Here is a 56705-nt window from a genome sequence, read left to right as displayed (position 1 = left end):
CAAGGTGGCCGCCATCGGCCTCTGTGAGCATGTGGGCTACAAGAATTACCGCAGGCTGATGGAAGTGGCCTATCGTTCCTTGAAGGAACACGGGCTGTTTCTGCTGCACACGATCGGCAACAATGCGTCGGTCTCCACCGCAGATCCTTGGTTCGACAAGTACATCTTCCCCGGCGGGATGCTTCCGTCCACCGCGCAGCTGGGCGCGGCCATGGACGGCCTGCTCGTGCTGGAAGATTGGCACAACTTCGGGCCGGACTATGACAAGACGCTCATGGGTTGGCAGGAGAACATCGACCGCCACCACGAGGCGCTGCCCCCTCTGATCGACGAACGGTTCAACCGGGCTTGGCGCTACTATCTGCTGTCATTGGCCGGCGCCTTTCGGGCAAGAAGAGTTCATCTGTGGCAGCTCGTGCTGTCCAGGCACGGTGTGTTGGGGGGCTACGAGTCGATTCGGTAGCAGACCATGACGCTCACCGAGACCTACCTTGAAAAGCGCGAGCACGCTTCCAAGGCCTGCGCGTCGGCCTCGTCCACCAAGCCGCTAGCCCTTCACAAAGAATCCTCCAACCTCTTTCGGCACCGCGAACAGACCAAGGTTCAACGGCTTGATCTGCGAGCGTTCAATCACGTTCTCCACATCGATCGGGAAGGATGCTACGCCGACGTCGAGGGCCTGGCGACCTACGAAGATGTCGTGGCCCAGACGCTCCCCTTCAACTTGATGCCCGCAGTCGTGCCGCAGCTCAAGACCATTACCGTGGGAGGAGCCATCGCCGGTATCGGCATCGAGTCCTCTTCGTTCCGGTATGGCTTCGTCCATGAAACCATGTCGGAATTGGATATCCTGCTCGCCGACGGCCGTGTTATCACGGCGACGAGACAGAACGAATATCGCGACCTCTTTCTTGGATTTCCCAATTCATACGGTACGCTGGGGTATGCGCTGCGAGCGAGGATCGCCCTCATCCCTGTCAAACCCTTCGTCCAGTTGACGCACCGGCGCGTTGCCGATCCCGTCGAATACTTCCGGCACCTGTCGGAGTTGTGCCGCAGCGGTGGCGTGGACTTTGTCGATGGGACGATGTTCGACGGCGGCGAGCTTTACGCAACCACGGGACGATTCGTCGATCGGGCGGACCGGCCCAGCGACTACACCTACCTGGACATCTACTACCAGTCCATCCGAGCCAAATCGACCGATTTCCTCACCACGCAGGATTATCTGTGGCGCTGGGATACCGACTGGTTTTGGTGCTCCAAACATTTCCTCTTGCAGCATGCGTGGATGCGCCGGCTGTGGGGGCGAAAGCGGCTTCGCTCCGCGGTCTATTGGAAGCTCTGGCAGGCGATTCACCGATCTCGGTCAGCCCAGACATTGCTGCAATTGATGGAGGGGCGTCAGGAGCCGGTCATCCAGGATGTGGAAATTCCGATCGAGCATGCGGCCGAGTTCGCCGGTTTCCTTGAATCGAACATCGGCATCAGGCCGGTCTGGATTTGCCCGGTCGCGACGCTGGACCCTTCCATCACCTATCCGCTTTACCCCATGGACCCCGCCCGGCTTTACGTGAATTTCGGGTTCTGGGACGTCGTGCCCAGCGACCGAGAAGATGGATATTACAATCGCATGGTCGAAGCCAAAGTGCGAGACCTGGATGGCCGCAAGTCGTTGTATTCGAATTCCTATTATTCTAGGGAAGAGTTCGGGCGACTGTACAACGAGCCGGCCTATCGAGCGCTCAAGCAGCGCTATGATCCCACCGGCCGCCTCAAGCACCTCTACGACAAATGCGTCCTGAAGCGATGAGCCGGCGGGAGGAAATCTACTGCAGGAGTTGCGCGGGAATGTGAGGGGGAGGACAAGTCAGTAGCGAAAAAAGCTGCCTCATCGTTCCACCGTCACCGTAATCTCATGCAATCCCGTCGCGCCGTCGGGGTCGGGGTCCTGCTCGATGGAAGTTTGGATCCGTCCGGTGCCATCCGTCGCTCGAACGAGCAGGGTGTGACGGCCGCTGGTTCGCGCCATCCAGTCGTAATACCAGAAGATCCAACTGGCCGGTGATTGCGGCTGGTGCAATTCCGCCGACTGCCAGGTTTCGCCCGCATCCGTGCTGATTTCCACCAGCTGGATGCCTCTGGTTCCTGAGAAGGCCAATCCCTCGATCCGGTGGCTGCGGCCGGCAAGTGTTTCGCCGTGGCCGGGGCGATCGATGCGTGAGGTCGTCTTCACGGTCGCATCGTCGGTCCAACCCTTCTGGGCATAGTACCCTTTATAGTCCGTCGCCGCGACCTCGATGCTGGTCAACCACTGCACGCTCTTCATCCCGTAACAGCCTGGCACGATAAGGCGGATGGGAAAGCCGTGCGCTTGTGGAAGGGGGAGCCCGTTCATGTGGTGAGCAAGGAGGACGTCGCCGGCAAGCGCCCGCTTGAGCGGGATGCTGTCCGAATAGCCATCGGCAGCCCGAATGATTACATCGTAGGCCGCTGGGTCGGCACCGGCCTCCTCCAAGAGGGTTCGTACCGGAATCCCGCTCCACTCAGCCGTCCCGATGAATTCCCCTCCGACGGTGTTCCCGACACACTCCAACGTCACGATCTGCGAGACGCGCGGTCTGGCCAGCAGGTCATTGTATGGAAGTGTAAGGGGTGTCCGTACCAGACCGTCGACCCTCAAGGACCATTCATGGATGCGAATTGCCGGGGGGCTACGGTACGACGTGACATAAAATTGATCATTCGGCGTAATGGCTGGGGTCAGCTTGGAAGGGGGACGGCTGAAGAGGGATTCGAGGAGTGCGGGCAAGGCTGTCTCGGGAGACAGGACAATGGCCAATATGCACCAGACGGTATGCTCAAGTACACGTCTCCGAGACAGGGCAGGCATGGTCACAGGAATCACCCGTTTCTAGCCTTTCGGAATCGAGATAATCGGCGTCCTCACGTTGGAGACGTCCGTCACGGTCATTTGAAACAGGTTGGACAATACCGCGAAGGCTTCTTAGTTCCAACTCGGAACCATCCCTTCGCTGATGGGGAACTTCCTGATGGCATAGTGTTTCCCCTCGAATTCGACGGAAAACTCCGCCTCGGACAACCGAGCCGACGATTCCTCGATCTCCAGCACCCGCGCAGGATTCCTCGGGACCGGGCCGGTTCTGGGGTCCTTGTCCACGGGGTAGCCGCGCTCTTCTCCGATGCCTCGGGCGACAAACGAAATAGTGGAGTTGAAACTGCGCAACAGAATGAATCCGCGCAGAGGATAATCTCCTCCCGGATGCTCCGGACGGACGTCGACGAAGTGACGATCGGGAGGCAACCGTTCGACCATTTCGTTCAACTGCCGCCGTTCGTCGTTGCTCAATCGGTTCAAGTCGTAGTTGGTGATCGCAAAGCGCCCTGTCACCTTGCGGGTCATCCGCGTCGGTTGCTGGGCTTCCCCTGCCGTCCAGCGATAACCGTGCTGGAATGCCGCCACGACTTCAGCCGGCGTCAAGGCACGGTCGAGAGCGACCGGATAGGCTTCCTCAAATGTAATGGGCGTAATCCTGAGCCGTTTTTGAAAGTCGAGAGAAGCCAGATGCAGGACACGGCGCCTGAACTCCCTGTACTCAGCTTCATGGGAGGGACTGTTGGAAAGGAGGGTAGAGCCCTCATCCCCCTCGATTGCCAGACCGCGCGCGACGAGGCGCAGGACCATGCTCAGGTCGAATCCCTGTCGGACCAGGCAATCGACATGAGACTCATCCAATGGCCGGAGAATGCGTTTGGTGAATTCCTCGCCGGCGATCGGGACAATCGTGATCGTCGGATTTTCAGCCACGCTGGCGGAGTATTCCAACGTGATGGCTCGCTCAGCCGCCTCGGAGCCCGTCCTATGCCGCCGGTGATGCCGGCGCTGGTGCGAAAATCGAACGCGGCGGCCACACTGGACACGGCGGTGAAATGCACCGGCCTGTGGTGGCGCGCCCGAGCGATGTTCAAGAGTAGCAGATCGGCCTCGACGTAACTCACGGTTCGATCATATTCCAGCACAGCCCTGTGCATAGCGATGGGCGACAGGCATCCGGTCAAAAGCAGTGAGAATAGTGCTACGATCGAGATCGAGAAGCTGCGTCGTCGTATCCACATGATCCATCCTCAACCTTAGCCGAAGCTTTGATTTCCTTATGTCGATATTCTTCCCGAAGCTGTGAGAGTCGAGCCTGGGTGAGGCCGGGACTTGGGAGTTTCCGGAGGGCATCCCGCACGGCCGCGATCTGTTCCACATAGGTCCTGCAGCCGGCACAGGCGGCGAGATGCAAGGCCATCCGGACTTTTGCCGGTTCATGCAAGTGGGCGTCGATATAGGTCGAGGTCCAGGCTGCCACTTCGCGGCAGGTGATGTCATCCTCAGGGGGCCTCAAGCCATTCGGTGTCATCGGTGCAATCTCCAATGGGACATACCGATGGGTCGATGGGTTCCGTCCGTTCTTACAATCGCAAGTTACCAGCCCGAGTTTACGGTTGAGAAACCTCCTCCTGCCTGTGGCATTGACCCTTAGGCCGTCGTTCCCTCTAGGCCATGGCCATTTCCACCGCCTGCCTGACCCGTTCTCTTGCGCGATGGAGACGCACATACAGGTTCGTCTCAGTGATCTTGAGCAGCTTGCAGACATCCTTGGAATCCACGCCTTCGACGTCGCGGAGGACCAGCACCTCGCGCAGCATGGAGGGAAGCGAGTTGATCGCCTGCTGCATGGCGTCCACGGCTTGCCGGTTGGCGAGTAGTTTTTCCGGAGTCTGGTCGTCCCAGGGTTGCGGAGGGAAGGCCCAATGGCCGGCCCATTCGCCGGATGAGTGGAATCGTGAGGGATCGATTGCTTCTTCATCGCCGTTGTCAGGGGATTGGAAAGAAGAAAACGTGCTGTGCCGTTTCTCGCGGATGCCTCGGTCCTTGGCTTTGTGGATCAGGATGCCGAACATCCAGGTCCGCAGGGACGACCGGCCTTCGAATCGATCCAGGCTTTGGATCACCGTCATCCAGGTCTCCTGCACCACCTCCTCGGCCGTGTCCCGGTCCGCCACGTGGTTCAGCGCCATGCGGACCAGCGACGCGTGATGCTTCGTCACGAGCGTATCGAATGCAACTTCATCACCCTGCCGCAGCCTGCTCAGCATCTGGCTTTCCGTATGGGAGAGCCGCGGAGGCTGCCGGTCCGTCAGATCATCGGACTGTTGAGCTAAACCGGGTGAAGGGGCGACAGGGTTCGTGACGATTGAGCCGATCGAGTTCATGAGCGACCTCCGATGTCCAGCAACTCCGCCACAAACGCGGGTGTGCCGATGAGGGTGACTGTGCCGAGGGGGAGGCTCCGCAGGACCTCGATGCCCTTGGCATCCACAAAATCCACGCCGGTGCAGTCCAAGCGCACGGCCCGGCGTTGACGCAAGTGGGCTCGGCATTCGCCGTCGAGCAGCGAAGCCCACTGCGCCGTAATCTTGCCGTCCAGTTTCAGCAATACCTGCGAGGCCGTTTCCTGCAGCGTTGTAATCTTCAACATCGTCTTGCCTCAGGTTTTCGTGTCAGCGATGCCTGGTGATTCAGCAACGGCGATGCCACGCGAGTCAGCGGATGAGGCGAATGAAAAAAAGATGTGGGTGCGTCAGGAGTTAGAAGATGAGTGGAAGCGAAAAGCACGCGAGGATGAGCGACGATTCACAACAGAAATTCCCAATCTATTGGGACGGTCACGACATGTTGGGAATGTTGAGAGCAATCGAGGGAAGACTAAAACAACATGACTAAGCCAATAGGTCGCTGAATCCGGCGTCTGGTTGATTCATCCGGGGATTTCCTTCCAGCTATCGCCCCGCCCGTGTACCTGTTGGTTTGCCGTGAAAAGCTATGTCTCAGTCTGCCACAGCCCAAATGAAACGGGCGCGGTTTTACGAAATGTAAATACACGTAATTAATGACCTTGACCGATTGTTGAGATTCAGGCACCGTTGGGCCACTACTTAGATGGATGCAAAATGGCTGACAATGTGCAATTCTTGAACAGGCAGTGAAGCAGATGATTGTCAGGACCAGGCTCCAACACAGGAACAGGATTAAAAGGCTGCTTGTCTCGATCCAATTTATAGGCTCGGCATCGCTTCGAACACCCGTTCGACCATGAGGTGTGTCAATGGAAGACAGCGAAAACCTCCGGACCGTGTACAAGGAGCTGTGCGCCAGTTATCGAGCCATTGATGACTTTCGCGGAAAGCTCTTGGGGTTCCTGCCCTTGGTAAGTGGGACCGGCATCTTCCTTCTGATTCGTAATCCAACCCCGCAGGATGTCCCGAAAGAAGCGTTCTTGCCGATCGGACTGTTTGGACTATTCGTTACGCTCGGCCTCTTCATCTTTGAGATTTATGGCATTCGGCGCTGTACGCATCTGATTGTGTTCGGAGCCTTCTTGGAAAAGCAGATGCATGTCGAAGGTCAGTTCACTCACCGACCCCTTGGACTGAGGACTGTGGGGAAGGCTCCCACTGGTCTCTCACGTTTTGTGAGCGAACCGTTGGCCTCGGGTCTCGTGTATTCGGCTGTCATCGGAGCTTGGATGTTTTTAATCCTGCTCGGTCTGGGTGTGGCAAGTAACAACATGCATAGTCCAGAGGTTCTTCGCGGAATCGTCGTTTTAGGGGGCTTCGGCGTAGCGCTTGGTGTATCGCAAGGCGTTAACGTCTGGCTGCACAATACAGACGTAACGATGAAGCGAAAAGAGCTGGACTTGTGGGGCCCGGACATTGGAAAAGCCGAAGACATTGTCCAAAACCATCCAGATAAGAATCGGTGTGGAGATTCCTAGATGGGTCCGCAAAGATCTTAGGCAAGTGTTCGCTGAGTTGCCTGCAGACGGTTAGGTTACTGGGGGAGTGGACGGACGTCCGCCGGCTTTCCGAAGAGTCGAAGCATCCGAAGCCGAAGCCGGTCGAGGTAGAGGTACACGACGGGGGTGGTGTAGAGGGTCAGGAGCTGGCTTACCAAGAGTCCCCCCACGATGGTGATGCCGAGCGGGCGGCGCAGCTCGGAGCCGACGCCGGTGCCGAGAGCCAGGGGTAAGGCGCCGAACAGCGCCGCGAGCGTGGTCATCATGATCGGCCGAAAGCGGAGCAGGCAGGCTTCGAGAATCGCCTGTTCCGGGGACCTGCCTTCGGTGCGTTCCGCCTCCAACGCGAAGTCGATCATCATGATCGCGTTTTTCTTCACGATACCGATCAGAAGCATAATACCGATCAGCGCAATCATGCTCAGTTCGGTTTTGAAAAGCAGCAGCGCGAGGAGGGCCCCGACGCCGGCCGACGGCAAGGTGGAAAGGATCGTCAATGGATGGACATAGCTTTCATAGAGAATGCCCAAGACGATGTACATGGTCAGCATCGCGGCGAGGATGAGCAGCGGCTGGTTGTCGGTCGAGGCCTGAAAGGCCTTGGCGGTTCCTTGGAAGCTACCGCGGATGCCGGCCGGCAGGTTGAGCTCGCTCAAGGCCTTGTCGATCGCTTCCACCGCGGCGCCCAGTGACATCCCCGGCGCCATGTTGAAGGAGAGCGTTACGCTGGGGGACTGGCCCTGGTGGTTGACCATCAGCAGCGTATGCTTCGGCTCGTAGTGGGCGACCGCGCTCAACGGAACTTCCGCGCCGTTCGTCGAGCGCACATAGATATCGCGGAGCGTAGCCGGGTCTTGCCAGTATTGCGGCGCAACCTCCATCACGACGTGGTACTGGTTGAGCGGAGTATAGAGAATGGACACCTGCCGCTGGCCGAAGGCATCGTAAAGCGTATCGTCGATCAGTTGCGGGCTGACCCCGAGGCGGGAAGCGGTCAGACGGTCGAATACCACCAAAGACTGCAGTCCCTTGTCTTGCAGATCGCTGGTGACATCCGCGATTTCAGGCACCGTCCGCAGCTTTCGCTCGACCTTGGCCGCCCAGGTGTTCAACTCCTCCAAGTCTACGCTCTGCAACGTGTATTGGTACTGCGCGCTGCTGGCGCGGCCGCCGATGCGCAAATCTTGAATGGCCTGCAGGACCGTGGGGGCGCCCGGCACCTTCGCCAGTTTGGGCCGCAGCCGCGCAATCACTTGATCCACGCTCATCTGCCGCTCGTCGAGCGGCTTCAACCCGATGAACATGCGGCCTGAGTTGGTATTGCCGCTCGTCCCGCCGCCGCTGAAGCCGGTGACCGTGTCGACGGCCGGGTCGCTGCGGATGATGTCGACCACCTCCAACAGTTTTTGCCGCATGGCCTGGAACGAGATGTCCTGCGCGGCTTGGATGTTGCCGAACATGCGCCCCGTGTCCTGTTGGGGAAAGAAGCCCTTGGGCACGATGGTGTAGAGGTAGACGCTGACCGCCATGGTTGCGAGCGTGAGCGTCAGCATGCTGCGCGGATGCCGTAGGACCCATCCGAGACTGCGCGCATAGCCGGCCCGCATGCCGACGAAGATGCCTTCGCTCATCCGGTACAAACGGCCGTGCGACCGTCCCTTCTCGTTTGCCAGCACCCTGGCGCACATCATCGGCGTCGTGGTCAGGGATATGACCAGCGAGATGAGAATCGCCACGGACAGCGTGACCGCGAACTCCCGGAACAATCGCCCCATCATCCCGCCCATGAACAGGATCGGCAGGAAGACCGCGACGAGCGAGATCGTCATGGAGAGGACGGTGAAGGTGATTTCACGGGCTCCCCGCAGCGCGGCCTGAAAGGGCGGCATGCCTTCCTCACGGTACCGGCTGATGTTCTCCAGCACCACGATGGCGTCATCGACCACGAAGCCGGTCGCGATGGTCAGGGCCATGAGCGACAGGTTGTCGAGGCTGTAGTCGAGCAGGTACATCACGCCGAAGGTGCTGATCAGGGACACCGGCACGGCGACGGACGGGATCAGCGTGGCGCGAATGTCCCGGAGAAACAGGAACACGACGAGGATGACGAGCCCGACCGAAATGGCCAGCGTCCGCTCGACGTCGTGCAGCGAGGCGCGAATCACGGGGGTACGGTCGACGACGACGGAGAGGTTCATGCTGCCGGGAATCGAGGCGGACAATTGGGGAAGCAGGGCCTTCAGCCGGTCGACCGTGGCGATGATATTCGCGCCAGGCTCGCGGTTGATCATGATCAGCACCGCCGGAACGCCGTTGGCCGTGCCGGTCGTGCGGAGGTCTTCGACCGAGCGTTCGACGGTGGCCACGTCGGAGAGACGCACGGCCCGACCTTGGCGGTAGCTGATGATCAATGGCAGGTAGTCGTCCGCCTCGTGCAGTTGGTCGTTGGTACGGATCTCCCAGGTCCTGGTTCCATCGCTCAGTTGCCCCTTGGGACGGTTCACGTTGGTGGCGGAGAGCATTCGGCGGACATCGCCCAGCCCGATCCCGTACTTGTTGAGGGCGGTCGGATTCAGGTCGATCCGCACGGCCGGGAGCGATCCGCCGCCGATGGTGACCTGTCCGACGCCTTCGACCTGGGACAGCTTCTGCTGGAGGATGCTCGATGCGACGTCGTAGAGGTGGCCTCGGCTCACGATGTCCGAGGTCAGGGACAGAATCAGGATCGGCGCGTCCGCCGGGTTGATCTTTCGGTACGTGGGATTGTTCGGGAGATTGGCCGGCAGGTCCCCGCGAGCCGCCGAGATGGCTCCCTGCACATCGCGCGCGGCGCCGTCGATGTCGCGGCTGAGCTCGAACTGCAGCGTGATGCTGGTGGACCCGAGCATGCTGGTCGAGGTCATTTCGGTAACGCCGGCGATCCGTGCGAACTGATGTTCCAGCGGACCGGCCACGGATGAAGCCATCGTTTCCGGACTGCCGCCGGGCAGGGTCGCGGAGACGAGAATGGTCGGGAATTCGACCTGCGGGAGCGAGGCGACGGGAAGGAACTGAAATGCGATGACTCCGATCAGGGTGACGGCGAACGTCACCAGGGTCGTGGCGACCGGACGGCGGATGCAGGTTTCGGAAATGTTCATGCCGGCTCCGTCGGCCAGGCCTCGCTGTGCTGAGCCGAGGCGGGGCGGGCGCGCAGGCGGCGGGCCAATCGATCGAAGGCCAGGTAGACGACCGGGGTGGTGTAGAGCGTCAGCAGCTGACTCAGGACGAGACCTCCGACGATGGAAATGCCGAGCGGGTGCCGCAGCTCCGAGCCGACTCCCGACCCCATGGCCAAGGGCAGCGCGCCGAGGAGCGCCGCCATCGTCGTCATCATGATCGGTCTGAATCGGAGCAGACAGGCCTCATAGATCGCATCCGCCGGCTTCTTGCCTTCGTTCCGTTCCGCGTCCAGCGCGAAGTCGATCATCATGATTGCGTTCTTCTTCACGATGCCGATCAGCAGGATAATGCCGATGAGCGCGATGATGCTGAATTCGATCCGGAACAGCATGAGAGCGAGCAGGGCACCGACTCCGGCGGACGGCAGCGTTGACAGGATGGTCAGCGGATGAATGTAGCTTTCGTAGAGGATGCCGAGCACGATGTAGACCGTGACCAGCGCGGCCAGGATCAGCCAGGTTTCGTTCGTCAGCGAAGATTGAAACGCTTGCGCGGAGCCTTGGAAACTGCCACGGATGCTGGGCGGCAGATTGATGGCGGAAGCGGTTCGCTCGATCGCGGCGACGGCTTCACCGAGCGAGGCGTCGGGCGCGAGGTTGAATGAAAGGGTGACGGCGGGGAACTGTCCCTGCCTGGTGATCGCCAAGGGTGTCGTCGTCTCGGAGAACTGCGTGAACACGTTCAACGGCACCTGGCCGCCGTTGGAGGCGCGAATGTCCAGGAACTGCAAGGCCTGCGGGCCGCTTTGAAATTCCGGCAGCAGTTCGAGCACCACGCGGTACTGGTTGAGTTGGGTAAACATCGTCGAGACCTGCCGCTGACCGAAGGCGTCGTACAACGTATCCACGATCAATTGCGGCGTGATGCCGAGACGCGAAGCCGTGCTGCGGTCGATGACGAGCAATGAGGCCAATCCTTCGTCCTGCTGATCGCTGCCGACGTCGCGGAGCTGCGGGAGCGCCTGGAGTTCTTCCAGCAGTTTCGGGGCCCAGCGCCGCAGCTCTTCCGGATCCGCGTCCTCCAGCGTGTACTGGTACTGCGTGCGGCTGACGCGGTCTTCGACCGTCAGGTCCTGCATCGGTTGCAGGTAGAGGGAGATGCCCTGGACTTCGGCCACTCGCGCCTGAAGCCGCGGAATGAGGTCGGCTGAGCTGATACGCCGCTCGGCAAAGGGTTTCAGCGTGATCTGGATGCGTCCGCTGTTCAGGGTGGTGTTGGTGCCGTCCACGCCGATGAACGAGGAGATGCTGGCGACGGCCTGATCCCCCAACAGCTCGGCCGCCAGGGCCTGTTGCCGCTCGGCCATCGCGCTGAAGGAGATCGACTGGGCCGCTTCCGAAATGCCCAAAATGACGCCCGTATCTTGCTGGGGGAAGAAGCCCTTGGGAATCGCGATGTAGAGCATGACGGTCAAGGCTACGGTGCCGATCGCGACGATCAGCGTGGCGGACTGATGAGCCAACACCCAGCGCAAACTCTTCCCGTAAGCTGCAATGGCACGGTCGAAGAGCCGCTGCGAGGCCCGGTAGAACGGCCCCTGCTGAGCTTCAGGACGGTGCCGGAGCAGCCTGGCGCACATCATCGGCGTGAGGGTGAGCGAGACGATGGCTGAAACGACGATCGTGACGCTCAAGGTCACGGCGAATTCCCAGAACAGCCGACCCACCACATCGCCCATGAACAGCAGCGGAATCAAGACCGCGATCAGCGAGATCGAGAGGGATAGGATCGTAAACGCGATCTGCTTGGAGCCGGTGAGGGCCGCTTGGAGCGGCGACGCGCCCCGCTCGATGTAGCGCGAGATGTTTTCGATCATGACGATCGCGTCGTCGACGACGAAGCCCGTCGAGATCGTGAGGGCCATCAACGTCAGGTTGTTGAGGCTGAATCCCATGAGGTACATGGCGCCGAAGGTGCCGATGAGGGAGAGGGGGACCGCGGCGGCGGGAATGACGGTCGCGCTCAACGTGCGGAGGAACAGGAAGATCACCAGAATCACGAGCGCCACGGCCAGCATGAGTTCGAACTGCACGTCGCGCACGGAGGCCCTGATGGAAACGGTGCGGTCGGTCAGGACCGTGACCTGTACGGCGGAGGGCAGGGTACTTTGGAGTTGCGGCAACAGCTTCTTGATCCGGTCGGCCACCTCGATCACGTTCGCGCCCGGTTGGCGCTGGATGTTCACGATGACGGCCGGCTCTTGGTTCATCCAGGCCGCCTGCCTGGCGTTCTCCACGTCGTCCTGGACTTCTGCGACGTCGGACAGGTGGACCGGGGCGCCGTTGCGATAGGCCACGATCAGCGGTCGGTAGTCGCGGCTCGTGAGCAACTGGTCGGTGGCGTTGATGATCGAGGCGCGCCGTGGCCCGTCGAACGCCCCTTTAGCCTGGTTCACGTTGGCGGCGGCGACCGCCATGCGCAGGTCTTCGAGCGTCAGGCCGTAGGCGGAGAGGGCGCGTGGATTGGCGCGAATGCGGACGGCCGGTCGTTGGCCACCGCTCAGGCTGACGAGCCCCACGCCGGACAACTGAGAAATCTTTTGCGCGAAACGGGTCTCGGCCAGGTCCTGGACCTGGGAGAGGGGCAGCGTCGAGGAGGTCAAGGCGAGCGTCAGGATCGGCGCGTCCGCTGGATTGACCTTGTTATAAATCGGTGGATTGGGCAGGTCGCGGGGGAGAAAGTTCGAGGCGGCATTGATGGCGGCTTGGACCTGTTGCTCCGCCACATCGAGACTGACCTCGAGCGTGAATTGCAGCGTGACGACCGATGCCCCGCTCGAACTTGTCGAGGTCATCTGGTTCAGGCCGGGCATTTGGCCGAATTGGCGTTCGAGCGGCGCGGTGACGGATGATGCCATCACGTCGGGGCTTGCGCCGGGATAGAACGTGACGACCTGAATCGTCGGATAGTCGATCTGCGGCAGGGCCGACACCGGCAGTTGGCGGTAGGCCAATAGCCCTGCCAGCAAGATGGCGATCATCGTCAGGGCCGTCGCCACCGGCCGCATGATGAACAGACGGGATGGGTTCACGGACGGGGGCCTCGCTGGCGCTTTTCACCTGTCGGCGCCGCTGCGCCCGGGGCGCCTTCCGGCTGTTTCGCGCCTTCGCGCTCGTTCCTGACGTCGACTTTGCTGCCCTCGCGCAATTTCTCCGTGCCGTCCACCACGACGACTTCGTTCGGCGCGATACCGGAGGTGATCGCCGTGTCCTCAGCGTGGGAGGCGCCGATGACGACGGGCCGAACCGCGACGGTTTGATCGTCTTTGACGACGTACACGAAGGTGCCCTTCGAACCCCGTTGGACGGCGGCGGAAGGAACGAGGGTGGCCCCATGCTTGGTTTCCAGCAGCAGGCGCGCGTTCACGAACTGATTCGGAAAGAGCGTGCCGTCATCGTTCGGGAACAGGGCCTTCAACCGGACGGTGCCGGTATTGGGATCGATCTGGTTGTCCACCGTGAGCAGGTTGCCGGAAGCGAGCTTCTTCTTTTGTTCGCGGTCGTAGGCGTCCACGCTCAGTTCTTTGCCGGACCGAAGCCGTTCCATGACGGCGGGGAGGTTGTCCTCTGGGATCGTGAACACCACGCTGATCGGGGTGAGCTGCGTGATGACGAGCAAGCCGTTGGCGTCGTTCGCTCGCACCATGTTGCCTTGGTCGACGAGACGGAGCCCGACGCGCCCGCTGATCGGAGCGGTGATGCGGCTGTAGACGAGTTGGAGTTTGGCATTGTCGATCTGGCCCTGGTCGGCCTTCACGATGCCCTCCATCTGCCGGACCATTGCTTCCTGTGTGTCCAACTGCTGCTTGGGGATGAACCCCTGGTCCACGAGGCCCTTGTACCGTTCGAAATCGAGGCGGGCGTTTTTCAACTGCGCCTGGTCGCGCGCCATTTGCCCTTCCGCCTGGATGAGCTGAACCTCGAACGGGCGGGGATCAATTTGGGCAAGCAAGTCCCCTTTCTGCACCAGTTGGCCTTCCTGGAACAGCACGCTCATCAATTGGCCGTCGACGCGGCTTTTCACGTTGACCGTATTGATCGGCACGACGGAGCCCAAGCCGTTGAGGTAGATCCCGATGTCGCCGGTCTTGGCCGAGGCCGTCAACACCGGCATGGGGCGAGGGCCGCCGGGTGATGGGCTCGCGCGGGATGGTTCTTCACCCGATTTCGCCAACAACGCATAGCCACCGAGGGCAAGCAGACCGGCGACGGCGAGGGCAAACAGACCGCGTGTGACCGTCTTTGCAAAACTCTGAGATTCAGCCATGGTGTCCTTTATATACTACCGGTGCTCTGTCTCGTCTAACGGTTCAGACTGTCTTTCTTCAGCTTCAGAAACTCCCGCGATGTTTGCCAGCGTTCCTGGAGTTCTCCGTACAGCCTGTTCAATCCATCCCGCTGGGGCTGGGACAGGAGCGGTTTCATGTCCTCCATGCCTCCCGCGAGGATCTGTTCGATGTCATCTTGATGGGAAAATCGCAGCTCGAGGATCTTGACGTGGGCACGGGTCACGATCCGTTCGATCTCCTGCTGCTGCTGTGCCGTGAGTGCAAGCTCCTGCGTGAGCCGCTTCATGATCCGTTCTTGCCGGGCGGCGGGTCCATGGTCCTGCCGTGGTTGCCTGTCCGCCCCGAGATACCAGGACATGGCCAGGGCTCCGGTGAGGGCCCCGGCGCCGAAGAGGATCAGGAGGCCGGCCCAGAGTTTCGGTCGCGACATCATACTCCCTCCTCAGGATGGTGAAAAAGCCCGAGGCCCATTGCGTCCATCCTGGTACTCATTCCCCGAATAGCGGAGACGATTCGAAGTCTTCAGCCAACAGAGTGGTCGGGCCGAGCGGCGAGCTGCCGCGGACACCGGCCATCAGAATCGTAATAACCAACACCACTGCTGCGGCGATCGTCGCGGTTCGCCAGACCAACTGATCGAGCCCTGCCGAGGCGGTCCAGTCGGCAGGGCGTAGGGCGGAACGGCGGAGCGTTTGCATGACCAACGGCGCGACGTTCAGATCAGGCGGAGGGACTTCCGTTTGGAGGCGGGCGGTCTCGCTCAACGCATGTTCGAGTTTTCGAAGGGCCTCGTCTGTTCGGTCAGTCATCGCAGTCCTCGTGTTCCGGTGGTCAAGATCGTGTGTAATGCCTTGCGGGCCCGATGGGCCCTGACTTTTACGTTGATGAGGCTCCAACCCAAGAGTGTGGCGGCCTCGCGCACCGTGCGGCCTTCGAGATAGACCAACTGCAGCACCGCGCGGTTCTCCGGAGACAACTGGTCCATGGCCCAGTGCAGCACCTCCGACGCCTCTCTCCTCCGAACCTGCTCCTCGAAGGCTGCCTTGGATTCCGTAACGAGCACCTGTTCGATCCACCGCTGGTGATCCTCCGTGAGCGCGCTGACCGGCAGCGCGTCCCGTTTGTGCGCACGCCAATAGTCATAGCAGGTGCGAACGGCAATCCCGGCCAGCCAGTGGTCCAACGGGATGGACCCGGAATATTGCGCCAAGCCCAAAAAGGCCCTCACGAACACGTCGTGCGCGACCTCCTCGACCCGGTCCGACGGAATGCGGCGGGCGACGATGCGAACCACGGAAGCCTGATGCCGCGCAATGAGATCTGCGTAGCGCTCGCTGTCGCCGCCGAGGACTAATCGAACGAGATTCCTATCGTCCGAATCGGCGGTCCGAATCGTTGGCTTGTCATGGGGCATCGTCTGGCAGCGTCCCAGGCCGGTCAGGGCATGCAGTCGGAGCGAACTGTCGCCCATGATACCACTCTGGGGTAGTGCCGCGACCACAAGCAGATGCGCCATATCGCCTCCTTCCCTTAGTCGGGCGCCGGGGGGGAAAGGTTACATGGATCGGCCTCGGCGGTCGGATCGCCCGCGCCGCATGAGGCGGGCTCGAGTGACCGGCTGTCGAATGGCTGAAATGGGAGTTAGGCTGGTCTGGTGATGCCCAGCTTCTTCATACGGGCTTCGAGGGTGGTGGGTTTGAGGCCGAGAATGGCGGCTGCACCCTTGTCGCCGCTGACGCGCCAGTTGGTGTGGGTCAGGACGCCAAGAATATGCGCCCGTTCCCGTTCCTCCAAGGTCGCGAACTGGTCGGGGTGGGGTTGTTCCGATCCCTTGGGTATCCAGTCGCCTAGATCCAATTCGGGTGCCTGGCTGAGGATCATGGCCCGTTCAATGACATGTTCGAGTTCGCGGATGTTGCCGAGCCAGGCGTAGCTCTTCAGCCGCTCGATCGCTCCTCCCGGGACGGACTCAATGCGTTTGCCCATCGAAGCCGAGTACTTCTTGACGAAGTATTTGACCAGCAGCGGAATGTCCTGAGCCCGTTCCCGCAGCGGCGGCAAGTGAATGGGGAAGACCTTGAGGCGGTAGAAAAGGTCGGAACGGAACCGTCCCGCCCGCACCTCCTGCTCCAGATCGCGGTTGGTCGCCGCGATGACCCGCACGTTCACCTTGATCGTCCTGGTGCTGCCCAGCCGCTCGAACTCGCCTTCCTGCAGGACCCGCAGCAGTTTCGTCTGCAGGTCCAAGGGGATTTCCCCCACTTCGTCGAGAAACAATGTCGCCCGGTCGGCGAGTTCAAACCGGCCGATCTTTCGCATCAAGGCGCCGGTGAATGCGCCCTTTTCGTGGCCGAACAGCTCGCTTTCGATCAAGCCCGCCGGGATCGCCGCGCAGTTGACCTTCACGAGCATGCCGTCCTTCCGTGGGCTCAGGTGGTGGATCGCTCGGGCGATGAGTTCCTTGCCGGTGCCGGTCTCTCCGGTGACGAGGACGGTCGTGTCCGTGGCGGCCACTTTTTCGACTGATTGGAAGACTTTGCGGATTGCAGAGGAGCTGCCGATGATCTCCTCGAAATTGTGTTCGGTCTTGATCTCCTCCTGCAGGTAGAGGTTTTTCGCTTCAAGCCGCGCCTTTTCCTGCTCCATCAAGACCTGCTCGGTGATGTCGAGGAACATGGTCCGCGTGTAGGTGCCGCCTGGGTCAGGCCGCGACCACCATTTGATCCAAAGCGGCTTGCCGTTGTCTTTGCGGCGCAGTTCGAGCACGACCCCGCTGGTGTCGATCCCTTTGCCGATCGACTCGAACGCCTCCTTCAGGCGCCGTTGCGCCTCGGGCGTATTGGGGATGAACGAAAATCCATAGGTGCCTTCGACTTGCTCCGCCGTGATGCCGAGGGTCTGAAGCGCGGTCTTGTTGGCCTGGATGAATTTCGAGTCCAGCCCCTCGTTCACATAGGCGATCGGGGCCTCCTCGAACAGATCTCTAAGCTTGGCTTCGTTCTCTACGAGGCGGCGCTCCATCTGCAGCCGTTCCAACTCGGCGCCGGCGCGGGCCCCGAACACCTTGAAGATGGAAAGATCGAGCTGGGCCAGTTCCATGCGTTTGCGGTCCATCACCGCGAGATGGCCCAGCACCTGTCCGGTCGCGCTTGTTACCGGAATCGCCAGGTAGCTTTCGACCTGGATCTCTTCCAATTCTTTGCGATGGAGCGGGAATTGATCGGCCACCTTTTCCGCGCAATGGTAGAGTTCGCCTGCCAGGACGATTTCACAGGGCGTGTGGGCGATGGCGTACTCGAAGTTCGGCTCGAAACGCGTATCCGCCCAGAAGGCCAGCGTCTTTACCTTGGTGCGGTCGGCGCAGAACTCGGACACAAACGCATAGCTCACGTTGAGCACTTCGGCCAACTGTTGGACGAGGGCAGGAAAGAACTGCTCGCCGATCTTCGCTTCGACCCCCTCGACGAGCTGCCTGAGCGCCGCGCTCGTCTTCGCCAGGTCGTGGCGACGGTCGGCCACTTCCCGTTCCAGCACGGCATGGGAGTCGCGCAGGACCTGTTCCGCCTGTTTGAGGTCCGTCACGTCGCGCGAGACGGCGAGCAGCTGTTCCGGCTGCCCATCCTTCCCGAGAATGGGGCTGACGGTCACGTCCCACCATTTCGGTGTCTTTGTTTGGGCCGTCGCAAAGAAGCCGGCAAAGTGCCCAACCAGGCCCCGTTTCGCGGCCTCCACGGCGGCATCGGCATTTCTTCTGTCATCGCCTTCCCAGAAATCCGTCCAAGATGAGCCGGCCACCGACCCGAAGTCGCAGATCTCCAGCGCCGCCATCCCATGGGCGTTCATGGAGATGAGGCGTCCTTCGAGGTCGAGCACCTTGATGCAGTCGCGGCTGGCTTCGATGAGACGGGTCGCAAATTCTTCGCTGTGTCGGAGGGCTTCGAGCGCGGAGTGGAGCGGGTCTTGCTCTGAGCCGGCAACGGGGGATGTCATAGGGGCCTCGTAGCGGGGAAAGCCTAGCACTTTCCCTTAGAAGGCAGCAAGGTGGGGGAAGAGCTGACAAGGCATTTTAAGTGGTAGGAAGCGTATCGATGATACGGTGGTGGTACTAAAAGGTGGCGGCTTGAGCCTCCTCTACTCAGCTAATGGTTAAGCCTCCCCGTAAGATCCTCCCCCCTTCTCCGACTCCTCTCTAGAAAGTGGAATGGTCCACTTCACCACTTCAGGAGAGGAATCATGGACAAGCAGATGCCTCAGGCTAAAACGTGGAGCGTAATGGCGGCGGCCGGTGTCGCGTTGTTGTCGCTGGCGGTTTCCGCCAATGCGGACAGCACGGGGAGCAAGAAGGGACACCGCCTGCTGCTCAAGAGCGCCATCGAAAACGCAGACTACACCGAAGTGACACTGCCGATTTTCGAAGGCCAGCGCAACGGCGAGCGCGTGTGGTTTGTCGTGACGGAGTCATCGGACAAGGCCGATGCGGAGACGCGGGGCGTGCACTATAGCCCCAAGATGGCGAACGGCAAGGGCACGCTCGCCGTGCAGAAGGTGGGGATGGTCAACGGAAAGGTTCAATTCTTGGGCAGTGTGGATTTTGCGCCGGATCGGGTCGTGATCCCGAGCGAGACCGGCTTTCCTCCCAAGGAAGCCAAGCCAGGTGCCATTGGTGAGGCGCTCTATACGCCGCTGATCGAACTTCCGAACGGGGTTGTGCTGAACGCGCCTCAGATCAAGAACAACAGCGGGACGCACGACCGGCTGATCCGCATCGATCTCGAGAAGAAGGCAGCGACGTTCAAGATGACGGATGGATTCTTCGAAGGACGTCGGGTGCACTATACGTCCTTCAACGCATCCGATCCAGCCGTCGCCGCAATCGAGGCCGCGAACTATACCCCGAACCTCAAAGCGCTGCCGAACAAGGGGTCCAACGAACCGAGTTCCGCCTTAACCGGGCTGGCCCCTGTCGTGAACGGGCCGACGGGCAAGATGAATCCCCAGCGGCAGGGACTCAGCTCCGCGCTAATGGGCGAGGGAGATCCGTTGAACATCGTGCAGGAGATCCCAGCCGGTCCCCGTGCGCTGGCCTACAGCCCGATGTGGGACGTGCATGCGACGGTGTGGGCACAGGTGGCGATGCCGGCGTCGAACTCCGTCACGCTGAAGGATTTCAACGAAGTTGAGAAGAAGGCCTACGCCGGCCAGATCTCAGGGCCTGAGGGCAAGGCCTGGGGCTCGATCGGGGTGGTCGTGAACTGCCCGATCATCAGCATCGAAGAGTGAGAGAGCGCGCCAGACTCGTGCGGGGTACGGCGTCATTGCCGTACCCCGTCGCACATTTCGGCATCGGCACTTGATCCCGCGAGAGAGGCCAGGTAGGGTGAGGCAAATTTGAGTTCGTGACATGGAACGCTTGCGATGATCGGTAGCGTCACAATCGGTTTCCTGCGGTCGCTGATGGCGCTTGCGGGACTTGGAATTGTGCTGGCAGTGCTGGGCCTTGCCTACGGTTCGTTTGAGCTCTTGCCGACGGCGGAGCAAGCGGGCAAGCTGCGGATCGTTTCCTCGCTCGCCTTGGCGATGCTGCTCGTGGTGGAATCGATCTTGGGCCTGCTGGTCCGTCGGCTGTCAGGCCTGAACGCACGCCAGTCTGAACGACCCGGTCCCGCCTGATGGCTCCGTCGACGTCCGGCCGGCGCCCGGTTCTCACACGTCTTGTCCTAGGGGTGGGAATCATTCTGCTCCTCTGCGCCCCGAATCTGGTCTGGCTGAAACATTCTACGGTGCGAGTCGAGAACCGCGGGCAGGAGGAGATTCAAGATCTCGTCCTCTATGCGTGCTCGCAACCGATCAACCTGGGAAGTCTCGCGCCCGGCGGGTCTCGCTTCCGGCTCATTCCCCATTGCGGTGAGGATTCTCTGGAAGTGCGTTCCGGTGACCTGGCCGTCTGCAACATCTACGTCGAAGGTCAGTCCTACCATGTCCTTGCCTGGTTGACCTCTCCGATGTCCGGCGATTGCACCTACAAGGGTGCGCCGCCCTTCTCGCCGTGGCTCGTGGGCGAACTGCTTTAGCACGATGTTGAAAAAGGCCGCCAGCATCGTTCTCGGCTTGAAAATATCCTCACCGTACCCCAGAGGGTGCGCCTGCGGACTCTCAGGACGGCCTTTTTGAACATTCTGGGCTATCAGACCTTGCCGTTCATCCTCCACCAGGCACCGCGCTCGGCCTCTTAGGAAGCATGCTCAAACTCGTCTCCTCAGACATCCTTCTCGTAGAGGCCATGCCTGCCTGTTGCATCAGCGCATGCGGACGATTAGCATAGATTTGATGCGTATGTGGTGGAGTCATTCTACGGGCAAGATCAGGCCGGGCCTGTTCGTGTTCTTGATGTTGTCGGTCGGTTGCTCGCTGGAGCAGGAACTCTCGCGCACGCCCAGGACGGCGGTCGAGCAGGTGCTGCTGACCCAAGCCGTGACCCATGCTGTTGCCAACATGAGCCTGCAGGTGCCGGCGGGTGTCAACATCGAGGTGGATGCAACAGGGCTGGAAAGCGATCGATCCCGTCTTCGCATGACGAACTCCGACTTGGGGTCCGTCAACAGCCCGTCACGGGACATTCTCTACATTCGCGATACGGTTGCGGCTGAGCTGGGGCGGCAGGGCTACCGGGTGCGGGCTCACGACATGGAGTCGCCCTACTTGGTTCGTGTGATGGCGGAGTCCTTCGGGACGATGCAAGGCATCACCTTTTTCGGGATGCCGCCGGTCCAGAGCGTACTGATCCCTTTTGCCTTGCCCGAGTTGACGCTCTATAAGCAGCAGAACCAGAGCGGCTATGCCAGGCTGCATCTGGATGTCTACGACAACCGCACGGGCGAGTTTCTCGGCTCGTCCGCCACGATGGTGGGACGCACGTTCTACAACCAGTACACGGTATTGTTTTTCCTTACCTGGAACCGCACCGACATCACCGCGCCGCCCTGATCCGCCCTAGGATATCCCTTCCCGCCTGCGCTCGCAGGCGCTGATTCGACATCGCCCGCCCTGCGGCATCGCGTGGAAGGCATTCACGATGACGTTCGCCAACACCTGACTGATCTGGGTTTCGTCTCCCATGACGAGCGGAAGGTCCCCATCGACCGATTGCTCGATCGTGATCCCACGCGCGTCCGCCTCGATTCTCATGGGGGAGGCAATGTGCTCGATGAGGTCCTGCAGGTGAATCTCATGGCGACCCATTGAGTCTGGCCCGGCGAACTTTTGTAAGGTGTCCAGAATGGCGGAGAGCCGGCGGCATTCCGCGGGCATATCGTTGTGCGTGATGTGCCGATGGTCCTGCAGTGCGGCCGAAGGTCGTTTCAAGACCGATTCGGCCGCCGGATTGACCGCCGTGATGATCTCCTGTCCGTTCAAGGTCAGGATTCCGGTCGGAATGCTCTGAAGAATATTGCGTGCCAGGCCCTTCACCTCTTCGAGGGTTCGGCGGGTGTTCTCATAATGAAGCAGAGTGATGACCACGGCGATGCCGATCGCGCTGATTAGAAACACGAGCAGCGTGGTGACGATCAGGTCTTGGCGGGATTGTCACAGAGACGGGATCTGTTCCGTTTGAAGTGCCTGGTCGGCCACCAGGCCGCGCACCAGCAGGTGCTCCCGCTCGAGGCTGAGGAGAGCGGGACGACGGTGACGACCAACGCGAGAGTGAGGACGACCGCCGTGATGGGGTGGTAGGGAATCCAGCGAAAGCGAGCGACGTGAGGAACTGGCCTGAACATAGGCGCAGGTTGCCCGTCTGGCGACATGCTAACACGGAAATGAACGCGCTGATAGCAGGGGCGCCTGAGCCGTGCGCGGCGGCAACTCCAGCTGGCCGGTCCCCCGGTTCGCTAGGAGCCGGAAGTCAGTGGGTGAGTTGAATTTCGACCCGAAGCTGCGCAGTTGGAGAAGAATCCTGATTGACGACATAGGTTGCCGTTTCCTGCGAGCCGGATGGTCCGGCTTGGCTGACGGCTTCGGTCAGTTGGTCGGTTGCGAGGCGACCGAGCAAGACGGCTTCCTGTCTGGTGATCGGTCCGAACGGTACGCGCGACAGGCGAATCGTCAGCCTGATAGGAGTTGATTCTACCGACAGCGCCACCTGCTCACGCTGTTCCGAGGCAAGTTTGAGCGAAATCTTGCCCGTTTCCTTATCAGGGAGCAGCAATTGCGGATCTGCATCGCCGACGGCTTTCCAAACCTGAATATAGGCCGCCTGATTCGCTTCGACGGTCAATCGTATGGGGCCTCGAAGGGGCTGCGCCGTCGACAGATCCACCTCTTTCTGCCTGCCGTCAGTTTCGATCGTCATGATGCTGTATCGGAGACCGAGCGGCGGGAGCATTTCAGGTTTGGCGGCAGACCTGCCCAAGCCGAAGAATCCCTGGCTCTTGGATGCTTTCCGCTCATGCTCGCTACGATCGGACTCGCTGGGCTGCCCGCTGTAGAACAGGGCCCGAGCGCTCTGCGCGGGTGCGGCAGCGGCGAGGAGCGAGGAGGGACGAGGCGGAGCGCCGGCTATCGAGGGGGAAGCAGGAGCACCTGAAGATGGTGCCGGGGCCGCGGCCGATGGTTGCAAGGTGGCGTTGCCTGCCGGCGCCGTCTCTTTCAATTCAGTAGCCGAGTCCGATGCGCGGTCGGCCGTGGACTTCAGCGCGGCCAGGTCCTGCGTCGACCGCTCCGCCGACGATCCAGCCACCGATTGAGGAGGTGTCGGTGTGATCGCTTGCGGTGGCTCGGCGCGTGGCGTGGACTGAGTCCGCTCGCGTTTGCGCGGTTTCTCGCGCGGCAATTCTTGTCTCGGCTCCGGTTTGACGGCGGCAGCCTTGCCCTTGGCGAGGCCAGGTAGGGCTTGTTCCGGTTCAGGGGCCGCTTGCTTCGCCGGTGGCGGCGAGCTTGGAAGCGCGGTCGGCCGTGCCTCCTCGGTGGCAGCCGGCTGGGACGACTGTTTGAGCCCTTCTTCGAAAATTCTGGTGCCGAACACCAATGTGAACAGGGCTGCGGCGAGTCCGCCAGCGAAGGCCAGCCCCGCCGGTCTTCGGAACCAATCCAACCAGGAGAGCCCGCTACGCCTTTCATCGGGAGCGGGCCGGCGAAGCGTCTCCAGTAGTCGTTGACGCACTGCCGGATCGATCAATAGTTCCTTCAGTGCCTGTTCGTCGGCCAGCGCGTTGAACAGTTGCTGGTCATCGATGGCGGCTTGATAGAGTTTGCGCCGCTCCTCCGGCGTCAGCGTGTCGGCAGCGAAACCGCCCAGCAACTTGTCGAGATCGTGGTCGGTCATCGGTAACGTCCCGCGTAAAGCGTATCTCGTGGTTCGAAAGACTCGGTCATCGCCTGATCCCGGGGGCGTCCCATGTCCCGCCCATGAGATCCAATAACTGTTTTCGGCAACGGAGATCCCAAGTATAGATCGTGTTGATCGAGGTTTGGTTCATCAGCCGTTGGATCTCGGGGAAGGTCTTGCCTTCCAGTTTCCAACGGAAGAGTTCCCGGCACCGTTCCCCAAGTTGCGCGATCGCGGAGACAAGCCGATCCACTCGCTGCTTCTGGTCGAGTTGCGAGGCCGGATCGTCCGCCGGGTCGGCCAGCGGCAGCGCTTCGATGCTTTCCTGATTATACAATCCGCGACGGAGACTCTTTCGGTGTTCATCCAACATCTTGAAGCGGAGAATCTGGAACGAGAGTGGAACCAATTCGGTCAGCTCCCGCACGGAGCCGTATTTCTCCTGCAGGACGATCAGCACCTCCTGCGTCAGGTCCTCCGCGAGGTCCCTCGAAAGACGTGATGTCGCAAATGCGAGAATCCTTTCACGCAAGCGGCTGAGGATGTGGTCTCGATCCATGGATGATTACGCTGTTGGCGCGGTCGGCCGCGTCAGCATATCCCCAATCGAGATAAAATTCACCCCGAGCGCCCGGCAGAGCATTACCTGCCGATCAAACCGGTTGTCGGTCTGCACGATCTTCGACAAGGCCCTCAGTCCGACACGCCCCCAGGCGGCGAGATGAAAGACCGAGAGCGGATAGTCCGTACCGAAGAGCAGCCGGCCATGGAGATCCGGACAGCGGCGAAGATGGAGCAACATCTTCATGCGGTTCGGCAGCGTCAGCGCAGAAATATCGGCATAAAAGTTCGGGTAGTGTGCGGCGAATTCGTGCAGGGTCGGAAGGAATTTTTCGTAGAGCATCAGGCCGTAACTGCAGGCATGGGCCGCGATGACCGTGACGCCTTCATCCAAAGCGAGCCGCAGCCGGTCCGGTTCACCTACGGATTGATCCTTCCCGATCAAGCTGAACTCGAACCCGACATGGCTGAGGAGCGGCAGTCGGCGATCGGCCAGTGCCCGATAAAACGAACGGTACTTAGGGTCGGCAGGGTTGAAATGCTGGGCGTTCGGCAGGACCTTCACGAGCACCGCGCCGGCGTCCGCGCAACGATGGACTTCATCGACGGCGTCCTCCCGCTGCGGGTTGATCGATGGCCCGGCCAAGAATAGGTCTGGGTACGCGTTGGTTTGGCGGAAGACGTAGTCGTTGCTGACGAGGAACTCGGTGTGTTGCCGATTCAGCAGGCCGGTCTGGTCGTAGAACCCGTCCATGCCGAGCAGCACGGCCTTGCCGACATGGGCCGAGGCCCTGAGTTCCGTCGCGAGATGGTCGATATATCTCCTGTTGGCCTCAGCCGGATCGGTCGGGGAGAGATCCTGTTTCCAGAGCAGAAACCGAAAGAGCGGACTCTTGAGGAGTTTCGGGGAAATGAAGCAGCCGTTGCCGCGCTCCGGCAACGCCGCCAGGTGGACGTGGCAGTCGATCAGTTGCTTTGCCGTGCTAAGCATTATGGAATGAGAGCGAATAGCTTATGGCTCATGCGTATGGCATGGGCAAGAGCAGATGGATTCCTCGCTCCGAAGAGAGTCTGTGCCATTCGCCATAGGCTATATGCCGTATGCTCCCTTGCCCTGCCTATGCGTCACGCTTCACGCGCTCCCAATCGTTCCGTCGCGATGCGCTTGAGCGCGCGTAGGTCCAGTTTGCCGGTCCCCAGGACGGGCAGCGCCTCGACCTTCACGAAATGGTTCCGTGACGGAATGAACAGATTCGGCAAGCCGGATGCGGCGACTTTTTCGAGAATCTCGGGCAGCTTGGCTTCATCGAGCGTGTGGAGTACCGCGAGTCTCTCCCCCTTCTTCTCGTCCGGCAGGCCGGTGACGGCAAAGACCTGCATGTCGGCGTTCGCGGCGGTTTGCAAGGCCTCCTCGACACGCCCGTGCGGGACCATCTCTCCTCCGATTTTGGAGAAGCGCGACAGCCGATCCGTGATCGACAAGAATCCATCGTCGTCGAGGGAGGCGATGTCGCCGGTGACGTACCACCCGTCCCGCATGACCTGCGCGGTGAGGTCTTCGCGCCCCAGATAGCCGTTCATGACGTTGGGGCCCTTTACCAAGAGCATACCGGCTGTACCGGGCGGGAGCGGCTTGAATGTCTCGGGATCCACGATTTGCACGGCAATCCCCGGCAGCGGCTGTCCGACGGTGCCGCGGCGTGAGGCGGTTTGGAAGAATCCTGCCGCCCGAAAGTCCGGGCTGTTCACGGCGATGACCGGTGCACATTCGGTGACGCCGTAGCCTTCGATGGGCCTGATGCCGAAGCGGTCTTCGAAGGTTTGATTCAGCCGCAGCGGCAGTTTCTCGGCACCGGTCAGCACCACGCGGAGCGAACTGAACTGCTCGGGGGTGCAACGCCGCATGTAGAGCTGCAAGAAGGTCGGTGTGGTGACGAGGAAGGTCACGCGGTGGCGATGGACCAGCTCTCCGATGGCCGTGACGTCGAGCGGAGATGGATGAAACACCATGCCGGCGTTGTTGAACATGACGAACCAGAACACGAGATAGCCGAACGAGTGGAAGAAGGGCAGAATGCCGAGCACCCGTTCGTCTTGGTAGAGATGCAGCAGTTGCGTGGCCCCCTGTGCGTTGGCATCGATGCTGAAGTGCGAGAGCATGACGCCCTTGGGGTCTCCGGTGCTTCCGCTGCTGAAGATGATCGTGGCCAGGTCGTCCGTGCTCGTGGGCCGCTCTTGGCCGCAGGCGCGTTCGATGAGCCGGTTTGGAGCCAGCAGGGCCAACAGCATCGCCACGAGTTTCTGCGATGAGCCGATGGTTTTGCCGATGTCTTCCATCCAGAGGATTGTGGGGCTCGACGGCAGCTCGAGCTTGGCCTTTTCAACGAATGCGCGGCTGGTCACGACGGATTCCAGTCCGGCCAGCCGGACGGCGGCTTCCAGGCCGGCCTTTCCGACGGTGTAGTTCAAGTTGACGATCGTCTTCCCGCAGAGCGCTGCGGCGATGTTCACCAATGCGCCGGCGACCGTCGGCGGCAGCAGGACTCCGACGTGGCGCTGATTCCGCCAGTGGGGGGCCAACGCACGGGCCACGGCGATGGCGCCGATCAAGGCCTGAATGGCCGACACGTGCGGCCGGTTCTGATCCGCCATCGCAAAGCGGAACGGGTAGCGTCTCATCGCACGCACAAACTGCCGGTGGAGCGGGCGGCGGCCGGAACGCCGGAGTTGCCAGGCCGCTTCGCCCAACGTACGAATGTGGTGGCGCAGCTCGTGCGCGGGGGTGGACGCGGGCAGGGGCTCGCCGTAGGACACCGTCACCGGGTAGGGAATCCGCTCAGGCCGTTTCCAGAGAAAGCGGCCATGGTTGAAGCTGAAGATACTGCCCCAGACGCGATCGAGGTGCACGGGGATGATCGGTGCCTGCTTGCCTTTCATGATCCGCTCGAACCCGCGGCGAAACGGCAACAACGTGCCGGTCCGTGTGATCTGGCCCTCGGGGAAGATGCAGACGATCTCGCCCTTGTCGATGGCGGAGCCGGCGTCCCGCAATGCGCGCAGCACCACCCTCGGTCCGCCGTGCGTTGTGATGGGAATGACCCCCAGCACCTGCATGAAGGGTTTCATCAGCGGATGTTGGGCGTAGTGTGCATCGACGACAAAGCGGATCGGACGGTCGACGCTCGCGATTAGCAACAGGCCGTCGATGAAGGACACATGGTTGGGGACCAGCAAAGCACCGCCGTTTTTGGGAACATGCTCGTGGCCGACGATCTTGAGGCGGTAGACGGAGTTCGTGAAGATCACCAGCAGGGTGCGGAGCAGGGCTTCGGGAAGCAGCCACACTGCCCAGACTGTGCCGAGGACCGTGAAGGCTGCGGTTGCGAGAAAGATTCCGGTGGTGGAGAGGCCGGCCTGAGCGAGCGAGCCGGCGCCGAGCGAGCCCAGCATGATGCCGGTGAACACGCAGGTATTTTCGAAGGCGATGACCGAACCTCGGCGATCCGCGGGCGAGCGCCATTGGATCAAGGCGTTCAACGGCACGAAGATCATCGCGCTGGCCGTGCCGAGCAGAACCATCAGGGTCAGCGTGGAGGGAAATCCCGGTGCGAACAAGCCCAGACTCGACAACATCACCGCCACGCCGACGGCGCCGAGGGGAATCAGGCCGTACTCTACGCGTGCTTGGGAGAGGTGTCCCACCAGCTTGGCTCCGATGCCGATGCCGATCGAAAGCATCATGAGCGGCAGGCCGGATTGCCAATCGGACACACCCAACACAGCCTTGGCATAGACCAAGATGTTTTGGGCGAAGAGGCTCGCGATGGTCCAGAAGAACACCGCGCCGCTCACGGCGAGCCGCAACATACGGTCTGCCTGCAGGGCGGACCAGGCGCCCTGCCACGTGTTGAGTAAACCGCCCTCGGTCCTGGCCGGTGGAACGGGTGGAATGGTGCGGGCCGCGGCCAAACCGACCAGCGACAGGATCGCCAGCAGCAGCGGTGCCAGCCAGACGTGATCCCCCACCAGCGATAACAGAATTCCCGGCGCGGCGGTTCCCGAAAGAATGGCCAGGAACGTCCACATCTCCAACTGTCCGTTGCCGGCCGCCAGCTTTTCGTGTGGAACCAATTCGGCCAGGATGCCGTACTTCGCCGGACTGAACAGCGCGCTGTGGATGCCCATTGCCGCCAGCACGATGAGGGGCAGGAGACCGCCGGCCGGATTGAGCCACAGGGAGGCGGTTCCCGCCGTCATCAGCAGCACCTCGACCGACTTCATGCCGATGATGACCGTGCGTTTGCTGACCCGGTCCGCAAGCAGTCCCGCGACCAGCGAGACGACCGCCAAGGGCAGCGTGAAGATGATGAAGGCCAGTGAGGTCTGGGTTTGCGAAGCCGTTTCGAATTCGGGGCCGGGCGCGATCGTGGCGGCGAGTTGACGGATGCCGAGCAGCGCCACCATCAACTTCCAGGCGTTGTCGTTGAACGCGCCGCAGAACTGGGCAATCAGCAGGCCCCGGAGCGGAGAGGTCTTGAGCGAAGCGGGAGGCTGCGTGTCGATGGGGGTCACCGTTGATCGGGGTTATGCCGTGCGTCGCGTGATCCGGTCGCTAGTCTGCAGGAACTCCCGGCCCGATGCAATCCGCTATCGTCCCAGGTCCGGACTGCGTACCGGAAGTCCTTCAAGTTCCATGATCCGCAGGGCGTTCGTCGTCGGGCAGGGGCCAGGACGGAGCCGGTAGTCGAATTGCAACGCGCCGTCCGCCACGGTTTCCTGAAAATGGACGTTGGTGACGCCGGTGCCCTGTCGCTCCAGTTCGGCCAGCTCGAGGTCGTGCGTGGTCACGAAACCGAACCCATTGGTGCCGGTGAGCTGAGTGATGAGGGCCCGGCCGCCGATCAGTCGTTCACGGTTGTTGGTGCCTTTGAAGATTTCGTCGATCAGGAACAGCACCGGCGGGCGTTGGCGTGCTTCGGCCGCCGTCAGGATCGCTTTCAACCGTTTGACCTCGGCGTAGAAAAACGACAGCCCCGCTTCCAGAGAATCGTCCACTCGGATGCAGCAGCCGAACCGGACCGGCGTCCAGACAAACGTGCGCGCGCAGACCGGGGCACCGGCTTGGGCCAGGCAGGTGTTGATCCCGACTGTGCGCAGGAACGTGCTTTTGCCCGACATGTTCGAGCCTGTCACCAGAAAGATGCGCCCCGATCCCTCGAGCGTGATACTGTTGCTGACCCTGGTTGTTCGCGGGAGCAAGGGATGTGCGAGGCTTTCCCCTTGGATCAACGGTCGGTCGCCGTTGGCTGACGCAGACCCTGGCCTGACCCGGCAGTCCGGCCACTGGTAGTCCGGATGCAAGTAGGCAAAGGTGCCGAGGGCGGCGGTGGCATCGACCTCGGCGAGAGTTTCGAACCACTGGGGCGCGACGGTCGCAATGCGGTCCTGGAGCCGTTGCAATCGGTACGTGTGATAGAGATCCCAGGGCACCATGGCATTGACGGCATAATGGACCAAGGGGTGGGCCCGCACGCTCAGCCGGTTCATCAGGGACGCGGCTTGCTTGAGCGAACGCGAGGGGCTGGTCTGTCTGTCCGTGAGCGGGCGGCACAGCATGCCGAGTTTGGGCGTGAGGGCGTAGCCCCGGTGCTCCAGGTAACCGAGCACGGAGCTGAGCCGTTCCATTTGGAAATGCAACGACTGCGCATGGTCGAAGATTTCTTCGCTCCGTCCCCGGACCATCAAGTAGAGGAATGCATAGAGGCCGAACGACAGCATCCAGTAGCCAGGCAGGCGATCGAATACGTCTGCGAGCAGCAGCAACGGGGTTGCGATCGCGAGGCCGGTTTCAACGAGTAAGAGCGGCACCAGGGCTCGATCTTCGACGTCCTTCTGAAACACGGCTTGGAGCCGTCGCCCATCGATGTCCGCTTCATCCAAGGTCTGCGATTCGACCACCAGCCGATCGCGGAGCAGGGCAAGCGGCGCGAGTTCACGCACCAACGCTTGCCGATGGTTCCAGGACTCGATCGGCGCCGGCTGCTCGAGTAACCAGTTCCGCAGACGATCCCGGCCTTGCGCGGACATGGTGGTGTCGATCAAATGCAGCAGAGAATGGGGACCTGCCACGTCGAGATCGCGCGCATAGCCGTGGCCATCCGGCATCTCGACCGATCGCAGGGGGATGAGAGACCAGTCCAGGTGGATTCGGCCGACGTGCGCCTGCTTGATGCGACGCCAGCGGTCCAGGCGATGCAAGCGATCTTCGAGCCTGTTATGATACCAGGCCGCCGTCGCGAACCCGAGGAGGGCGGCAGCCAGAACGAGGTTGCCCGTCAGGGTCCAACCGAGCTTGTGCGGGACGATCGAGCCGATCAGCCCGGCGACAAAAAGACCGAGCCGGATGCGACTGAACCAAGCGGCCGCCCGTTGGCCGCGGAGGGTGAGGCGCTCACTGCGTCGGATGGTGCGCTGAAGGGCCGCCAGGCGTGACAGGACGGTGGCTGGCATCGAATGTACGGACATTGTATTGCTGACGATACTGGGACTCTGAGATGACGTCAACCACGAACGATCTCGACACAAGCAAATGGATTCAGGTGGACGTGACGGCGGCCGTAGATCCGGCCGAGCTGTTGGGCCTGCTGAGCGATCCGCATGTGATGGGGGCATGGCAGGAAGAAGATCTGCTGCACCTCTATTGGCCTGCCGCCAAATGGGGACCGGATAACTTGAGGTCCTTGCAGTCCGCGCTGGCCTGTTTCGGTTGCGAGCCAGGCCCTGGTGCGGTGCGCGTCAATCATCTGCCCGATCGGGATTGGAATGCCGAATGGGCCAGACAGGTCCAACCGATCCGGGTCGGCCCCTTTGTGATCCGTCCCGCGTGGCACAGCGTGGAGTTGAAGCCCGGCGAGATCGAATTCATCCTCGATCCCAAGCAGGCCTTCGGTACCGGTCACCATGCGACGACGCAATTGTTGCTTGAATGGTTGCCCGAGCTGGTCGGCCCGACGGATTTCGTGCTGGATATCGGCACCGGTAGCGGAATTCTCGCGATGGCGGCGTTGCGAGTGGGGGCGAAACGGGCACGAGGGGTGGACAATGATGCCGTGGCGATCGAGTGCGCGCGGGAGTATGCCCAGGTCAACGGGTTCGACGAACGCCTAAGCCTGGAGGTGCTGTCTGCCGGTGAAGAACGGGCCGGCGAGGCATTCGCGCCGACGTTGGTATTGGCGAATGTGGATCGGAGGACGTTGCTGGCGGTGGTGGAGCCGCTGGCGCGGTATGTGGCGCAGGGCGCCAGGTTGCTGCTCTCGGGCCTTCTGCTGGACCAGCGTGACGAAATTCAACAAGCCTACGCGGCCCACGGTGCTTATCTGGCCCATGCCCGCGAACGAGACGGCTGGCTGGCGTTGGAATTGATCGCTATGGAAGGATGCGACGGAACTTAGGAGCCTTTGGCCACCCTCCCCATGCCTATTGCGCCATATCTCCATCAAATCAGTGTATCGGACGGCGGAGTGCCGAAGAGCTCGGTGCCGTCGGTCCAGGTCACGACCGAAGGGCTCGTCGGCGATCGGCAGCGGAATCGAAAGGTGCATGGAGGCCCCGATCGGGCAGTCTGTCTGTACTCCCTCGAGGTCATCGAATCATTGCAAGGAGAGGGGCACTCGATCGCGCCAGGGGCGTCCGGGGAGAACCTCACCATTGCAGGGTTGGATTGGAATCAGTTGAGACCTGGTGACAGGCTCGACATCGGCGAGAGCCTGCAGCTGGAGATCACCGGCTACACGACCCCTTGTCGGTTCAATGCCCAGTGGTTCATTGATGGAAATTACGAACGGATCTCCCAGAAGCGCCATCCCGGATGGAGCCGTGCCTATGCCCGTGTTCTGCAAGCAGGCCACGTGAAGCAGGGCGACGCGGTGAGGGTGAACGGATAAATTGGGATTTTGTAACTTCGCGATCTAGTGAAGGCGAAGGAAATGGATCGCATACTTGAACTGGAGTTGATGGACGATGCTGCGCAGGCGCTGGCCTATGCGCGGGCTGATTTTTCCTCTGAGAACCAAGGGTTTGTCGATCGATTTTGTGAGTACTTCCCGGAGTGGACCGAAGGACATGTGATCGATCTGGGTTGCGGCCCGGCGGACATTCCGCTCCGGTTTCTGCGCAGGTATCCGAAGGCTCGGATGACGGCGATCGATGCCAGCCGGCCGATGATCGAATTGGCGCAACAAGCGGTGAAAGAGGTGAGCGCGGCCGGGGCGATCACGCTCTGTTGCGAACGGTTTCAGGCCTGGCAGCCCGCCGAAGGCGCCGATGCGATTTTGTCAAACAGCCTGCTGCATCATCTCCCCAATCCGCTGCAGTTTTGGGGACGCCTCAGACAGTGGGCGAAGCCAGGCGCCTGTATTCTCGTGATGGATCTTCTGCGGCCGGATTCTCCCGAGGCGGCGCAAGCGCTTGTCGAACAGTATGCGGCCGACGAGGCGCCCATCTTGAAACGCGATTTCTACAACTCGCTCCTCGCGGCTTTCACGGAAGACGAAGTGGCTGCCCAGCTGGCGCAGATGAACCTGTCACGGTTGCTGATCGATGTGCCGGATGATCGGCATTGGGTGGTGGGCGGCATGATCCCGTGAGCGGGGTTGGGCGGGTGAGACTGACGGCCTTTTAGAGCATCTTGCCGAGCCGAGAAATGAGTTTGCCTGATCTGCGCACCCACCGATTGTCCTTGACGCTGTCCTTACTGTTCCTGTTGAGTGTAGGAACTTGCGACAAGGTTGCGGCTCAGCTGCAGCAGCTAAAGAAGCCGCGCGTGAGTCCTGATGCTGTCTCAGTCCTCGAGACGCCGATGGCGGTGATTCCCGAAGGCGAGTTTCTCATGGGGGCCGACGGCACCGAGGCGTTGGAAGATGAGAAGCCGCAGCATCGCGTCTGGCTTGACCGATTCGAAATCGATCTTCACGAAGTGACGACCCGGCAATATGCGGCGTTCTTGTCGCAGGAGAAGCGGATCACGCCTTGGTTGTGGGAGTCGGTAGATCTTGCTGTTCACCATGACCGTCCGGTGATCGGTGTGAGCTGGGGCGATGCCGAGGCCTATTGCCGTTGGCGGGGGCGGCGGTTGCCGACGGAAGCGGAATGGGAGAAGGCTGCGCGCGGCACTGACGGGCGGCTGTATCCCTGGGGCAATTCAGCGCCTACCCAGGCTCAGGCGAACTTCGCACTGGGGGCGCGGTTCAGCTATAGCCAAGCACTGATGCCGGTTCGATCCTATGAAACCGGGGTCAGTCCCTATGGGCTGTTTCAGATGGCCGGGAATGTCTGGGAGTGGGTTGCGGATTGGTATGAAGCGGGGTACTACGAGCGGAGCCCCGTGAGAAATCCGCCGGGGCCCGAGGCTGGATCATTCAAAGTGCTTCGCGGTGGGGCCTGGTCGGACCTGCCCAAGTATCTGCTCACCTATGGCCGGTTCAAGCTGTCGCCGGATACTCAAAACAGCTACACGGGATTTCGCTGCGCCAAGAACACCGCTTCCAACACTCTACCGTGACGCGGATGCCGCGGGCACACCCGCTCACGGCCTGTTGCTCTGATCACTCAATAAATATTCTTGCTGACTTCGTCCGACTTCGGGCTTTCGTTTCCCCATTGGTCAAAGGCTGAGACGGCGAAGTAATAGGTGTGGCCGAGCGGCAGATCGCTCAACGTGAAGCTCGTCCCTCCGGTGACGTCGAACGGCCCCGCATAACCATACTGACCAGGGGTCGTTCCGACATAGACTCTGTATCCGGCCGGATTGCCATCGGCGGTAGCAGCCCAGGAGAGTATCGCCGCGCCGGTCGTCGGCATCGGGGGCTGGGTGCTTGGGGAACTCGCCGCGGGTGGAGCGGAAGCCGGCATGTGCATAGGAACCAGGACAATCGGGGGACTCGGAGCGACGGGCAACGAGAATTGGTTCGCCTCATCCCCACGGCGCACAATACTTCTGGCGGCGCCGCGGCCACGCGCCGATGGCGTATCGGTTTCCGTCGACGTGTCCGTCATCATCTTTATCTCACGGTCCTGGGACGGAGGGGCACCGGTGTTGGGTATCCGTGATCCCATCGACAAGAGGCGAATCGGTTTTCCTGTCCGAGGAAGGGCCGTAAGTTTATTCGTCGAGGCGGGAGGGGTGGACAACGAGAGTTTTGGCTGGCTCTTGTCTTTGCGGTCGCCAGCCTGTGCCGGTGAGGCCTGTTCCTCCTGCGTGGCGGGTGGTTTGGGCCGAACGATCAGGCTGTGGCCGTGAGGAATGGTGGTGTCGGCTTGCGTAGGGATCGGCATCGGGAACAGTGCGGCGCCGAGGATGACAAGAAACAAGGACGTGAAACGGCCCCTGTATTTCATGGCGCAATCTCCGATGCGGACGGTGGATGCTGCAGGCGGTGATGGCCTGCAAGTCCGGACCGCTCTCCCGCAAGCCGGGCGCCACTGGCGCACCGGCCTACGGTTGTTAGCTCTGCTGCTGGCCTAGAACAGGCTCTTGCTGTATTCGACCGACTTGACGCTTTCGTTACCGGAACGATCATACGCGGACACGGCGAAGAAATAGGTCGTTCCGAGGGGCAGGTTGGGAATCGTCAGACTGGTCCCGCTGGTGACTTCAAATGGACCTCTGAACGTATAGTTTCCCGACGATGTCCCGACGTAGACGCGATATCCGGCCAAATCTGATTCTGTATTCGCCGTCCATGACACCGTGGCGCTCGCGGTCGTCGAGACAGGCGTCGGTGGGGGCGGAGGCGGCGTACTTGCCACCGAACTCAAGACAGGCGGAGGCGGCGGCGCAGTCACCGTACTGGGCGGCGGCGGGGGCGGCGGCGGAGTGGCCGCCGTGGCGCTGCCGGTCACGGTAAGCGAGACCGGCACCCTGATCATGTTGCTATAGCCGTTGATGCCTGACTCGGCCAGGTAGACGACGCCGCTATAGGTGCCGGCGGCGAGCCCGGCTGCTTGGGCCGTGACCACCAGTTGGTCCGTTTCGGTCGTAATGGTCTGGGTGCTGCCGTAGGGCGGATTCATCCAGATCCAGGGCTGGTTCGTGCTGATGTAGTAGGAGCGGGCATCGGTGCCGGTCTTCTTGAGACTCAAGGTGCCGACGGCGGTCTGCCCGCTCTGGGCCGACAGGGTGAGCCCGCCGGGCGTGACCTGGATCGGCGAGGCTGCGACGGTCGTCGGGGCCGGCGGCGGGCTCGGCGGCGTCGCAGGAGGCGGAGGAGTGACTGCCGTAGGGGTTGGCGGCGGCGGGGGTGTCGCGGTCGTGGTGCCGGCGGTCACCGTCAGGGTCACGGGAATCCGCTGCATATTCGTCGAGTTGTCCGGTGCATTTTGGACGATGTACACCACGCCTGTGTGGGTGCCGACCGGCAACCCAGCAGTTTGAGCAGTCACGACAATTTGGTCCGTTTCCGAGGCGATCGTCTGGGTGCTCCCATAGGGCGGATTCATCCAGATCCAATTTTGATTCGTGCTGATGAAATAGGTGTGCTGGTCGGTGCCGTCTTTGCGAAGACTGAGGGTGCCGGTGGCGGTCTGTCCGCTTCGGGCGGTCAAGGATAGTCCAGCTGGAGGCGTCACCTGAATCGGCGACACAGAGGCGGCGGTGGCGGCCATCGCTTGCGGGATGGTCTGAATTGCGAGACTCGCGCAGCAACCGGCAGCAACAATCGCCAACAGACTTTTTCTGAATTGCATGGTGAAACCTCCAAGAAAGTCGCACCAATTGATTTGAGCAATCGACGTGCCAGAAGTGAAACAAACTCGAGTCGCCAGAAACCTTCGTTACGAGCCAATTTGAACGGAAATTATTTCGATTCAATCGGACGGAGAGAAAATGTGTACAAGAGGGTCCGTGGCCTGGAGGAGAAACCCTGCGATCCCATCAAATCAGGGGTGCGCGAGGGAAGGTGGTGCAATCCGGCGGAATTATGAGCGGATTGAAAGGGAGGTTCTCTGCCGGGAAGAGACTGGGCTTAATGCGCGACGATCCAATCCGTAATCAGGCTGAGCATGCGCTGGAAATCTGGCGATTTAGTGAACTGATGATCGGCTCCAGGCAACATCTCCAATCGCTTGGAGCCTGGCAGCGCGTCGTGGAGCCGTTGGCTCTGGTGGAGCGGCACATATTCATCGCAATCGCCCTGCACGATGATCGTTGGTGTCGGAATATTTCTCGCCGGTTCGTAGGCGATTCGGTTCAGGCAGTCTTCGTAAAACGCAAAGTCGAGCGGAATCCTCGTGGGGCCGCCGTGGAGGTCGGGGATCGAATTCGTGCGGCGCCATTCCTCCATGCCGGTCTCTTTGAGTTCCAACCGGAGTTCCTCGCCGAAATCCACCACCGGACATTTTAGTGCAAGACAAGAGAGCGGCGGCATCCCGGTCGGGAGGCGACTGTTTCCGACGGCCCATTCGGCCGCAGCCAGGATCGAGACGAGCCCGCCGAAACTCGATCCCACCAGCGCCAACCGTCGGTAACCCCGTCGCGTGGCGAGCACCAGGGCCGCCAATGCCTGGTCGACGCCGATCGTGGTGGTCAGCACGCGGAACGGGCCGTCGCTTTCTCCATGCCCGAAAAAGTCAAACCGCAGGGTCGCGACGCCTCGATCGAGCAAGTTGCGTGTGAGAGCCTTGTTGCTCGTGCTGTTCTTCTGGGACAGGAAGCCGTGGCACAGGACGGCGATTCTGTCGGTGCCCTTGTCCGGGGCGGTCAGGATTGCCGAGACTCGATGCCCGGAGGAGTCTGTGAAGCTGAAGGCTTCTTCCATAGTCTGTCGTCGGGGAGATCCCGCCCTGTAGCCGATCGGTCAATGCTCGTGATGGTGCTTATCCGCAGAGGGCGCTGTTCCTACGACCTGGGCCAGCTTGATGGTGACGAGGGTCATGCCGGTCAACAGCAGCCCGAAGCTTATCCACGATGCAGTTTGCACCGCGGCGGACCCAAGCGGCAGGTTCCAGGTCAATGATGCCACCAGTCCCAGGCCGAGGGTACCGAAACTCAGCGCTGCGATTTGTAGCGTCCGCCATCGATTCATGATCTGCTCCAACTCAGCCTGATACGCCGGCCGCTTTTTGTGGCTGGGGACTCGATGGGCCGACAGGAGCGTGGGGAGACAGAACGCCAAACCACCGATGGTCGCATGCAGCAAAAAGCCGATGAACGTCAGGTGCGTGTAGGCGATCAAATGGAGTGTTCCGTAGGGCATGATCGGTGGAGTCGACAATACGTTGTAACCGATCCCCAGACCCACGACTGTGGTGACGACCAGAAAAAACACGGCGATCAGCAGGTGATCGGTCGCCGCTGAGCCGGCCGACCCTCCGCTCCAGGTGCGCAGAAGTGTGAAGGTGTAAAGGCCAAGAAACAGGAGGAGACCTCCACCGGCCGCCAACTGGATCGGCACCGAGGTCAGCAGGAATCCGGTCAGCAAACCTGCCACGCAGGCCGGGATGCACAACAGTGCGGTGTGGGCCAACCCGGCACTGCTGAGCGGACGTTGTATCAGGCTCGGGATGCCTAGTTGAATGACGGTGAGCCCGATCAACACGAGCCCCATGAGCACTCCGCTGTGGAGATGGCTGAGCCTGAGCACACCGTGCCACTCTGGATACCACAGGCCGGCGAGCAGCATTCCCAGTCCAAGACAGGCGACCAACCCGATCGCAGCCAAGACTCCCATGAACGAGTGGACGGTGGTCCAGCCGGTCCACGTTTGAAGGAGGCTCCATACCGGGCGAAACAAGGGGACGATGGCCATGGCGAGGACAATGCCGGAGGCCATCATGATGACGGAGTCGCGTTGGATGGAGCCGACCGTCAGCCCGAGCGCCGCGGCATTGAAGCCGATGAATCGGAGCAGGCGGGCCGCACGTTTCGAGGGCGGCTGGGTCAGTTCGATCGACGCGAGGGCCAGCCCGATCAGGATTTGCAGAATGCCGCCGACCAACGTGCCATGGGCGTGGATCAGCCGAAGGGCCGGGGGAAGCGGCGAACCGCGCAGCATACCAAGGAAACTGCCCAGGCCGAGCAGCGAGGAGAGGACAATCCAGGCCCATCCGGTCAGTTGAAACGAGAGTGCCGATCCGATCGTGCGATCCATCGTCGATCAACCCTGTGCGAGAAAATAAAAGTGATTCGTCGGTCCTTTGCCATGTCCGATCGCCAGGCCGTGTCTGATGGCTTCCGTCAGATAGGTCTTGGCAGTTTGGACTGCGTCCGGAACCGATTTGCCCCTCGCCAGGTGTGCGGCAATGGCGGAGGCAAAAGTGCATCCGGTGCCGTGGGTGTGCGGCGTGTCGATGAACTCACCCTTGAAGATGTTGAAGAAACGGCCGTCGTACAACAGGTCGGTGCCACGGTCCGAGGACAAATGTCCGCCCTTGATCAGCACGTAGGCGGCGCCGAACTGATGCAGGATCTTTGCGGCGCGCCGGGCATCGGCAAGGGAGGCGATCTCGATGCCGGACAATTGTTGGGCTTCATGAATATTGGGCGTGATCATGAGGGCCAGCGGGAACAGTTCCTTCTTCAGTGTGTCGACGGCATCGGGCTTCAAAAGGTTGCGGCCGCTCTTGGAGATCATGACCGGGTCCACCACGAGATTCCGAACGTTCTGCGGCCTCAGGAGCCGCACCACGGTTCTAATGGTTTCCGTCGTGGCGAGCATGCCGGTCTTCACGGCGGCGATATCGAAATCATCGAAGACGGCGTCAAGTTGGGCGGCCACGCTCGACACGGGCAGGTCGAACACGTCGGTGACCTCTTCCGTATTCTGTGCGGTGACCGAGGTGATGACCGACATGGCATAGCAGCCGTTGGCGGAAATTGACTTGATGTCGGCTTGAATTCCGGCGCCGCCGCCGGAGTCGGATCCTGCAATCGTCAGCACTTGTTTGATCATGGGACGGAATTCCTGGATAGAGGTTACGGTTTACGATGTCGGGGCACTGGCGTCCGGGGGCGCGGCCGGTGATGGTTCTGCCGGAGGCTGTTCGGGAGCCGAGGCCGGGGCATCCGGCGTCAACACCAGACCGGTAAAGGCAAACAGGGCATCGGACCGGGGCGCCGTCTCATGCATATGCAGGCTGAGCGTGTGGCCGGGGGCCTTGTCTTTTACCGGGAACGAGAGCGTGACGCGTTTGCTCTGGGCGGCTGCCAATTCGAACCCGCGCGTGCAGAGCGACTCTCGGCTGTGGGTCACGTCCTGTTTCCACTGGTTCCCCTCGGTGTCCTGCAGATAGGTATCCTGCAGTTGGCAGGCGATACGCAGATCCCGGCCCGATCGGTTCTCGTACAGCAATTCCACCGTGACGTAGTCGCCTTGCCGGGAAAGGCTTGTGAGGATGACCCGGTACAGGTCGTTCTGGTGGAGCTTCGAAATCGGGACCGGAGGCGCTGTCGATTTGGGCGCTGCTTTGACTTCCTTCGGCACCGTCTCCTGTTGTTTGATAAGGGCAGCGAGCGGTCCGGCTTTGGGGAGCAGCCCTCTGGCGGCGCCCACGGATTGCACCGTGTAGGGCCCGATGAGCTTGACGGTGATTTGAATGCCTTCGGGAATGTCCATGAAGGAGCCGGTCACGAACAGGTCGGTACGCAGAGCCTTGGCCACGCGTTTGGCGGCCTTCGCCTGTGAGGCCTCAAGGTGCGTCAACTGGTGCTTCTTCATCGTGGCGATCATGAGCTTGTGGTCAACGACCTTCAGGTCCCCGACGACCAACAGCTGAGTCGCCACTTCTTCTGCGAGAAACCGCCCGATGGGTGTCGCTTCGCCTTTGGGATCCACGAAATCCAAGACGGCGAGGCGCTCTTTCTTGAGCTTGATCGCCTCTGCCGCGACACCCTCGGCCAACTCCCGGAGGCTTTCTTCATATTTCGAGGCGGCGACGGCGGGCGAGTGCCACAGGGCCAGCAGCAGGATGGATAGGAATAGTCTCAACATCGAACGCGTGATCATCGCTCCATAACGAAAGCGCTCACATTATACATAGGCTGAGGGCGCTGTCCAATGATGCTGGTGTGCTGCGCCGGACAGTACCTGGTTATCGGATGAGCCGACGGGCCAGGATCCGACCGGCGCCATAGCCGACGCCCGAGGCGACAAGCAGCATGACGGGGAGAAACAGATAGGCCAGCGCTCCCTGCGCATCGGGATAGAGCAGCACGGAGGTGTGGGTCCAAAGCGAGAGGCCGGTCATCGAGAGCGCGGCGAGTGCAAGACCGCAGGCCCGACGTCGGATCGTCAACGGATCGGCCAGTGGAGCATGGCCGAGGTGGAGCAGCATCCAGACGGCCCATAGGAGAAACGGCGCCATATTGAGGATGCCGATAAGAAAGAAGTTGTAGCCCGGCGCGAACAGATGCAGGCGGAAGGCATGCCAGGCCTGCCCCCAGGGGACATGACGGACGAGATGGTCGAAGCCGATCATGATCAGCCAGGGAAGCAGGAGCCCGCCGACGAGGGCCATCCAGTAGCCTAGGCGCAGAAGGAAGCGGAGCGGTCTTATGTCTGGAGCCGGCGCGCTGGTCATGGGGTTCCCGTTTCGGTGATGGCGGCGATGGCCTCGGCGACACTCTCTCGAACGATCTGGTCCGGGTCGTGACGTGCCTGTTCCAGTGCGGGTAAGCCCTCCTTCGCGGAGGGCCCCATCGCGCCCAGCGCTTCGGCTGCCAAGTACCGATAGAGCGGGTGCCGGTGCTGAAGCACAGGCGAGATGGTCGGAACGGCAGCAGCCGCCGACGGTCCGAGTTGAGCCAGTTGGAACAAGGCATAGTCCAGGCTCATGGAACTGCGGACCATGAGGCCCAAGGTCTCTGCCTGTGTCCGTTCATCTCGCGCCTGGCGACCCAAGGCGGTCCTGGCAAGGGTGGCGATCGTCGTATCGGCATCATTCGTCAGGCCGGAGAGGGCGTCGGCGGCTTCCTTGCTGATGGGATGACTGAACGCGAACTGCATTACCACGGCGTGTCGAACGAAGGAATCGGGATCGTGCAGCCCTGCGATCAATGCAGAGGTCACGGTGGGTGCCGGGAGTCCGATCGCAGCGAGGGCGGATAGGGCGTTGCGGCGAACGAGTTCGTCCGCATCACGGGAGACAGCGAGGAGCGCAGGTATAGCCGGTTTGGCGACCGGTCCGAGACTGCCGAGCACTGCGCAAGCCGTTCGTTTGAGCTGAACGTCTTGGTCCTGCAGGAGAGGGATATAGCGGGTCATCACCCGGCGCGCCGCCGCCAGATCGATCGACTTGAGTGCCGCCGCGGCGGTCGTATTGGCGTGTTGGAGTGGGTCCTTGGTCGCCTGGGCGATCAAGTCCGGCACGGCAGCGACCGCTGCCGGTCCGATGTGTCCCAATTGCTCCGCCGCAACAATACGAGACGAAGGATCATCCTCGTGCAAGAGTTCGATGAGCGAAGGAACCGCCCGTTCGCCGGTAGAGGCCCAGTACCAGAGGACCAGCAGGCCGACGAACAAGGTGAGCCCGAGGAGATGCGCGCGAATTTCTCGGGAGTTGAGGAGGCTCGGGTGAGTTGTCATTGAAGCAGAGCTCATGTCGCAGCGTCGGCGCCAAGCGTCTACTGTATGGTACCAGCCGATCCTAAAAGGTGCGAAGGGAAACGCGTATCGGGCGTCGCTGGCAGGTCGGTTCGTTGCCGGAGGGGAGCGGGCTCCAGGCGGCATTGAGGGCTTGGCAGGTCAGGCGCGCCAAGGCTTCCTCCAAGCCGGCGGTCGACTGCAGAAGCCGGGCGTTACCGCTCCAGGTGATCTCGCTCGACTCCACCTGCACCCCGCGCACCGAGACGCCGAGCCGATAGAGCGGCTGAGCGTTTGCTCCGGCCCCGCCGAACAGGCTGAAGTTCATGTTGGCCTGCGTACCCAGGGTGGCGGAGATGTAGAAGAAGGCCACGAGGTCTGCACCGAGCAGCTTGCCGACCTTGAGCGCCTGCGCCTCGCCATCCGGCGTATGGGGCAGGCGAAGGGTTCTACCGCAATGACTGTATCAACGCAAGCCGTGGGCGCCACAGCGAAAACTGAGCCACGGGTAGCACGGGACGTTCGGACTCTACGCAGAGTGCCTAGATTACACCATAGGGAGAATCCCCATTGACCCTCGGGATTTTCCCCGTGACGTAAGAGGCGCCGGCGGGACTAGCATGGAAGCATGGACAGCCTACACCAAGGAGGCCGACATGCCAGTCTACTTCCTCATTGGAATGACCGTGTTGATCCTCGCCATCTCCGTCTGGGCGTCCGTTTCGGAAGAGGGAAGCGACTCGGAGGACTATGGTGAATATGAGCCGCAGTGGGAGCCGTTTGAAACGGAGCAGGAGTATCGCAAAGCAAGCTAGGGGCCTAGGGAGTGGAGGGTAGGCGCAGTTGGGCGGGGTGCTCATCTCCCTACGTCTACCTTCTTTCTCCTTGCTCCCCAAGAATGTGGGGTGGATGCAAGCACACCGCGTTCTCGCCCTGGCCTATGTCGTCACACCGGCCATTTCTCTTCGTTCCAGGCCATCTCCCAGAACATCCATTCATATTTCGAACTGATCAGAAACGACTGCTCCATCCGCTTCTTTTCTTCATGACCTGCGACGCGCGCCCATGCGTCCACTTTCGCTCGCATCCATTCCTGCACCGCTTCGAACTCGGGGGAAGCATAGAGCAGCAGCCAATCGCGGTACGGATGTTTCGCGGGCGGCGGGCCGTCTTTGAGGAAATGCTTTCCGACCACGCAGTAAATCCAGGCACAGGGAAGCGCGACCACGGCGATCTCTGCCGCAGTGCCGCCTTGGGCGACCGCCAACATATGGCGCGTGTAGGCATAGTTCGTCGGTGCCATCGGTTGGTTGACCATGTCTTGAGGGGAGAGTTTCCATTTCTTGCCGTAGCTCTCATGGAGGCTGCGTTCGACGACGATGGTGTCTTCCGCAAGCTTGGCGAATCTAAACGCACTTTCAGAGTCGGGTGCTCGCAAGGCTCCGGCCGCGAAGACACGTGCGAGGTCGCTGAGAAATCGAGCATCCTGCAGGATGTAGTAGCGGAACTTTCGCTCGGGCAGTGTGCCCTTGCCGAGCGCCGCCACGAATGGGTGCGTCAGCTGGGCATCCCACACCGGTTGGGCAAGTTTTCGGAGATGGTTGGAAAAGGACATGAAGCCTCCTTGGTCGGCGTAAAACAGCACTCGTCTCTCGTGAAGCGTATCTCGGTGGAGCAAGCGCTGATGACGAATGGCCTAAGGTAGGAAGGTCCGCACCGCATCTGCGATCCGCCATTGGCCCAAGTTCTTCACATCGCACGCGTCACGTTTTTACGTCCTCGGTGCCCAGGGTCTCGGTAGACGGTTGATGCCGTCCAACGCCGCCACACGATAGCACTCGGCGAGCGTCGGGTAGTTGAAGACGGTTTCCACGAAATAGTCGATTTGTCCGTGGAAGGACATGACCGCCTGCCCGATGTGAATCAGCTCCGTGGCACCTTCGCCGATGGCGTGGACTCCGAGCAGCTCGCGTGTCTTATTGTGGAACAAGAGCTTTAGCATCCCGATTTCGTCGCCGATCAATTGTCCTCGGGCAATTTCCCGGTAGCGCGCGATCCCAACCGAATAGGGGACGCCGTTACGGGTGAGGTCGTCTTCGTTCGGACCGACCATCGAAATCTCCGGGATCGAGTAGATGCCGAGCGGCATCAGTTCTGTTTGGCTGCGACAGGGCAGACCGAACGCATGGCAAGCGGCGAGGCGGCCCTGCTGCATCGACGTGGATGCCAGAGCGGGAAAGCCGATGACGTCGCCCGCGGCATAGATGTGCGGTATGGCCGTCTGATAGTTCTCGTTGACCGTGAGCCGTCCCCGTTCATCCGCCGTAATACCGATGGCCGGGAGGTTGAGGGCCTGGGTGGCGCCCATCCGACCGACGGAATACAGCACGGTCGTCGCTCCGATCTCCTTCCCGCTCTTGAGCCCCACCACCACCTGGCCGTCGCGCCGCTCCACGGACACGACCTCTTCGTTGAAACGCAGGGTCACGCCGATGCTACGCATGTGATATTGCAGCGCCTCGATCGTTTCCTGGTCCACGAATTCCAGCAGCCGTGGCCGCCGCTCGATCAGTGTCACATGGATACCCATGGTGGCCAGGATGGACGCATATTCGGTTCCGATGACCCCGCCGCCGATGATGGTGATTGTCCTCGGCAAGCGGGCAACCGCCAGAAGACCGTCGGTATCGATGATTGACTGGTCGTCGAACGGAATGTGGGCGGGATGCGCGGGGACCGTGCCGCAGGCGATCACGATGACATCGGCGCTGTGCTCGGCCTGCTCCAGCGGTCCCTCGATATGGAGGCGGTGCGGATCGAGGAAAGCGGCGGTGCCGGTGAGGAGTTGGATATTGTTGCGGGACATCTGGTTGTGGATGATCTCGATCTCGCGTCGGATCACATGGTTCGCTCGGTAGGACAGGTCTTCCATCGTGATGTCTTGCTTCACACGATAGCTGGAGCCGTAGAGAGCACGCTGGTGGAAGCCGGAGAGGTAGAGCACGGCTTCGCGGAGAGATTTGCTGGGGATGGTGCCGGTGTTGGTGCAGACGCCGCCGACCTGGTTTTTCCGTTCGATAAGTCCAACCTTCTTGCCGAGCTTGGCGGCCTGGATCGCGGCCTTCTGGCCGGCGGGCCCCGAGCCGATGACCAGCATGTCGAAGTGGCTCATGTGTACTCCGGATCGCGCGAAACGTTAGTCGTCAAACGTGGCATGCAGATTGTGAGGGAACAGCGATTGCCAATAAGGCCACGGTGTGACGGTTAAGGGCTGAGGTTTGGGCGGACGAGCTTCCGTTTCACGCCTCGACTAGCTTGCCGTCACTAACTTGCGTGCGAAACGGAAGGCCTCTTCCATGTCCGGAAGCTGCACCAGTTCAGGCGTGATTTGGAGGTATCGGACCTTGTTGTCCTTGTCCACGACCATGATGGCGCGGCTCAGAATGTGCGGATCCTTTAGAAACAAACCATGGGCCTTGCCGAAATCACCACCACGGAAATCGGACAGGAACGTCACGTTGGTGATCTTCGCCTCCTCGGCAAAGCGTTTTTGGGCAAAGGGGGTGTCGATGCTGACCGTGATCAGCTCGACCATCTTGTCGAGTCCCTTGTTCTTTTCGCTGAGGTAATGGGTTTGTTGCTCGCAGACTTTGGTGTCGAGTGACGGTACGACGCTGATGATGCGGACCTTGCCCTTGCCCTTGGTTTCGTTGATGTTGACCATGCTGAGATCGGTTTGAACCAATTTGACATCGCGCAGATGGTCGTCGACTTTGATGGCGTTCCCCGAGAGCATGAGGGGTTTGCCTTGGAACAGAATGTTATTGCCGTCTCCGGCCGCGGCGCTGCCGTCTGCCACGGCAAGCGGTTTATATATGAATTCGGGCGAGCCGCTGTCATGCAAGGTCCCGCAAGCGGAAAGGCTGAGAAACAAGAGCAGGAGCACGCTCATCGATGTCGGACGGTCTCGCAGGACGCGCATGGTTGTCCTCCTCAAAAGTACGTGGCCCATCCGCCACTTTATGGACGATCTCGACGCTCTGTCAAGGCTGCGAGGAACGAGAGGATGTGGCCGTTGACGATGTCAGGCCGCTCCCACTGCGGTATGTGTCCCGCGTCGGCGATGACGGCAAACTGCGCGCCGGGGATCATGGCCTGGATGTCGCGACCAACCTGTGGTGGAAACAGACGATCGTGCTCGCCCCAGAGAATCAACGTGGGACAGCTGACGCGGTTGATACGGCCGGCGAATCCTGATTCCCACTGCGGGAGGCTGTCTCGGATAGCCATCAGCGGACGAAGCAGCCCAGGGCGCTGCCGGTTGCGGTTCGAGCGATCCAGTACCGATGGAGTGAGTAGCCGGTGGTCGTGCACGATCTCTTTGAGAATCGCATCCGTCGTACCGCCGCCAAACAGCCAGTTGCCCACCTGCGCGAGCCACACCGGCACGCGCGTATCAATCGCCCGTTGCATCAGGGGACTGGTCAGCCGCTCTCGGACTCGATCGGGCAAGCTATCGATCAAGATCAGGCGCTCGACCCGTTCCGGATGAGTCAGCGTCATGCCGATCGCCAGGCCGCCGCCCATGGAGTTTCCGACCAGGGTGGCGCGCTCAAGCCCAAGGGCCTCCATGAATCCTCGGAGCGCCGCAACCATTTCGTCCGGTGTGTAGGCGATGTCCGGCTTATCGGAGAGGCCCGATCCCAGCAGGTCCGGGGTGATGATTCTGAAGCGAGCGGAGAGCGGGCGTTGTTGGTATTCCCATTGCCACATGGATCCGCCGAATCCATGCAGGAGAATTACCGGGGAGCCTTCACCCTCGTCGAGATAGGCGATGCGGTGCCCGTCGACGGTGACTTGGCGGAGGGGTACACGTTGAACCGAGTCGAACCAGGCCGGAAGCTCTGGTTGCGGAGCGCAGCCGCTTGCGACGACGGTCAGGATCAGCAACCACGGCCACCCGACCGGCATCGCCTGCTCCTATTCCAGCTGGATCACGGTTTCGTCGGTTTTGACGTTTTCGCCCTCGGCGACGAGGACGGCGGTGACACGACCGTCCACCGGGGCTGGGACTCGGCTCTCCATCTTCATCGCTTCGATGATCAGCAAGGGATCGCCGGCCTTCACCTGGCTGCCTTCGGTGACGAGCACCTTGACCACCCGGCCCGGCATGGGCGGCGCCACGTCGCCGGCCTTCGTGGGGCGCGGTCGCTTCGGTTTGGCGGTGCTGGCCGGATCCGGCGCCTCCGGCACGCCCGTGAGCACTTCCTGGAGCGGCTCGAGCGAGACTTCCTGCAGTCGGTCGTTCACGCGAATGTAGTAGGGCTTGCGGCCGTCGGTCTTGCGTCCAGACCCTGACACGACGACGTGATAGGTTTCTCCATGCACCGTGATGTTGAACTCGGCCGGTGCCAGATGCAGTTCGTGCGCGACAGCGGGGCCCATCGCGTCGGTCGACTCCAACGGCTCGGGCTGCAACTCGCCCCGTTCGCGGGCTTCGAAGAAGTCGCGAGCGATCGCCGGGAAGAGGGCGAAGGACAACTGATCTTCCGGTGTCGTTGCCGTCTCCGGCATGTCCTTCTTGAGCGTGTCGAATTCCGGATCGAGCCGGTCGGCCGGCCGTCCCTTGACCGGCTCCTCGTCGCCGATCGCCCGGGCCATGATCTCTTTGTCGAGCGGCCCCGGCGCCCGGCCGTAGAGGCCGAGGAAGTAATTCTTGGTTTCCGTCGTGATGACTTTGTAGCGCTCGCCCTGTTCACCCGTGAGGACGTTCAACGTCGCTTGGGTGCCGACGATCTGGCTCGTCGGCGTCACGAGGGGCGGGTACCCCATTTCCTTGCGGACCTTCGGCACCTCGTCGAGCACTTCCTTCATGCGGTCGATGGCGTTTTGCTCTGCAAGTTGCGCCGCCAAGTTGGAGAGCATGCCGCCCGGGATCTGAGACGTGAGGATTTCCGCGTCGACACCGGTGAAGTCGCTCTCGAACCGGCGATACTTGCGCCGTACGGTGCGGAAGTGTTCGGTGATCGGTTCGAACTGCCGAAGATCCAGGCCCGTGTCGTAGGGCGTATTCCGCAACGACGCGATCAAAGTTTCCGTCGGGGGATGTGAGGTGCCCCCGGCAAGCGGCGAGACGGACGTGTCGAGCATGTCGAGTCCGCCCAGAACCGCCATCAGCGCCGACATGGAAGCCATGCCGGAGGTGTAGTGGCTATGGAGGTGGATCGGCACCTTCACCGCGCTCTTCAGTTTCCTTACCAATTTATAGGCATCGAGGGGGGCCAGCAGGCCCGCCATGTCCTTGATGCAGAGCGTGTCTGTGCCCAGGTCTTCCAGCTGCTTGGCCATCGACACGAAACGTTCGATGCTGTGGACGGGGCTCACGGTATAGCAAATCGTCGCCTCGACGTGCTTGCCGTTGGCCTTGACCTCGCGCATCGCCCGGTCCAGATTCCGCACGTCGTTGAGCGCGTCGAAAATCCGGAAGACGTCGATGCCGTTGGCCGCCGACCGCTCGATGAATTTGTCCAGCACGTCGTCCGCATAGTGCCGGTAGCCGACGAGGTTTTGCCCGCGCAGCAGCATCTGCAGCTTGGTGTTGGGCATCGCCTCGCGCAGCGCGCGCAACCGTTCCCAAGGATCTTCCTTGAGGAATCGCAGGCAAGTGTCGAACGTCGCACCGCCCCAGACTTCCAGTGACCAATAGCCGACCGCATCGAGCTTCTGCGCGATCGGAAGCATGTCTTCGGTCCGCATGCGCGTGGCCAGCAACGACTGGTGGCCGTCGCGGAACGCGACGTCGGTCAGGAGCAGCCGTTTCCCCGGCGCCGGTTCCACGCGAAACTCCGGCTTCGGTGCCTTGGCCTTTGCCGGGCGCGATGCCGCCGCTTTCGGTTTTTTGGGGGTGGCTTTCTTGGTTTTCTTCGTTGCCATAGGGGCGACCTCGGGCGAACAGTCCGCTCGCTTACTCAGGGTTCATGCCAATGGTGCTGGGATACTGCGGGGTCAGAGTCCTTCGAAGGCGGCTATCGCTGCGGAAATCGCCAACACGAGGTCCTCGGGCTCCTCTGATTCTTCATACTGATACAGTTCCGGATGCGTCTCCAGATATGACGTGTCGAATCGACCGGCGCGGAAATCCGGCTCCATCATGATGTTCTTCATGAAGGGGATGGTCGTCTTGACTCCCCGGAGCACGTACTCTTCCAGCGAGCGGCGCATGCGGCTGACCGTCTCCTCCCAGGTTCGGCCGCGGACCGTCAGCTTCGCCAGCAGTGCGTCGTAATAGGGAGGGATCGTGTAGTCCTTGTACACGGCTCCGTCGATCCGTACCCCGATTCCTCCGGGCGAGAGGTAGGCCGTGACGGTGCCGGTGCAGGGGAGGAAGTTGTTGCGCGGGTCTTCGGCGTTGATGCGGCATTGGATCGCATGGCCCTGCAGCGTCACGTCCTTTTGCCGGATCTCGAGCGGTTTGCCGGCTGCGATGGAGATCTGGTTCCGCACGATGTCGATCGCGGTGATCTGCTCTGTGACCGTGTGCTCGACCTGCAGGCGCGGATTCATTTCGATGAAATAGAAATGCCCCTCGTGGTCCAGCAGGAACTCCACGGTGCCGGCATTGTCGTATTGCACGGCCTTGGCGATCGCGATGGCCGCCTCGCCCATCTGGGCCCGGAGTTTCGGCGTGAGTACGAGCGAGGGGGCGATCTCGATCAATTTCTGGTGCCGACGCTGGATGGAACAGTCGCGCTCGCCCAAGTGAATGATGTTGCCGTGCTTGTCGCCCAGGATCTGGAATTCGATGTGGTGCGGGCGCTCGATGTATTTTTCCAGAAAGACGCTGCCGTCGCCGAACGCCGCTTGCGCCTCACGGGAGGCGACTTCCATGTTCTCGCGGAGTTCTTCGTCGTTCCGCACGACCCGCAGGCCGCGCCCGCCGCCGCCGGCGCTGGCCTTGATCATGACCGGGTAGCCGATGCTGTGTGCGAAGCTCAGGGCTTCTTGGACGTCCGTGACGCCGCCCTCGGTCCCGGGCACGATCGGCAGCCCCGCCTGCTTGGCGATCTCCCGTGCCTTCACCTTACTCCCCATCATGTGGATCGCCTGGGGAGAGGGGCCGATGAACGTAATGCCCGAGGCCTGGCAGAGGTGTGCAAACTGGGCGTTTTCGGATAGGAAGCCGTAGCCAGGGTGGATGGCGTCGGCGCCGATGCGCTTGGCTAGTTCAACGATTTGCTTGGTGTCGAGGAAACCTTTGACCGGACCGGGACCTACGAGATATGACTCATCCGCTTTTTTGACGTAGATGCCGGTCGAATCGGCTTCGGAATAGATCGCTGCGGTCGCGATGTTGAGTTCGCGGCAACCACGAATGATGCGCATGGCGATTTCGCCACGGTTGGCAATGAGGATCTTCCGGAACATGATGTAACCGTGTGAGGTCTGGAGCCGTAGCTCACCTCTGAGGGCCTCCCCAAAAAGACCGCGTAACCTAGCATAGGATCAAGAGAGTTGTCGAGAAGAAGGGAGCGGAAACCGGAAGGAAGGGGGCGGGGGATGGGTCCCCCTGCCCTTCCTCGATAAATCACTTGGCTTGGACGAGGAATCCCTTGGAGCGGGCATTGCCGCCGCCGGCGACGACGTCGATGAAGGACATTCCTGGGCGGACGTCCGGCACCGTCACCTCGATGGTCGTCTCGTTCACGAACTGATATTCGATTTTCGTGGGGCCAGCCGCGCTGAAGGCGACTCCGTGGAAACATTCTTTGGTCCCGAAGTTTTCGCCGGTGATCACGACCTTGTCGCCCGGCTTGGCTTCATCCGGTTCCACCTTGGCGATTTTGGGCCGTTTAGACCGATCGCAGACAGGGTCCTTTTCGACTTTCGACGTGTCCGAGCCCTTGATGGATTCGGTGTCGAAGAGCGTAAAGCCCGCCCCCTCGACCGTGGAGCCCTGCTGAGCCTGGGTCGGCGCGGCACCCATCCCTACAACCAGCGCCAAACCCAAGATCGTCGTCAAAAAAGTGCGCATGAGAGCCTCCTTCCTGGAGATTATTTCTTGGCGAGCGGCGTATAAAAATCGCTGATGATCTTCTGGCCGTCGTCGGACAGCGCGAATTGCTGGAAGGCTGCGATCAATGGCGTGGTGTCGTTTGCTGAGAGCAGCAGCACGGGCCTTCGCAGGGGATAGCGTCCATCCTTGACGGTCGGGGTTTCCGGCTCAATTTTATCGACGGGGAGCAGTCTGACCGGCACGCCGGAGGCCACCGCTTCCAGTGCCTGGCCGAGCGACAGGTAGGCCACGGCAGAGAGGGGAGGCAGGGTTCCCGCCACCGTCTTGATGACCTTTTCGTCTTTGGCGATCAACTTGGCGCCGTCGGCGATCTTGCCGGCGAGGCCGAGCTGTTGCTCGAAGGCGTCGCGGTTGTTTTGGTTTTTCGGGCGATCGATCAACAAGATTCTCGTATCGGGTCCACCGAGATCCGCCCAGACTTTGACCTTCCCCGAATAAAGATCACTGACTTCCTGCTTGGTCACTTCCTTGGTGAAGTTGGACCGGTGCACCATGATGGCGATGCCGTCCCACGCGATTTGGAAGGCAGTGAGACCGGTCTCCTCGGATCCGGTCACGGCCAGGGTGGCCTGTCCACTCTTGACCATGTCGATGGGTTTGGAATTGTCGTCCCAGAGCACGTCGACGTAAGCGCGGGGATTGGCCTTTTCGAATGCCCGAGCCAACGCTTCGATGGCGCCGGATTCGGGTCCGTTGCCGGCGATGACAAGGCTTCCCGAGACTTCAGCCGCAGCAAGTCGAAGGCTGAGCGCTACCAGCAGAACGGTCAACCAGGTGAAGCGGAGGATCTGGCCAAGCGAGGTGTGCATCCGATTCGACCGGGCTAAGCCTGTCCGCCGTCTGAGGACCCGGACTCCCCGCCGGTCATATTGGGGTTGACGGCTGCGCGTCGGCCCACGATGGGAGGCAGCTTTGCGAATTTGTCCATTCGCTCGTTGAGCATATTGTAGGCTTTCATTTCCGCGAAGCCGGGCTTGTGCGTCCCCTTGATCGTGGAGGCGAAGGCGGATAACAATCTGGTGGAGTTCTGCGCACTGCAGTGCGGGCAGACCGTATCTTCCGGTCTGGCATGGACGGACTGAGTCACTTCGAATTGGTAGGCGCAATCACCGCAGCGATATTCGTAGACCGGCATGACCATCTCCTCCGGACAAGGCCCTCGGATTTCCCGAAACCCTTGACCCTTTGTGTAACTTTGCCTTATTGTAACCAATCTCTGTGCCGAAACGCGAGCCACAATTGGAGGACCGGTTCTATGCCCCTGTTAATTCGGAAGTACAAAGGTTCGAGCGGAGTCATGCAGGAAGAGCGGATCGATGATCCGGATCGCATCGAGCGGTATATGAGGATCTTCGAAAAAGACGACGTCAAGAAGCTGGAAACCGGCGCAAAAGTGTTCATCGAAAAGGATGAGTGGCAGCTCCTGCCCTGATCTCGCCCTCTGACCCTTCGATCTTGATCCTGACGATAGCTCCCTCTCTCGCCCGCGCGGCGACGTCGGCCCCAGGCCGGATTGCCCTGTTGCGCGCGGGCGTGGTAGGGTGGGGCTTGCGAGTCTTTCGTGGTGGGGCGTAAGAGAAACTATGACCTACTGGTTGCACATTGCACGGGCCATCGATCGAGTGACGCTGCATCGGGATCGGTGCTCCGAGGTTCCGTCGAACGTGTCGAGCAGCGATTTCTGGGAAGGCGGCTGGTTTGACTATCCCGATAAAGAGCGGGCGTTGGCTGCCATGGAACAGGCCGGCACGAGCGATCAGCGCCGATGCGCCCTCTGCAGACCATAACTCAATTCAGTGTCGGGCGGTGAATCCTTTGCGGTGAGCGCGTCGATCGCCTCTTCCTAAGATTCAGCTCAGCACCCCACACTGAGAACTCATCACTCCCATCTAGGGCTCATGCCCCAACTTGCCCTGCTCCTTACGACCTTCATTTGGGGGGCAACATTTCCTGCCACCAAAGCGGTGCTCGCGCAGGTTCCGCCGCTGACCTTCCTCTTCTTGCGATTTTTTCTCGGTTTGGCGATCGTCCTAATCGTGTTGGCGATGGCTCGCCGTCGGCTCGTGGGGAATCGGCACACTCTGCGCATTAGTCTGATTGCGACGGGGTGGCTCTTTCTCGGATACGTGATGCAGACCGTCGGGTTGTCGTATACCAGCGCGTCCAACTCCGCCTTCATCACGGTGTTGTACGTCGTTTTCGTCCCGCTTTATTTGCGGCGACTCGGCATTCGCACCTGGATTGCGAACGGCATTGCCCTGGCCGGTCTCTGGCTGTTGGTGAAACCGACGGCCACGGCCAACCTTGGAGATTGGCTGACGTTGGGGAGCGCTGCCGCATTTGCCGCGCACATCGCCTGTCTGGAACGTTACACCCGCGTGGCGGATCCGGTCTCCGTTTTTGTTTGGCAGTTGTTGTTCATGGCGGTGAGCATGTCCGCCGCAATGCTGTGGGAATCGCCGCCAAGCGGGGCATTCGATGTCACGAGGGTGTTGCTCGTCGGCCTAGCGATCACCGGCGTGGGGGCGACTGGTGCCTTTGCCGTGCAAATGTGGGCGCAGCGGCTCCTGCCGGCGCAGCAAGTGGCGCTGTTGTTCGCCTGTGAACCGGCCTTTGCTGCCTGGCTGGCCTGGTATTTTCTCGGGGAAACGCTCGATGCGCAGGGCTGGTTTGGAAGCATCATGATTTTAGGGGGCGTCTTGCTGGGATCGCTCTCGAGTGGGGCGATGAGTTCGGAGGTAGAGCGTCTTTCGTGAAGCGCCGGGGAATCGACCTGACAGGGTATGGGGATGGCCGAAAAGAGTGACCGCAGAATCGAACCGGTGAGATGTTCTTGTTCGTGTCATTTGCCGTACGCCGTTGCTCCAACGGGATAGTGTTCATGCACCAGGAACTATGGGGCCGGAAGGTGCGAGAATCTAGGGAAGGAGGATAGTGTGGCTCAAAAATTCGGGAACGGTCGCTGGGTAAAGGAAGGATTCTTGGACAATCGGCAGGACGGCAGCGTCGTCGGGCGGATGACAATCGCTGTGGTGGGCCCTGTGGAGTTTTACTTGGCGGGCAACTGCCGCGGCGAGATTGCAGGGCAGCTCGTGTGTTTTCGCAACAGCAAGTTTGCCGACGAGGATCTGGCAGGGCAGGTGCTCGGCGATTTGGAAATACCGCAAATCGGAGACGCGAGTCTCATCTCGTTCGATCCGCATCCGCATCTCGTGCCCCATCCCTATATCGAATGGTTCTCACTGCGGAAGAATCACTATCGGTTGGAACTGACGCCGGAAGATGCGTGGATTGCGACTGCGGCGGAGGCGGCGGATTTGGACTCAATCAGCAGGGACATTCGCGGCCGGCTCGCTCCCCTGTATGGAAAGAAGCCGGCCGTCAGAGACGAATCGGATTGGGTCTAGCAGAAGCGAGTGTGGAACTCCCGTCCGAATAGATTCTCAGGAGCCGGCTAGGCGGCCTTGCTCTTGCCTTCTCGCACGTGCATGGGCACCTCGCGAATGTCCCACACCAGTCCCACGGCCTGCATGGCCCGGAGGATATAGTAGGTCATGTCGATTTCCCACCAGTAAAACCCTTGGCGGGTCGAGGCAGCATAGTAGTGGTGGTTATTATGCCACCCCTCACCCATCGTGATCAGCGCGAGGATAAAATTGTTCCGGCTATCGTCGCCGGTCTCATAACGCTGTGACCCATAGACGTGGGAAAGTGAGTTGATCGTGCAGGTGCCGTGCACCAGGGCCACGGTCGACACAAAGAATCCCCAGATCAACATCTGCGGTCCATTGGTGCCCAGACTCGGCGCATAGGCTTCCAGCAACATCCCCAAGCCATACATGCCGAATCCGGCAAGGGTGGGGACCAGCACATCAAACCGGTCGAGAAACCGGAGCTCAGGATACTTGGCGAAGTCGCCGATGCTCTTGAGGCGCGGCGCATAGAATTTCTGAGATGTGAACCAGCCGATATGTGACCACAAGAATCCTCCGTGACGAGGCGAGTGGACGTCATCGGGCGTATCGGAGGCGATGTGGTGATGCCGATGATGTCCGGCCCACCAGAGCGGACCCCTCTGCGCGCAAGACGAACCCAGGATCGCGAATGCGAACTGACAAGCGCGGGAGGTCTTGAAGGTGCGGTGCGAAAAGTAACGGTGATACCAGCCGGTAATGGCAAACATGCGGGCGAAATAGAAGGCCACGGAGACGCCGACCGCCGCCCAGCTCCATCCCACGAAGAAGATGCCCAAACACATGAGGTGGACGGTGATGATCGGGATGCAGCGGACCCAGTCCACCTTTGGAGGCCCGTCGACACGCATATACTCGAGACCGGCCCAGGAGTCGAACCAGCGCAAGACGGTGTACCACAGCTCACTGTGTTTGGCCGGTTCTTCGCCTTTCGTGAGCTCAGCGCCTTTGGATAGGGCTAGCGGGTGCGTGTCGTTCATGCCTCCTCCGAATCTGATTTTGGGGGATCGGCGAAGTGTACGGAGATCGCGCCGGGTTCCCGATTGCTGACTTAGACACCGCGGCGCATCGAGTGACGGATTGAATAGGGGGGCCGCTGATTGATTTGGCGTCTAGACCGTATCCCAGGTGGTGAACCCAGCATAGGTCGTTGACACATTATACACAAGGACCGAAACAAATACAGGCGGAAATTTACACGACCATCGACACCCCCGATTCCAGTGTATCCGACTCCCTAGGAAAGTCCATGAGAAGTGGGAAAGTTACCGGAGCGGATGGTTGGTCTCTGTGGGGCTCGTTCAGCACGTTTGACTCTGTTCCGATGGTCCCACTAGAATGCGCGGTCTTATGAACGACCGATTTTTGAAAGCCTGCCGGCGTGAGCCGGTCGATTGCACCCCGGTGTGGTTCATGCGCCAGGCCGGCCGTTATATGGCGGAATACCGCCGCCTGCGTGCGAAGCACTCCATTCTCGAGATGTGCAAAACCCCCGAGTTGGCGGCCGAAGTCACTATGCAGCCGATCGACCGGTTTCCGCTCGATGCAGCCATCATCTTCGCCGATATTTTACTGCCGCTGGAGCCGATGGGCCTGCATCTGGAATTTGCCGAAGGCGAAGGGCCCGTGATCGATAATCCCCTCCGTGATGCGGCCGCCGTGGATCGCTTGAAGCAGATCGACGGCAGCGAGCTGCAGTTCGTCATGGATGCGATCAGCCTGACCCGGAAACGGCTCAGCGGACGCGTCCCGCTGATCGGGTTTGCCGGGGCGCCGTTTACGTTGGCGAGTTACGCCATCGAAGGTGGAGGGTCCCGCAACTATATCCACACCAAGCAGATGATGTATGGCGAACCGAAGGTGTGGCATGCATTGATGGAGAAGTTTTCGAAGGTGCTCACGAGCTATTTGCGGCGCCAGATCGAAGCCGGTGCGCAGGCGGTGCAGCTCTTTGACAGCTGGGTCGGATGCCTCTCGGCGGGCGATTATGTCGAGTACGTCAAGCCGCACGTCCGTTCGATTGTTGAGGGTTTGAAGGATGCGGGGGTGCCGCTCATCCATTTTGGGACCGGTACGGCCGCGATATTGAAGGACATGCGAGAGGCCGGTGGCGACGTGATCGGTGTCGACTGGCGGGTACCGCTGGACCAAGCCTGGAATACGATCGGCCACGATCGGGCCGTACAGGGCAACCTCGATCCGGTCACGCTATTTGGGCCGATCCCCGAGATCGAACGACGGGTGGCCGACATTTTGCGTCGAGCCGGCGGGCGTCCCGGGCACATTTTCAATCTCGGACACGGAATTTTGCCGAACACGCCGGTGGA

The 56705-nt window shown here is 61.1% G+C and carries 55 protein-coding genes (2 of these 55 running past the window's edge); 18 read left to right on the top strand and 37 right to left on the bottom strand.

Annotation, left to right across the window (positions count from 1 at the left end):
* Both cfa and KF814_06125 read left to right on the top strand, forming a co-directional pair.
* A protein-coding gene (cfa, locus tag KF814_06130) for a cyclopropane fatty acyl phospholipid synthase (protein ID MBX3235711.1) crosses the window boundary here: on the top strand, positions 1 to 463 show its final stretch. 647 nt of this gene lie to the left of the window's left edge; the window shows 463 of its 1110 coding nt (coding positions 648-1110); the start codon falls outside the window, past its left edge; it ends in the stop codon at positions 461 to 463.
* Positions 464 to 469: 6 nt separating this feature from the next.
* The gene (locus KF814_06125) at positions 470 to 1813 is read left to right on the top strand and encodes an FAD-binding oxidoreductase (GenBank protein ID MBX3235710.1); all 1344 of its coding nucleotides are present in this window, start codon (positions 470 to 472) and stop codon (positions 1811 to 1813) included.
* A gap of 78 nt (positions 1814 to 1891) precedes the next feature.
* Here KF814_06125 and KF814_06120 read toward each other — a convergent pair whose 3' ends face one another.
* The 5 genes from KF814_06120 to KF814_06100 all read right to left on the bottom strand — a co-directional run bounded on the left by KF814_06120 (position 1892) and on the right by KF814_06100 (position 5549).
* Positions 1892 to 2812, bottom strand: a complete 921-nt coding sequence (locus tag KF814_06120; protein ID MBX3235709.1) for a molybdopterin-dependent oxidoreductase — start codon at positions 2810 to 2812, stop codon at positions 1892 to 1894.
* 195 nt (positions 2813 to 3007) lie between these two features.
* Positions 3008 to 3829: a hypothetical protein gene (locus KF814_06115; protein MBX3235708.1), complete on the bottom strand. Its 822-nt coding sequence runs from the start codon at positions 3827 to 3829 to the stop codon at positions 3008 to 3010.
* 268 nt (positions 3830 to 4097) lie between these two features.
* Complete coding sequence (locus KF814_06110) at positions 4098 to 4427, bottom strand: hypothetical protein (protein MBX3235707.1); 330 nt, start codon at positions 4425 to 4427, stop codon at positions 4098 to 4100.
* Positions 4428 to 4563: 136 nt separating this feature from the next.
* Positions 4564 to 5283 (bottom strand): sigma-70 family RNA polymerase sigma factor, encoded by a 720-nt coding sequence (locus KF814_06105; GenBank protein MBX3235706.1) that lies wholly within the window; start codon positions 5281 to 5283, stop codon positions 4564 to 4566.
* Positions 5280 to 5549 (bottom strand): STAS domain-containing protein, encoded by a 270-nt coding sequence (locus KF814_06100; protein MBX3235705.1) that lies wholly within the window; start codon positions 5547 to 5549, stop codon positions 5280 to 5282. The genes KF814_06105 and KF814_06100 overlap by 4 nt, the downstream gene beginning before the upstream one ends.
* A 627-nt stretch (positions 5550 to 6176) precedes the next feature.
* On the opposite strand from KF814_06100, the gene KF814_06095 reads away from it, so the two are divergent.
* Positions 6177 to 6845, top strand: coding sequence for a hypothetical protein (locus tag KF814_06095; protein ID MBX3235704.1), 669 nt, complete (start codon positions 6177 to 6179; stop codon positions 6843 to 6845).
* A gap of 56 nt (positions 6846 to 6901) precedes the next feature.
* Here KF814_06095 and KF814_06090 read toward each other — a convergent pair whose 3' ends face one another.
* The 7 genes from KF814_06090 to KF814_06060 form a co-directional block, all read right to left on the bottom strand.
* On the bottom strand, positions 6902 to 10006 hold the full coding sequence (locus tag KF814_06090; GenBank protein ID MBX3235703.1) for a multidrug efflux RND transporter permease subunit: 3105 nt from the start codon (positions 10004 to 10006) through the stop codon (positions 6902 to 6904).
* Entirely contained in the window at positions 10003 to 13119 is a 3117-nt protein-coding gene (locus tag KF814_06085) for an MdtB/MuxB family multidrug efflux RND transporter permease subunit (protein MBX3235702.1), read from the bottom strand. The genes KF814_06090 and KF814_06085 overlap by 4 nt, the downstream gene beginning before the upstream one ends.
* On the bottom strand, positions 13116 to 14354 hold the full coding sequence (locus KF814_06080) for an MdtA/MuxA family multidrug efflux RND transporter periplasmic adaptor subunit (GenBank protein ID MBX3235701.1): 1239 nt from the start codon (positions 14352 to 14354) through the stop codon (positions 13116 to 13118). The genes KF814_06085 and KF814_06080 overlap by 4 nt, the downstream gene beginning before the upstream one ends.
* Before the next feature lie 35 nt (positions 14355 to 14389).
* Positions 14390 to 14809, bottom strand: coding sequence for a hypothetical protein (locus KF814_06075; GenBank protein MBX3235700.1), 420 nt, complete (start codon positions 14807 to 14809; stop codon positions 14390 to 14392).
* 55 nt (positions 14810 to 14864) lie between these two features.
* Positions 14865 to 15185 (bottom strand): hypothetical protein, encoded by a 321-nt coding sequence (locus KF814_06070; protein ID MBX3235699.1) that lies wholly within the window; start codon positions 15183 to 15185, stop codon positions 14865 to 14867.
* Positions 15182 to 15892: an RNA polymerase sigma factor gene (locus KF814_06065; protein ID MBX3235698.1), complete on the bottom strand. Its 711-nt coding sequence runs from the start codon at positions 15890 to 15892 to the stop codon at positions 15182 to 15184. Before KF814_06065 ends, KF814_06070 begins: the two co-directional genes overlap by 4 nt.
* Before the next feature lie 125 nt (positions 15893 to 16017).
* The gene (locus KF814_06060) at positions 16018 to 18366 is read right to left on the bottom strand and encodes a sigma 54-interacting transcriptional regulator (protein MBX3235697.1); all 2349 of its coding nucleotides are present in this window, start codon (positions 18364 to 18366) and stop codon (positions 16018 to 16020) included.
* A gap of 243 nt (positions 18367 to 18609) precedes the next feature.
* On the opposite strand from KF814_06060, the gene KF814_06055 reads away from it, so the two are divergent.
* The 4 genes from KF814_06055 to KF814_06040 all read left to right on the top strand — a co-directional run bounded on the left by KF814_06055 (position 18610) and on the right by KF814_06040 (position 21360).
* Positions 18610 to 19656, top strand: a complete 1047-nt coding sequence (locus tag KF814_06055; protein ID MBX3235696.1) for a hypothetical protein — start codon at positions 18610 to 18612, stop codon at positions 19654 to 19656.
* A 135-nt stretch (positions 19657 to 19791) separates the two neighbouring features.
* A complete protein-coding gene (locus KF814_06050) occupies positions 19792 to 20046 on the top strand; it encodes a hypothetical protein (protein ID MBX3235695.1) in 255 nt (84 codons plus the stop codon).
* A 53-nt stretch (positions 20047 to 20099) separates the two neighbouring features.
* Positions 20100 to 20447, top strand: a complete 348-nt coding sequence (locus KF814_06045; GenBank protein ID MBX3235694.1) for a hypothetical protein — start codon at positions 20100 to 20102, stop codon at positions 20445 to 20447.
* A gap of 256 nt (positions 20448 to 20703) precedes the next feature.
* Positions 20704 to 21360 carry a hypothetical protein gene (locus KF814_06040; GenBank protein ID MBX3235693.1) on the top strand — a complete coding sequence of 219 codons (657 nt, stop codon included), beginning with the start codon at positions 20704 to 20706 and terminating at the stop codon, positions 21358 to 21360.
* 6 nt (positions 21361 to 21366) lie between these two features.
* Here KF814_06040 and KF814_06035 read toward each other — a convergent pair whose 3' ends face one another.
* Complete coding sequence (locus tag KF814_06035; GenBank protein MBX3235692.1) at positions 21367 to 21924, bottom strand: PAS domain-containing protein; 558 nt, start codon at positions 21922 to 21924, stop codon at positions 21367 to 21369.
* Positions 21925 to 21948: 24 nt separating this feature from the next.
* On the opposite strand from KF814_06035, the gene KF814_06030 reads away from it, so the two are divergent.
* Positions 21949 to 22107, top strand: coding sequence for a hypothetical protein (locus KF814_06030; GenBank protein MBX3235691.1), 159 nt, complete (start codon positions 21949 to 21951; stop codon positions 22105 to 22107).
* A gap of 169 nt (positions 22108 to 22276) precedes the next feature.
* Here the strand turns inward: KF814_06030 and KF814_06025 are convergent, their stop codons facing one another.
* From KF814_06025 to KF814_06005, 5 genes are all read right to left on the bottom strand, one after another.
* Positions 22277 to 23695 carry a hypothetical protein gene (locus KF814_06025; GenBank protein MBX3235690.1) on the bottom strand — a complete coding sequence of 473 codons (1419 nt, stop codon included), beginning with the start codon at positions 23693 to 23695 and terminating at the stop codon, positions 22277 to 22279.
* Between the two features lie 46 nt (positions 23696 to 23741).
* On the bottom strand, positions 23742 to 24257 hold the full coding sequence (locus KF814_06020; GenBank protein ID MBX3235689.1) for a sigma-70 family RNA polymerase sigma factor: 516 nt from the start codon (positions 24255 to 24257) through the stop codon (positions 23742 to 23744).
* 6 nt (positions 24258 to 24263) lie between these two features.
* Positions 24264 to 25250 carry an amidohydrolase family protein gene (locus KF814_06015; GenBank protein ID MBX3235688.1) on the bottom strand — a complete coding sequence of 329 codons (987 nt, stop codon included), beginning with the start codon at positions 25248 to 25250 and terminating at the stop codon, positions 24264 to 24266.
* Positions 25251 to 25384: 134 nt separating this feature from the next.
* Positions 25385 to 28822, bottom strand: coding sequence for an MFS transporter (locus KF814_06010; GenBank protein ID MBX3235687.1), 3438 nt, complete (start codon positions 28820 to 28822; stop codon positions 25385 to 25387).
* Positions 28823 to 28906: 84 nt separating this feature from the next.
* Positions 28907 to 30769, bottom strand: coding sequence for a hypothetical protein (locus KF814_06005; protein ID MBX3235686.1), 1863 nt, complete (start codon positions 30767 to 30769; stop codon positions 28907 to 28909).
* A gap of 44 nt (positions 30770 to 30813) precedes the next feature.
* Between KF814_06005 and KF814_06000 the strand changes: the two genes are divergently transcribed.
* The 4 genes from KF814_06000 (at position 30814) to KF814_05985 (ending at position 33818) form a co-directional block, all read left to right on the top strand.
* Complete coding sequence (locus KF814_06000; GenBank protein MBX3235685.1) at positions 30814 to 31710, top strand: 50S ribosomal protein L11 methyltransferase; 897 nt, start codon at positions 30814 to 30816, stop codon at positions 31708 to 31710.
* 21 nt (positions 31711 to 31731) lie between these two features.
* The gene (locus KF814_05995; GenBank protein MBX3235684.1) at positions 31732 to 32202 is read left to right on the top strand and encodes an MOSC domain-containing protein; all 471 of its coding nucleotides are present in this window, start codon (positions 31732 to 31734) and stop codon (positions 32200 to 32202) included.
* A 42-nt stretch (positions 32203 to 32244) separates the two neighbouring features.
* A complete protein-coding gene (locus KF814_05990; protein MBX3235683.1) occupies positions 32245 to 32904 on the top strand; it encodes a class I SAM-dependent methyltransferase in 660 nt (219 codons plus the stop codon).
* A gap of 176 nt (positions 32905 to 33080) precedes the next feature.
* Positions 33081 to 33818, top strand: coding sequence for a formylglycine-generating enzyme family protein (locus KF814_05985; protein ID MBX3235682.1), 738 nt, complete (start codon positions 33081 to 33083; stop codon positions 33816 to 33818).
* Between the two features lie 47 nt (positions 33819 to 33865).
* Here the strand turns inward: KF814_05985 and KF814_05980 are convergent, their stop codons facing one another.
* From KF814_05980 to KF814_05940, 9 genes are all read right to left on the bottom strand, one after another.
* On the bottom strand, positions 33866 to 34654 hold the full coding sequence (locus KF814_05980) for a fibronectin type III domain-containing protein (GenBank protein MBX3235681.1): 789 nt from the start codon (positions 34652 to 34654) through the stop codon (positions 33866 to 33868).
* Positions 34655 to 34777: 123 nt separating this feature from the next.
* Positions 34778 to 36001 (bottom strand): fibronectin type III domain-containing protein, encoded by a 1224-nt coding sequence (locus KF814_05975; GenBank protein MBX3235680.1) that lies wholly within the window; start codon positions 35999 to 36001, stop codon positions 34778 to 34780.
* Positions 36002 to 36279: 278 nt separating this feature from the next.
* Complete coding sequence (locus tag KF814_05970) at positions 36280 to 37071, bottom strand: alpha/beta fold hydrolase (GenBank protein ID MBX3235679.1); 792 nt, start codon at positions 37069 to 37071, stop codon at positions 36280 to 36282.
* A gap of 39 nt (positions 37072 to 37110) precedes the next feature.
* Entirely contained in the window at positions 37111 to 38403 is a 1293-nt protein-coding gene (locus KF814_05965) for a hypothetical protein (protein MBX3235678.1), read from the bottom strand.
* 6 nt (positions 38404 to 38409) lie between these two features.
* Positions 38410 to 39204: a bifunctional hydroxymethylpyrimidine kinase/phosphomethylpyrimidine kinase gene (thiD, locus tag KF814_05960; protein ID MBX3235677.1), complete on the bottom strand. Its 795-nt coding sequence runs from the start codon at positions 39202 to 39204 to the stop codon at positions 38410 to 38412.
* A gap of 30 nt (positions 39205 to 39234) precedes the next feature.
* The gene (locus tag KF814_05955; GenBank protein ID MBX3235676.1) at positions 39235 to 40242 is read right to left on the bottom strand and encodes a hypothetical protein; all 1008 of its coding nucleotides are present in this window, start codon (positions 40240 to 40242) and stop codon (positions 39235 to 39237) included.
* A gap of 100 nt (positions 40243 to 40342) precedes the next feature.
* Positions 40343 to 40831 carry a hypothetical protein gene (locus KF814_05950; protein ID MBX3235675.1) on the bottom strand — a complete coding sequence of 163 codons (489 nt, stop codon included), beginning with the start codon at positions 40829 to 40831 and terminating at the stop codon, positions 40343 to 40345.
* Positions 40828 to 41835 (bottom strand): HEAT repeat domain-containing protein, encoded by a 1008-nt coding sequence (locus KF814_05945; GenBank protein ID MBX3235674.1) that lies wholly within the window; start codon positions 41833 to 41835, stop codon positions 40828 to 40830. Before KF814_05945 ends, KF814_05950 begins: the two co-directional genes overlap by 4 nt.
* 61 nt (positions 41836 to 41896) lie before the next feature.
* Positions 41897 to 42205 (bottom strand): hypothetical protein, encoded by a 309-nt coding sequence (locus KF814_05940; protein ID MBX3235673.1) that lies wholly within the window; start codon positions 42203 to 42205, stop codon positions 41897 to 41899.
* A gap of 283 nt (positions 42206 to 42488) precedes the next feature.
* Here KF814_05940 and KF814_05935 point away from each other — a divergent pair, with 283 nt between their 5' ends.
* Positions 42489 to 42647 (top strand): hypothetical protein, encoded by a 159-nt coding sequence (locus KF814_05935; protein ID MBX3235672.1) that lies wholly within the window; start codon positions 42489 to 42491, stop codon positions 42645 to 42647.
* Between the two features lie 131 nt (positions 42648 to 42778).
* On the opposite strand, the gene tenA is transcribed toward KF814_05935, so the two are convergent.
* The 9 genes from tenA to KF814_05890 all read right to left on the bottom strand — a co-directional run bounded on the left by tenA (position 42779) and on the right by KF814_05890 (position 52040).
* The gene (gene tenA, locus KF814_05930; GenBank protein ID MBX3235671.1) at positions 42779 to 43447 is read right to left on the bottom strand and encodes a thiaminase II; all 669 of its coding nucleotides are present in this window, start codon (positions 43445 to 43447) and stop codon (positions 42779 to 42781) included.
* A 156-nt stretch (positions 43448 to 43603) separates the two neighbouring features.
* Positions 43604 to 45004 (bottom strand): Si-specific NAD(P)(+) transhydrogenase, encoded by a 1401-nt coding sequence (sthA, locus tag KF814_05925; GenBank protein MBX3235670.1) that lies wholly within the window; start codon positions 45002 to 45004, stop codon positions 43604 to 43606.
* A gap of 138 nt (positions 45005 to 45142) precedes the next feature.
* Complete coding sequence (tpx, locus tag KF814_05920) at positions 45143 to 45814, bottom strand: thiol peroxidase (protein ID MBX3235669.1); 672 nt, start codon at positions 45812 to 45814, stop codon at positions 45143 to 45145.
* A 38-nt stretch (positions 45815 to 45852) separates the two neighbouring features.
* A complete protein-coding gene (locus KF814_05915; protein ID MBX3235668.1) occupies positions 45853 to 46803 on the bottom strand; it encodes an alpha/beta hydrolase in 951 nt (316 codons plus the stop codon).
* Positions 46804 to 46812: 9 nt separating this feature from the next.
* Positions 46813 to 48765: a sodium-extruding oxaloacetate decarboxylase subunit alpha gene (gene oadA / locus KF814_05910; GenBank protein MBX3235667.1), complete on the bottom strand. Its 1953-nt coding sequence runs from the start codon at positions 48763 to 48765 to the stop codon at positions 46813 to 46815.
* 72 nt (positions 48766 to 48837) lie between these two features.
* A complete protein-coding gene (gene accC, locus KF814_05905; GenBank protein MBX3235666.1) occupies positions 48838 to 50256 on the bottom strand; it encodes an acetyl-CoA carboxylase biotin carboxylase subunit in 1419 nt (472 codons plus the stop codon).
* Between the two features lie 160 nt (positions 50257 to 50416).
* On the bottom strand, positions 50417 to 50863 hold the full coding sequence (locus KF814_05900) for an IPT/TIG domain-containing protein (GenBank protein MBX3235665.1): 447 nt from the start codon (positions 50861 to 50863) through the stop codon (positions 50417 to 50419).
* A gap of 20 nt (positions 50864 to 50883) precedes the next feature.
* Positions 50884 to 51714 (bottom strand): substrate-binding domain-containing protein, encoded by an 831-nt coding sequence (locus KF814_05895; protein ID MBX3235664.1) that lies wholly within the window; start codon positions 51712 to 51714, stop codon positions 50884 to 50886.
* A gap of 14 nt (positions 51715 to 51728) precedes the next feature.
* On the bottom strand, positions 51729 to 52040 hold the full coding sequence (locus KF814_05890; protein ID MBX3235663.1) for a zinc ribbon domain-containing protein: 312 nt from the start codon (positions 52038 to 52040) through the stop codon (positions 51729 to 51731).
* Between the two features lie 120 nt (positions 52041 to 52160).
* Between KF814_05890 and KF814_05885 the strand changes: the two genes are divergently transcribed.
* From KF814_05885 to KF814_05870, 4 genes are all read left to right on the top strand, one after another.
* Positions 52161 to 52337 carry a hypothetical protein gene (locus KF814_05885; GenBank protein MBX3235662.1) on the top strand — a complete coding sequence of 59 codons (177 nt, stop codon included), beginning with the start codon at positions 52161 to 52163 and terminating at the stop codon, positions 52335 to 52337.
* Positions 52338 to 52488: 151 nt separating this feature from the next.
* Positions 52489 to 52692, top strand: coding sequence for a hypothetical protein (locus KF814_05880; protein ID MBX3235661.1), 204 nt, complete (start codon positions 52489 to 52491; stop codon positions 52690 to 52692).
* Between the two features lie 111 nt (positions 52693 to 52803).
* Positions 52804 to 53661 carry a DMT family transporter gene (locus KF814_05875; protein ID MBX3235660.1) on the top strand — a complete coding sequence of 286 codons (858 nt, stop codon included), beginning with the start codon at positions 52804 to 52806 and terminating at the stop codon, positions 53659 to 53661.
* A 180-nt stretch (positions 53662 to 53841) separates the two neighbouring features.
* Positions 53842 to 54312 carry a hypothetical protein gene (locus KF814_05870; protein MBX3235659.1) on the top strand — a complete coding sequence of 157 codons (471 nt, stop codon included), beginning with the start codon at positions 53842 to 53844 and terminating at the stop codon, positions 54310 to 54312.
* A gap of 47 nt (positions 54313 to 54359) precedes the next feature.
* Here KF814_05870 and KF814_05865 read toward each other — a convergent pair whose 3' ends face one another.
* Positions 54360 to 55358: an acyl-CoA desaturase gene (locus tag KF814_05865; protein MBX3235658.1), complete on the bottom strand. Its 999-nt coding sequence runs from the start codon at positions 55356 to 55358 to the stop codon at positions 54360 to 54362.
* A 370-nt stretch (positions 55359 to 55728) separates the two neighbouring features.
* Between KF814_05865 and hemE the strand changes: the two genes are divergently transcribed.
* Positions 55729 to 56705: the 5' portion of a uroporphyrinogen decarboxylase gene (gene hemE, locus KF814_05860; GenBank protein ID MBX3235657.1), read on the top strand. It continues 49 nt past the right edge of the window; the window shows 977 of its 1026 coding nt (coding positions 1-977); its start codon is at positions 55729 to 55731; its stop codon lies off the right edge, out of view.

Source organism: Nitrospiraceae bacterium (assembly GCA_019637075.1).
Taxonomy (GTDB): Bacteria; Nitrospirota; Nitrospiria; order Nitrospirales; family Nitrospiraceae; genus JAHBWI01.
The sequence above is the reverse complement of the archived record's forward strand: the minus strand, read 5'-3'. Positions and strand labels throughout refer to the sequence as shown.

Excerpts from the sequence above, each read along its gene's own strand:
- KF814_06125 (MBX3235710.1), top strand. The coding sequence starts at position 470 with ATGACGCTCACCGAGACCTACCTTGAAAAGCGCGAGCACGCTTCCAAG.
- KF814_06110 (MBX3235707.1), bottom strand. The coding sequence starts at position 4,427 with ATGACACCGAATGGCTTGAGGCCCCCTGAGGATGACATCACCTGCCGC.
- KF814_06105 (MBX3235706.1), bottom strand. The coding sequence starts at position 5,283 with ATGAACTCGATCGGCTCAATCGTCACGAACCCTGTCGCCCCTTCACCC.
- KF814_06100 (MBX3235705.1), bottom strand. The coding sequence starts at position 5,549 with ATGTTGAAGATTACAACGCTGCAGGAAACGGCCTCGCAGGTATTGCTG.
- KF814_06095 (MBX3235704.1), top strand. The coding sequence starts at position 6,177 with ATGGAAGACAGCGAAAACCTCCGGACCGTGTACAAGGAGCTGTGCGCC.
- KF814_06090 (MBX3235703.1), bottom strand. The coding sequence starts at position 10,006 with ATGAACATTTCCGAAACCTGCATCCGCCGTCCGGTCGCCACGACCCTG.
- KF814_06080 (MBX3235701.1), bottom strand. The coding sequence starts at position 14,354 with ATGGCTGAATCTCAGAGTTTTGCAAAGACGGTCACACGCGGTCTGTTT.
- KF814_06075 (MBX3235700.1), bottom strand. The coding sequence starts at position 14,809 with ATGATGTCGCGACCGAAACTCTGGGCCGGCCTCCTGATCCTCTTCGGC.
- KF814_06070 (MBX3235699.1), bottom strand. The coding sequence starts at position 15,185 with ATGACTGACCGAACAGACGAGGCCCTTCGAAAACTCGAACATGCGTTG.
- KF814_06065 (MBX3235698.1), bottom strand. The coding sequence starts at position 15,892 with ATGGCGCATCTGCTTGTGGTCGCGGCACTACCCCAGAGTGGTATCATG.
- KF814_06060 (MBX3235697.1), bottom strand. The coding sequence starts at position 18,366 with ATGACATCCCCCGTTGCCGGCTCAGAGCAAGACCCGCTCCACTCCGCG.
- KF814_06055 (MBX3235696.1), top strand. The coding sequence starts at position 18,610 with ATGGACAAGCAGATGCCTCAGGCTAAAACGTGGAGCGTAATGGCGGCG.
- KF814_06050 (MBX3235695.1), top strand. The coding sequence starts at position 19,792 with ATGATCGGTAGCGTCACAATCGGTTTCCTGCGGTCGCTGATGGCGCTT.
- KF814_06040 (MBX3235693.1), top strand. The coding sequence starts at position 20,704 with ATGCGTATGTGGTGGAGTCATTCTACGGGCAAGATCAGGCCGGGCCTG.
- KF814_06025 (MBX3235690.1), bottom strand. The coding sequence starts at position 23,695 with ATGACCGACCACGATCTCGACAAGTTGCTGGGCGGTTTCGCTGCCGAC.
- KF814_06020 (MBX3235689.1), bottom strand. The coding sequence starts at position 24,257 with ATGGATCGAGACCACATCCTCAGCCGCTTGCGTGAAAGGATTCTCGCA.
- KF814_06015 (MBX3235688.1), bottom strand. The coding sequence starts at position 25,250 with ATGCTTAGCACGGCAAAGCAACTGATCGACTGCCACGTCCACCTGGCG.
- KF814_06005 (MBX3235686.1), bottom strand. The coding sequence starts at position 30,769 with ATGCCAGCCACCGTCCTGTCACGCCTGGCGGCCCTTCAGCGCACCATC.
- KF814_06000 (MBX3235685.1), top strand. The coding sequence starts at position 30,814 with ATGACGTCAACCACGAACGATCTCGACACAAGCAAATGGATTCAGGTG.
- KF814_05995 (MBX3235684.1), top strand. The coding sequence starts at position 31,732 with ATGCCTATTGCGCCATATCTCCATCAAATCAGTGTATCGGACGGCGGA.
- KF814_05990 (MBX3235683.1), top strand. The coding sequence starts at position 32,245 with ATGGATCGCATACTTGAACTGGAGTTGATGGACGATGCTGCGCAGGCG.
- KF814_05980 (MBX3235681.1), bottom strand. The coding sequence starts at position 34,654 with ATGAAATACAGGGGCCGTTTCACGTCCTTGTTTCTTGTCATCCTCGGC.
- KF814_05975 (MBX3235680.1), bottom strand. The coding sequence starts at position 36,001 with ATGCAATTCAGAAAAAGTCTGTTGGCGATTGTTGCTGCCGGTTGCTGC.
- KF814_05970 (MBX3235679.1), bottom strand. The coding sequence starts at position 37,071 with ATGGAAGAAGCCTTCAGCTTCACAGACTCCTCCGGGCATCGAGTCTCG.
- KF814_05965 (MBX3235678.1), bottom strand. The coding sequence starts at position 38,403 with ATGGATCGCACGATCGGATCGGCACTCTCGTTTCAACTGACCGGATGG.
- thiD (MBX3235677.1), bottom strand. The coding sequence starts at position 39,204 with ATGATCAAACAAGTGCTGACGATTGCAGGATCCGACTCCGGCGGCGGC.
- KF814_05955 (MBX3235676.1), bottom strand. The coding sequence starts at position 40,242 with ATGTTGAGACTATTCCTATCCATCCTGCTGCTGGCCCTGTGGCACTCG.
- KF814_05950 (MBX3235675.1), bottom strand. The coding sequence starts at position 40,831 with ATGACCAGCGCGCCGGCTCCAGACATAAGACCGCTCCGCTTCCTTCTG.
- KF814_05945 (MBX3235674.1), bottom strand. The coding sequence starts at position 41,835 with ATGACAACTCACCCGAGCCTCCTCAACTCCCGAGAAATTCGCGCGCAT.
- KF814_05935 (MBX3235672.1), top strand. The coding sequence starts at position 42,489 with ATGCCAGTCTACTTCCTCATTGGAATGACCGTGTTGATCCTCGCCATC.
- tenA (MBX3235671.1), bottom strand. The coding sequence starts at position 43,447 with ATGTCCTTTTCCAACCATCTCCGAAAACTTGCCCAACCGGTGTGGGAT.
- sthA (MBX3235670.1), bottom strand. The coding sequence starts at position 45,004 with ATGAGCCACTTCGACATGCTGGTCATCGGCTCGGGGCCCGCCGGCCAG.
- tpx (MBX3235669.1), bottom strand. The coding sequence starts at position 45,814 with ATGCGCGTCCTGCGAGACCGTCCGACATCGATGAGCGTGCTCCTGCTC.
- KF814_05915 (MBX3235668.1), bottom strand. The coding sequence starts at position 46,803 with ATGCCGGTCGGGTGGCCGTGGTTGCTGATCCTGACCGTCGTCGCAAGC.
- oadA (MBX3235667.1), bottom strand. The coding sequence starts at position 48,765 with ATGGCAACGAAGAAAACCAAGAAAGCCACCCCCAAAAAACCGAAAGCG.
- accC (MBX3235666.1), bottom strand. The coding sequence starts at position 50,256 with ATGTTCCGGAAGATCCTCATTGCCAACCGTGGCGAAATCGCCATGCGC.
- KF814_05900 (MBX3235665.1), bottom strand. The coding sequence starts at position 50,863 with ATGCGCACTTTTTTGACGACGATCTTGGGTTTGGCGCTGGTTGTAGGG.
- KF814_05895 (MBX3235664.1), bottom strand. The coding sequence starts at position 51,714 with ATGCACACCTCGCTTGGCCAGATCCTCCGCTTCACCTGGTTGACCGTT.
- KF814_05890 (MBX3235663.1), bottom strand. The coding sequence starts at position 52,040 with ATGCCGGTCTACGAATATCGCTGCGGTGATTGCGCCTACCAATTCGAA.
- KF814_05885 (MBX3235662.1), top strand. The coding sequence starts at position 52,161 with ATGCCCCTGTTAATTCGGAAGTACAAAGGTTCGAGCGGAGTCATGCAG.
- KF814_05880 (MBX3235661.1), top strand. The coding sequence starts at position 52,489 with ATGACCTACTGGTTGCACATTGCACGGGCCATCGATCGAGTGACGCTG.
- KF814_05875 (MBX3235660.1), top strand. The coding sequence starts at position 52,804 with ATGCCCCAACTTGCCCTGCTCCTTACGACCTTCATTTGGGGGGCAACA.
- KF814_05865 (MBX3235658.1), bottom strand. The coding sequence starts at position 55,358 with ATGAACGACACGCACCCGCTAGCCCTATCCAAAGGCGCTGAGCTCACG.